The organism is Corallococcus interemptor (genome assembly GCF_003668875.1).
Taxonomy (GTDB): domain Bacteria; phylum Myxococcota; class Myxococcia; order Myxococcales; family Myxococcaceae; genus Corallococcus; species Corallococcus interemptor.
This window is the reverse complement of sequence record NZ_RAWM01000016.1, coordinates 56,894-106,313: the sequence shown is the minus strand read 5'-3', so window position 1 is coordinate 106,313 and position 49,420 is coordinate 56,894. Positions and strand designations below refer to the sequence as shown.

Sequence of the window (49,420 nt, the reverse complement as noted above, 5' to 3'; positions counted from 1 at the left end):
CCGCATCGCCCCGCCCCCGGCCCGGTACGTGGCCTGGATGGCCGGCGCCATCGCCGCCTCCGTGCTGATGGTGGTGCTGGTGCCGCTCGTGAAGGGCCGCTCGCACGGCCAGAGCGAATGGACCGGCGTGAAGGGCCCCGGCCGCATCTCCCTGGAGCTGGCCGTGGTCGCGCGCGGCACCGACGGCGGCCTGCGCCGGCTGGACCCCGGCGCGGACGTCGCCAGCGACGAGGTGCTGCTCTTGCGCTACCACGCCACGGAGTCCGGCACCGCGCTGCTCTACCAGCAGCGGGATCAGCAGGCGCCGGAGCTGCTGGGCCACTTCACCCTGGAGGCCGGGACGCACGACCTGGAGGGCCCGGACGGCCTCACGGGGGTGAGCCTGGAGTCGGATGAAGGCCGGCTGTCGCTGGCGCTCATCGCCTTCGCCCCGGGTGAGCGGGCGTCGGAGCAGGACGCACTCGCCGCCCTCGAGGCGGACGGCAGCCTGGATGCACGCCCGGGCACCGTGGTGAGGTTCGACGTGCGGGTCCAATCCGGTCAGACTCTGGCCCCGTGAGGCGCCTTCTTCCCCTGCTGCTCGTCCTCCTCTGTGCCTGCGCGGGCCCATCCGCCACGGCCGGAGACAAGGGCGGGCTCGTGCCGCTGCGGCTCGACGCGGCGGATCTGTCACGGGCGTACACGCCCCGGCGGCTCGCGCTGCTCGTGGGCGTGTCCTCGTTCGATGATCCGCAGTGGCGCTCCCTGCGCTTCTCCTCCAAGGACGCCACCGACCTGGCGGCGGCGCTGAAGGACCCCGCGAGGGGCCACTTCGACCAGGTGCGCGTCCTCACGCGCCCGGAGGAGACGACCCGCGACGCCATCCTCGCGGCGCTGCGGCAGCTGCGGCGCGAGGCCACCCGGCCCGACGACGTGGTGATGGTGTACCTGTCCGCGCACGGCACGCTCGCGCGCGACGGCCGCGGGGAGCTCACGCGCTACCTCGTCACGCGCGACGCGTCCTACCGCGCCATCCCCCAGACGGCGCTCTCCATGGACGCGCTGAAGGCGGAGTTCGAACAGCTGCCCAGCCGCCGGCGCCTGCTGGTGCTGGCCACCTGCCACAGCGGCAGCGGCAAGTCGCTGTTGCCCCGCGAGCTGGAGGTGGAGCTGGCCGGCATCAAGTCCGGCTTCTACGCGCGGCCCCTGGAGGAGTCCTCCCGGGCCTCCATGGTGTTCGCCGCCAGCGACTGGGGCGAGACGGCGCGCGAGGACGAGAGCCTGCGCAACGACATCTACACGTACTTCCTCATCGAGGGCCTGGGCGGCGCGGCGGACCGCAACGCGGACGGCGCCGTCACCGCCACGGAGGCCCACGACTATTCGCGCCGCCGCACCTTCGCCTTCACGGAGGGCCGCCAGCGGCCGTCCGCCGAAATCGTGGAGGTGGGCGCGGATCCGGTCATCCTCGCCGGCCGCATCGACCGCTCGGGCCAGCCGGAGCTCTTCTCCTACAACCCACGCCTGGACGGCTTCCTGCTCAAGGTGGACGGCGAGCCGCGCCTGGAGCTGCCCGGAGGCGCCGCGGTGGGCCCGGGCAAGCGCACGGTGGAGCTCACCAAGGGTGACGCCGTCCTCGTGCGGCGCGAGGTGGACGTGGCCCGGGGCGAGCGCCTGCCGCTGGAGCGCCTGCTGTCGGACGCCATCCCGCGCCGCGCGCTGTCGCTGGTGGGCGGGATGATGTCCTTCGCGGACGGCCGCAGCCGGCGCGAACTGTTGCCCTCGGCGCCCCAGGTGGGCGTCGTGCTGCGGCTGGAGGACGTGCCGCTGCAGGACCTGGGGCTGATGCTGGACCTGGGGCTGGGGCACGGGCGCCAGAAGCTGGAGGTGGCGCCCGGCAGCCACGTGCCCTTCGGCTACACCACGCTCACCCTGGGAGCGGCGGCGCCGTACCTGTGGCGCTGGGAGCGTTTGACGCTGTTCGCGGGCCCGCGTGTGGCCGCGCTGTACCTGGGAAGGTCTTTCGACGTGGAGGCCTTCACTGGTGGCCAGCGCTACTTCACCGTCAGCCCCGGTGTCGTCGGCGGACTGGCATGGCGCCTGGGAGAGCGGTTGGAGCTCACCGCCCAGGGCCATGGGATGCTGACGTACGTGGTGGTGGACGGACAGGGACAGGCCGTGGGCTTCATCGGCGGAAACGCCGGCGTGGGGTACCGCTTCTGATGCGCCGCCAAAGCCTGCTGCTGTCGCTGTCGTCGCTCGGCCTCCTGGGGCTGGGGGCGTGCGGAAGCCTGGACAATGACCCCTTCCGCGCGGGCACCGTGCGCGGCCGGCTCACGGACTTCGACCCCGCCGTCGCGCTGGTGTCCGTGGTGGGCCTGCCCGGCACGCGCAGCGGCGTGGACGCGCAGGGCCGCTTCCTGCTCACGGACGTGCCCGCGGGCCCGGTGGAGCTCTTCATCCTGGCCACCGCGGACACGGCCGCGCGCGTGCCGCTCACCGTGCAGGGCGGCCAGTCCGTGGACGTCCCGGACGTGAAGCCGCGCACCGCCGGCACCTTCCTGGTGAAGCTCCACACCCGCAGCAGCCGGAAGGTGCTGGACGCGAAGGCCGTCGTGGAGGGCACGCCCGTCGAAGCCTCCCAGCTCGATGACAAGGCCCCCTATCGCGTGGGCCCGCTGCCGGAGGGCTGCTACGGCGTGAGCATCTTGGCGCCGGGCTTCCTCTCCACGTCCGTCCAGGACTGCGTGGGCTCGGGCAAGCAGACGGCGCTGAACGTGGAGCTGGTTCCGGAGAATGACTCCTCCGAGGAGCGCTGCGCGTTCGCGGATTGTGAAGACGGCCGCCATTCCTCGCGGGATGAGCACGTCATGGAAGCCGCTGGCGACAGCCTTTGAAATACGCCTCCGGCGCGCGCCAGCTTCCGCTGTGAATCAAGCTTTCCGTAAAGCCAATCATATCCAGACAGTCCGTCGCCTCACACTTCGCCGCCCGTCTGTCGTTGTGGCCACTGAGTGAAAAGGCGGGTCTTCCTGACAACGAGGCACTCCGCTCCCCGGGCGGCCCCCCAACGCCTCGTTTCACAGGAGGATGACCATGCGTAACCCGACCGCTCGTACTTCCGCGGCATGGATGGTGTTGTGCTCGGCGCTGCTGGCCTTCGGCTGCGGCGGCCCCACGACGACGGAAGAGGATCCGTCGCTCGCCACCGGCGGCGACAACCTGGGCGCCGGAGAAGCACCCGCCACGGATGGCGGCAGCGCTCCGGATGGCTTCGCCACCCTCTGCCACATCCCGCCGGGCAATCACGCCAACGCGCACACCATCCGGGTGGGGCTGCCCGCGATGGCCGCGCACCTGCGCCACGGCGACACGCTGGGTGCCTGCGACGACGGCGGCGAGACGCCCACGGACGGCGGCACCGGCGAGTCCGACGGCGGCACGGCGACCGACGGCGGCTCCTCGGGCGGCGACGTCGACGCCGGTCCCCAGTGCATCCCCCAGGGCAATGAGTGCTCCACCGACGAGAGCGGCGCGGACAGCTGCTGCAACGGCCTGTCCTGCCAGGAAGGCCAGTGCTGGCCGAACATCGGCTGAGCGTGGCCGCTCCGGACGCGGGCGGGTCTCCTCCCGCGTCTTTTCCTGATTCACACCGAGGCTCTTGAATGAACTCCCTGCGACACCTGACTTCCACCCTGCTGCTGGCCACGGGGCTGCTGTGCCTGGCGGCCTGCGGCGACAACAACGCCCGCGTCACCCTCAAGCTCACCGACGCCCCGGGCGACACGTTCGAGAAGGCCGTGGTGACCATCTCGAAGGTGTACCTGAAGGGCAGCGTGGAGGGTGACAAGGACGGCAAGGGCGACGTGGTGCTCCTGAGCGAGCCCGTCACCACCGACCTGCTCACCCTGGCCAACGACACCGCGGACCTGGTGAAGGACGCGGAGGTGCCGCCCGGCACGTACAAGGAGCTGCGCTTCGTCATCACCGGCGGCTACGTCCAGGTGAAGCAGGACGGCGGAAGCCGCATCTTCGCCACCTCCCGCGACTACGCGGGCCTGCCCGAGGGCGCCCAGGTGGACGGCGACCTGCACATGCCCAGCGCCAGCAGCTCCGGCCTGAAGGTCAAGTTCGACAAGGACGCGGACGTCACCATCACCAGCGATGACGGCCAGAAGGTCATCCTGGTGGACTTCGACGTGGCGCAGAGCTTTGGCAAGGAGGCTGGCGGCTCCGGCAAGTGGGTCATGCGCCCCATCATCAAGGGCGCGGACCTGGAGTTCTCCGGCAACGTGGAGGTGACCCTGGCGCCGGGTGACGTGTCGCTGCCCGCGGGCCTGCCGGCGCTGGCCGGCTTCTCCGCGGTGCTCATCAACGCCGAGGGCAGCCGCGAGACGATGTCCTTCGTCGCCGGCGTGGACGGCCGCTACGTGGCGGACTTCAAGTACCTGCTGCCGGGCACCTACCAGGTGGACCTGGCGGCCCCGGCGGGCGTGTCCTTCACCACGGACATCGCGCGCCCGGCGACCGCGACCATCGGCTCGGGCACGGAAGCCGGCGTGCACTTCGTGCTGACGTCCTTCAGCGTCGAGTAGTCCCTTTTCGGGGTTCAGGCCGCCTTCTCGCCCGACTGCGCCTGGGCGGCCTGGACCTCGAGGGCGATTTCAATCTTCTCGCCCACCAGCACGCCGCCCGCCTCCAGCGCCTGGTTCCACGTCAGGCCGAAGTCGCCGCGGTTGATGGACGTCTTCGCCTCGAACGCGGCCTTGGTGTTGCCCCACGGGTCCTTGGCGATGCCCAGCTGCTCCGCCTCCAGGACGACCTCGCGGCTGATGCCACGGATGGTGAGCTGGCCCGTCACCTTCAGGTGCTTGCCGGAGGGCTCCACCTTCGTGCTCTGGAAGGTGAGCGCCGGGAACTGCGCCACGTCGAAGAAGTCCGGCGAGCGCAGGTGGTTGTCGCGCTGCTCCACGCCGGTGCTGATGCTCGCCGCCTCGATGGAGACGGACACGGAGGAGGCCGCCGGGTTCGCGTCATCCAGGGTGATGGTGCCGCCGAACTTCGTGAAGCTGCCGCGCACCTTCGCCACGACCATGTGGCGGACGGAGAAGTGGATGCCGGTGTGCGTGGTGTCGATGTTCCAGAGGGTCGTGGCCATGGTCGTCTTCCTCGTCGTGAGCGCCGCGTTCGCGGCGGTGTGTTTCAACGAGGCGTAAGGTAGCGGCCCCCCGCGTTCCGGATTAGACGGGACCGGCAGGAAGCACTGTTCCATGGCTGGGACAGTCCTCCTCCTGCACGAGGCAAGGGCCATGGACCTCAACGAACTCCTCGTCTTCGCCCGGGTGGTCCAGGCGGGCAGCTTCACGGCGGCGGCGAAGGCGCTGCGCATGCCCAAGTCCACCGTGAGCCGGAAGGTGTCGGAGCTGGAGGAGCGCGTGGGCGCGCAGCTGCTCCAGCGCACCACGCGCACGCTGCACCTGACGGAGGTGGGCCGCGCGTACTACGAACATTGCGCGCGCATCGTCGCGGAGGCGGAGGCCGCGGAGCTGGCGGTGACGCGACTGCAGGCCGGCCCGCACGGGCTCCTGCGCGTGACGACGCCCCTGTCCGTCCACTTCCTCGCGCCGCTGGTGGCGCGCTTCATGGAGAAGTACCCGGAGGTGCAGGTGGAGCTGCTCTGCACGGACCGGGCGGTGGACCTGATGGAGGAGGGCTTCGACCTGGCGGTGCGCGCCGGGCGGCTGCCGGACTCGTCGCTGATGGCGCGGCGGCTGGGAGACATCGAGTGGCTCGTGGTGGCCTCGCCCGGGTACCTCCAGGCGCGAGGGGCGCCGAAGACGCCGGCGGACCTGGCGAAGCACGACTGCCTCTTCTTCGGAAAGTCGCTGAAGGGAAACGTCTGGACGCTGCACGCGGGCGGGCGCTCCGTCGAAGTGAAGGTGTCCGGGCGGCTGACGGTGAACGAGCCAGACATGCTGCGCGCGGTGACGTGCCTGGGCGCTGGCGTGGCGCTCATCCCGGGTCAGCAATGCATCGAGGACCTGGCGTCCGGGCGGCTCCAGCGCGTGCTGCCGGACTGGAGCTCCACGGGCGCGCCGGTGCACGCCGTCTACCCGCCCACGCGCCACCACGTGCCCAAGGTGATGGCCTTCGTGGAGGTGCTGCGCGAGTTCTGGCCCCGGAACGAGGAGGCCTTCAAGCGAGCGAAGCGCTGAGACAGTGCGGGCGTTTCGTTCCGTGGATGGAACGATGTGTCCCGAGGTTCGCGTCTGGCCAGGGGGCGTTCCGGAGCGCATGTTGTGTCTCGAAAGGAAGCACACACCATGATGAACGTTCGCCCCTCCGAAGCACGCGGTCACGCCAACCACGGCTGGCTGGATTCGCACCACACCTTCTCCTTCGCCAGCTACTTCGACCCGGAGAACATGGGCTTCCGCTCCCTGCGCGTCATCAACGAGGACCGCGTGCAGGCCGGCGAGGGCTTCGACACGCACCCGCACCGGGACATGGAGATCATCACCTACCCGCTCAGCGGCGCCATCGCGCACCGGGACAGCACGGGAGGCCAGGGGCTCCTGCGCGCCGGTGAAGTGCAGCGCATGACGGCCGGCACGGGCGTGATGCACAGCGAGATGAACGGCTCCAACGAGGACGTCCACTTCCTGCAGATCTGGATCATCCCGGAGAAGAAGGGCCTGAAGCCGGAGTATGAGCAGAAGTTCTTCCCGGAGAAGGACCGTCAGGGACGCTGGCGCGTGGTGGCCAGCCCCGACGCTCGCGACGGCAGCCTCACCGTGCACCAGGACGTGCTGCTCAACAGCACGCTGCTGAGCCCGGGCGAGAAGGCGGAGTACACCCTGCCCAAGGGCCGTCACGCCTGGGTGCAGATCGCGCGCGGCACCGGCACGCTCAACGGCGTGGCCCTGAAGGCCGGTGACGGCGTGGCCGTCTCCGACGAGTCGAGCCTCGTGCTCACCGCCTCCGAGCCGCTGGAGGCCCTGCTGTTCGACCTGGCCTGATGCGCCGGCCGCGAAGAAGGCCCCCGGATCCATGAAGGGATCCGGGGGCCTTGTCGTTTCAGGGGTCCCACCGGATGCGGTAGGAGCAGGCGTGGCCGTCGAAGTCGAAGGGCTCCACGCGCAGGTTCCGGGCGCCGGCCTTGGCGAGCCCCGCTTCGATGATGCCGCGCAGGTAGCCGGGGCTCCCGTTGCACTCGCTCACCCGCAGGATGTGGTGCGCGCTGCCCTGGGTCTCCAGCTCCGTGCGCACGTAGTTGTTCACGGTGGCGAAGCTCTCCTGGATGCGGATGACGACGCGCTCCGGTCCGAAGATGGGCCACATCGCCACCAGGGCCTTGCCCAGCAGCGTCTGCTCCACGCCCTGGATGAGCCCCTGGCCCAGGCGCCGGTAGCCCTCCTCCGTGTCGACGTCCGGGTAGAGCTGCCGCGCGGTGATGCGCAGCGCCTCCGCGAAGACGAGCCGGGGCGTGTTGCGGGGAAGCGGCGCGTCCAGGTCCAGCCCCGCTTGTTTCAGCTGGTTCTTCAGCCCTGGCGTGAGCCGAGGGCCAATGGAGCGGAACAAGCCTTCAATCGTGTGACGATAGACAACCTGCTCTGCCATGAATCCGTCCGGGGGTCGGATGTGATTGCGCGCAGCCCTAACGGCAGCTCACAGCAATGTCATCACGAACACACGGACGTCCGCCAGACGCCACGCAACCTCAAGCAAATTCGTCTGTCTTTCCCGGACAGCGCATTTGCGTGGATGTTCTTGTTTTGCCCGGCCTTTCGCCTCAGATGCCCCAGCGGATGCGGTAGGAGCACGCGTGGCCGTCGAAGTCGAAGGGCTCCACGCGGAGGTTGCGCGCGCCGGCCTTGGCGAGCCCCGCTTCGATGAGCCCGCGCAGGTAGCCCGGGTTCCCGTTGCACTCGTTGACGCGGATGATGTGGTGCCCGGGGCCCTGGGTGAGCAGCTCCGACCGCATGTAGTTGTTCACGGTGGAGAAGCTCTCCTGGATGCGCACCACGACGCGCTCGGGGCCGAAGATGGGCCACATGGACACGAGCGACTTGCCGAGCACGGTCTGCTCCATCCCCTGGATGATGCCGAGGCCCAGGCGCCTGAAGCCCTCGCTCACGTCCAGCTGCGGATACAGGTGCTCCGCGGTGACGCGCAGGGCCTCCGCGAAGGTCTTCCGGGGGGTGTGGTGAGGGGACTGTGCGTCCAGGTCCAGGCCCACGTCCTTCAGCTTGGTCCGAAGCTCCGGAGTGAGCCGGTCACCAATGGAGCGGAACACCCCCTCCACCGTGTGGCGATAGACGATCTCTTCTTCCACGAAACACCCCGGCCCAGACCCGGCGGTCCCATTCCGCCGTGTCGCACCGAAGCGTAACCCATCCTCACTGTGAAACCGAAGCCCCCGGGGGCTACGACCTGGGTCTGAGACGTCCCACCGATGTCTCATGGACAGCCGCGCGCTTTCACAATCCATGTATTGCACGACTTCTATGATTCAATGCGCGTGTCTCAGTCCCGGGCCAGGCGCGAGCGGTACAGCCGCGAGAGGAAGTCGTACAGGACGAGCTCGTGGGCCCGCGCGTCGTCCGGCAGCACGCGGTTGACGTGCATGTGCATCAGGCTCGTGGCCAGCGCTTCCACGGGAAGGGTGAGCCGGCCTTCGCGCTCGGCGGCCTGGAACTCGCGGCCCACGGGGACGAGCCGCTGGCTGCGTCGCTGGAGCACCGAGAGCCCTTCCTGCCACGGGCCCTCGGTGGCGGGCGTCGCGTCCAGTAGCGCCTCCAGCTTCGGGCGCTCGGCGCGGAAGCGCGCGCTCAGCTGCGTCTCCAGCACCTTGCCGGACTTGAACTCGGACGCGAAGCCAGCCCGTGCCCGCTCGGCCACCCGGGCCTTCGCGGCCAGCGGCAGCCCCAGGTCCGTGAGCAGCAGGTCCAGCCCCTTCAGCACCAGCCGCCAGCGCAGGTCCGCGCCCGCATCGCCCTCGCACGTGCGCAGCAGCTCCAACGTCGCGTCGCTGTCCACGGAGAAGAACGCCTCCGACAGCACGACGCCCACCGGCCCGCCGTAGCGCTCCACCTCGCGCTCGTAGGTGTCCCACTGCAGCTTCCAGCCCGTGCCGTCGTCCAGCAGGTCCGCGCACGCAGAGCGCAGCACCGGCCACACCTGGGACTCTAGTCGCGCGGGATCGCCGTGGAAGCGTAACCGCAGGTGGAAGTCCGGGTCGCCGTAGCGGATGAAGAACCAGCGGTCCACCGCGCCCGAGTCCAGCACCTGCCGCACGGTGTCGCCCAGCCCGCCCCGCAGCAGCCGGTCCGCCGTCGCCGTGCCCGTGTAGAGCTTGAGGTACAGCCACTCGGAGCCCGGAGGAAACCGCCGCGTCACCTGCGCCGGCGGGGCGGAAGGCGGCGCGGGCGGCGGCTCCACCGCGGACGGCTCGCGCACGAAGGGCACCACCACCTCGTGCACGTAGCGCCCATCACCGCCCTCCACGCACAGCCCTTCCGGCCCGGGGTACAGCTCCTCCAACACCGCGAGCGGACGCTCCTTGATGGTGTGGACCAGCGTCTCCACGGACAGGACGTTGTCCAGGTCGACCGGGAGCTGGTTGTCCCCGTCGCGCAGGCACACCCAGCGCGGCAGCCTCGCCTCCTGGCGGTAGCGCTGCACCGCATCGAACCGCGCGGCGCCTCGCAGCTTCCCCCAGGCCTGGAGCTGCGTGGAGTTCAGGTTCCAGCAGGCCAGCGCCAGCACCGTCCGCCCGTACCGCACGCGCGGCAGGAAGGACGCGGCGTCCAGCGGCCCCCAGAGGAAGCGCATGCCCCGCTCGCCGCCCTCGCTCTGCATCATGCAGAGGAAGCGGTAGAGGCTCAGTCCGTAGCCGACGTAGTTGTGCGCGTTCGTCAGCCGGGGAACCACCTCCCGCCCCAGCCGCTCCGAGCGCAGCACCAGCCGGTTGCCCTCCAGCGACAGGCGCAGGTCCGCGACGTCGATGCGGTCCGCCTCGGGCACGCCGGACTGTCCCAGGAAGACGAGGTCATGGCGCCGCAGCGCGGGCCGACTGATGACGTTGCCCATGCGGCCCTGGGGCAGGTGGACGATCTCCGCGAAGACGGCATCCGGGCGCAGGGCCTCCTCGGCCCGCAGGTGCTCGCGCACCCGCGCCTCCAGCTCCGGGTCTCCATGGCAGAAGCGGCCCATGTACACGGCCCCCGCCACGTGGATGTTCTCGAAGAGGATGCGGAAGTCTCCGCGGTCCACCGCCTCGGCGGAGTCGGCGATGAGGGTGCTCGCAATGCCAAAGGCATCCGGCAGCCGCCGGGGCGTCTCCGCCTCCATGGCGCGCAGGTCCTCGTCCGTCAGCACCAGCTCCAGGGCGTGCGCCTCCGTCACCTCCTGGATCCGGCGCAGCAGGTGCCGCGCCCGGGGGTCCAGGCCGGCCGGGTCCGCGCCGCGAGGCGAGCGGAAGCCCAGGCCCTTCACGAGCGGGCCCGTGCCTCCACCGGGCCGGACGTCGGCCACGAAGCCGATGCCCCGCTCCTCGTCCAGGGCCTCCAGCAGCGGCACCGAGCGTCCCTCGTAGCGCGCCGCGAACCGTTCCCGGAAGCGCGCCAGCGGATCCTGCTCGCTCCGCTCCGGGGTGATGCGGCGCAGGACCTCCGCGGCGCGCAGCAGCTCGGAGGCCACTCGCGGCGGGAGCGAGAGGTCCGCGGCCGGACGCACCGAGTCCACCTGGAACAGGCGCGGGAGTTCCACCGGAACCGGCAGCGCCTCCAGGGTGCGCGCCACGTGCCGGTACGACGCCGGGGACGCGCCCGGCGGGGCGGCATCCAGGTCGGCCAGAAGCGACTGGACGGCGGACAGCCGCTCCCGCACCGGCGCGAGCGCGGGGATGCCCTCGGCGCCCGCCAGGAGGAAGGGCACGGGCTCCGGCCCCGTCAGGTTCGGTGCCCACGTGGGCACCAGGAGCTGCGCCTCCACCAGCTCCACGGTGTACTGGCGCGCGTCCTCCAGCGGAATCTCCGAGTCCTGCGCCACCAGCGCCTGGGCCAGCGCCTCCAGCGTCGCGCCCGCCCGGGCCTGCTCCAGCGTGGCGTCCAGGTAGGGCGTGGGCTCCACGGCCACCAGCCCGTAGCTGCGCTCGCGTCCGCGCTGCCGCATCTCCAGGTAACGCAGCTCCGTGGGCGTGCGGTACAGGCTGGTGTTGGGCACGTAGCGCAGCGCGCGCATCACCTCGGGCTCGCGCCGCACGTGCTCCACCAGCGCGCAGACGTAGTCCATGTCCAGGCGCGTGTGCTTGCGGACGGCGGAGCGCTCCGGCACGCGCAGCCGCGCCCTGTCACGCAGGCTGCCCACGGAGTGCGCCGCGAAGAGGCCGAAGGGCGTCGCGCGCCCGGACATCCGCGACAGGTAGCGCACCAGGCCGCGCTCCACCTTCTGGCCCCACTCCGAATCCGGGGACTCCAGCCAGACGGGGATGCTCTCCTCGAGGCCGGGCGAGGCGAGGAAGAGGGCCTCCCGCACCACCGGCTCCTCCACCCACGCGCGCAGGCGCTCACGCAGCCGCGCGCGCTCTCCGGCGAGTGCGTCCGCGCGCTGGCCCTCCGGCAGCCGCCACGCGCCCAGGTCCCGGCCCCAGTCGACCAGCGTGTCGAAGGGAAGCAGCGGGGTGCGCAGGGCGAAGAAGCCGGAGGCGGCGTGGGTGGCGGACTTCGAGGGCGGGCGCGAGTTGTTCGTGGACATGGGCGGCTGGGGAGTGAGCGTCACCCGAGGGGAGGCCCTGGAGCATCAGGAGCAGCGGACGCACAAAAGGCCGGAAGGATGGCGCGTGCCACCCCTCCGGCCCCGGGCACGACCGCGTGCGATGACATCACGGTGTCATCGCGGCCGAGCAGGACTCAGTTGGCCTGTTCGTGCGTGTAGTCGCAGCAGTTGTTCGACAGCCACACGATGGTACCGCCCACGACCTGGTCGAGCGCGTCCACCTGCGAGTCGTTCAGCTCACGCAGCGTCTCCTTCTTCAGCGACAGCTTCAGCTTCAGCGACTTGGAGTCCTGCTTCTTGGGGTTGGTCATGACGCCTCCGGGTGAGGTGAAACCACGGTGGGCCCTGGAGTGCACCGGTGGCCCTTCCTCCGTGGGAGGCCGACGATAAAGGGGCGCCGCACGGTTTGAAAACAAGCCGTGCGCTCAATCTGCTTCAGCCGGGCTCGCGTTGAGCGAAAGGCTCTCGGAGAGAAGTTCGTAGCACTCCCAGCGCGTGGCGGCATCCGGGGCCTGATCCAGGAAGACGAGCTCCTGGGTGCCGTAGCGATGAGCGAGGGCCTCGAGCTGCTCGCGGCACTGCCGCGGGTCTCCGATGACTGGGGCGATGTCGCCGGGCTTGATGCCGGAAGCCCCCGCCCGCCGCCGCGCCTCCGCCTCCGTCGGCGCGCACAGGCCTGTCACCGCGACGATGGCCTCGGGCCGGGGCTGCTCGGGCCGGGGACAGAACTCGGAGCGGTAGATGTCCAGGACGCTGGGGTCATCCCGGCTGGACAGGTGCGCCAGCGAATGGCCGTAGCAGGTGCCGTGCAGGGCCGCCAGGCGCGCCGTCACGGGCCGCGCCGCGCCCAGGAGCCAGACGGGAGGCGCGCCCGGCGGGTGGAAGCCGCCGAGTGGAGAGTCGCCCCGGAGCAACTCCAGCAATTGCACCACGCGCCGCGGGTACTCCTCGCTGACCTCCGCGAGGGAACGCGTGTCGCAGCGCATGGCCTCCATGACGGACGGCTCGGCGCCTCCCGCGCCCACGCCCAGGTCGATGCGCCCCGGGAAGAACGTCTCCATCAATCGGAACGCCTTCGCCACCCGCATGGGGCTGTGCAGCTTCAGCAGGATGCCCGCGACGCCCACGCGAATGCGCTCCGTGCTGCCGGCGATGAGCGGCGCCAGCATGTCCGGCGCGTGGTGGGCGGCGCTGGGCTCATGGTGCTCGGCCAGCCAGTACCGCGAGAAGCCCAGGGCCTCCGCGTGCTGGGCCAGCTCCACCGATTCGTAGAGGGCGTCACGGGGCGTGGAGCCCGCGCGGAGGGAACAGAAGTCGAGGATGCCCAGCCGCATGCCTCAGGCCTCCGTCTTCGCGAGCGGTCGCGGCCGGAGGGACATGAGGAGGCACTCGTCCCAGTCCGGCTCGTGGCCGGTGGCCCCCGCCAGCAGCGCGAGCGCGATGCCCGCGGCGCCGAACTGGAGGTTGTCGTCGGGCCGATCCGGCTTCTGCTCGAAGCAGTAGCCCCCGGGGCCCTGCCCGGGCTGGCGCAGCGACAGGGTGTGCTCGAACCAGCGCACCGCGGCCTCCTCGAAGATGGGGCGCCCCGTCGCGTGGAAGAGGCGCAGGAACAGCAGGGCCGTGCCGGCCGTGCCGCAGCACAGGTTCGCGCTGCGCCTGGGCACGAAGGGCGGCCGCTCCAGCCCCTCTCGCGCCACGGCTTCCGCCCACGCGAGCGCGCGGTCCTGCCAGCCCGCGTGTCCCCACGCCCGCGCCGCCCACCACAGCACGGCGGTGATGCCGGGTGTGCCCACGCACCAGCTGAAGCGCGCGTCCACGACGGGCGTGTCGCCGTGCAGGTAGTGGGGGAAGCCCGGGTGCTCGCCGGAGCCCACGAGGCTCGCCATCCACGCGAAGCCGCCCTCGAGCAGCGCCCCTACCCGCTCCCGCGCGATGCCGTGCGCATGGAGCGCGCCCAGGAGGGCCAGCCCGCCCGGCATGCCGTGCGCCACGCCCAGCGTGTACACGCCCCGGGGGAACGCCTGGGGGTCGCCATAGAGGCGCACGGAGTTGGGAGGCAGGGGCCAGCGGAGGCCCTGCGCGGTGGGCTCGGCGGTCTCCTCCAGGACGGTCACCATGCGCTCCAGCAGTCCGGGCGTGGACGGGTGGTGCAAGCGCGTGAGCGCGTACAGCCCCATTCCCCCCAGCCCGGCGCGCAGGTCGCAGGGGTGGGGCCACGGGCGCAGCTCCAGTTCCCGGGCAATCGCCTCGTCCACCGGTCCGCACACCTCCTCCACGTCCAGGTCGGGGTGGCGCGCCGACAGATGGGCGGCCACCCAGCCCAACCCGGCCAGGCCTCCGTGGAGACCGACCTTGGTCTGCCCGGCGCGAAGGAAGCCTTCCGCGGAGCGCCGCAGGTGCTCTCCCACGCGGTCGAGATGGTCGGTGTCCAGCGCCCGGCCCGCGGCCTCGAAGAAGAGGGCCAGCCCCGCGTGTCCCTTCGCGAGGTCCGGCGGTCTGCGCACGAGCGGCGCGCCAGCCATGTCCTGGACGATGGCCTCGGCCGCCTCCAGGGCGCGGGCCCGCGTGGGGCCGGAGAGCACGGGCTTCCAGGTGTTGCTCAAGGATGTCGCTCCTCGGTGGAGACCCCGGGCCTGCGCTCGCGGCGGGGCCGCGCGAAAGCCGCGCATTCTTCCCGGCCTCCCGGGCCCGTACAACGGGCCCTCCGTGCACCGCGCGCCCCCGGGGAAGGTGTGCCGGGCGGGGCCGCGGGCTACAGTCCGCGAGGACGGCGCACCTTCAGGACCGCAGGGTGGAGAAGCACGTGACGGGGAGTCTCAGGGCATGGGCATGGGTCACCACGGGTGTGATGCTCCTGGGGCCGGGCGGCGCGCTGGCGACGCCTCCCGGAGAGGCGCAGGAGCCGGCGCGGGTGCTGACGGCGCCCCGGCCGCTCCTGGGCGTCGTGGTGGCCAGCCAGGTGCTGGACGTCGTCTCCGAGGTGGAGGGACGGCTGAGTGAGGTGAAGGCGCGCCTGGGAGACCGGGTGGAGGCGGGCCAGGTGCTGGCCACGCTGGATCCGGAGCCGCTGAAGCTGGAGCTGAGCGCGCGCCAGGCCAACGCCCGGGCCGCGGAGGCCGAGCACGAGCGGGCGTCCCTCCTGCTCACCCAGGCGAAGCAGAAGTTGCAGCGTGAGCAGCGCATCCGCGCGTACTCGGCAGCCGAAGCCCTGGAAGCGGCGGAGAGCACCGTGGCGCTGGCGGAGGCCGACCGCACGTTGGCCCAGGCCCGCCTGTCGGAGGCGCGGACGCGGCTGGCCCAGGCCGAGCGCGACGTGGCCCAGGCGCGCATCCGCGCCCCCTTCACCGGCATCATCACGGAGCAGTACCTCACGCCGGGCATGCGCGTGGGCCGCGCCACGCCGCTCCTGCGGGTGGTGAGCGACGACCTGCGGCTGCGCTTCGCCGTCCCGGAGACGCTCGCCCCCTCCGTGCGCCCTGGCTTGCCCGTGCGGGTGCGCCTGGCCGCGGTGGACGCGGAGCTGGTGGGCACGGTGGAGCGCGTCGCCCCGGAGGTGGATCCGGCCTCGCGGCACCAGAAGGCGGAGGCCGTGCTCACCGTCCCGGACGCGCTGCGCGCCCGGCTCTCCAGCGGCCTGCTGGCGGAGGTGTTCCTCCAACCTCCCGCCGAGACGCGGACGCGCGGCACCCAACGCTGAAGCGCCTCGGGCCCGCGCTCCAGCAACTTGCCGCCGAGACGCGGACGCTTGGCACCCAGCGCTGATGCGCCGGGCCTTCAGCGCTCCAGCCCGCGCTCCAGCAACTTGCCGCCGAGACGCGGACGCGCGGCACCCAACGCTGAAGCGCCCCGGGCCCGCGCTCCAGCAACTTGCCGCCGATGTGCGGACGCGCGGCCCCCAGCGCTGATGCGCCGGGCCTTCAGCGCTCGGGCCCGCGCTCCAGAACCAGTCGGCCCCGCTCGAAGCGCGCCACGTCGCCGGGCTTCCAGTCCACCACCTCGGTGGCTGCCCCGCGCCGCGCCAGGTGCTCGCGCACCCGCGCGTTGCAGACCGCCTCGGAGGGCTCGCCATCACCCCACCCCACATCGGTGATGGGGCGGCCCACGCCCGCGAAGCCGTTGGCGTAGGGCAGGAAGTAGCGCGCGCCGGCGAGCGCGCACAGCTCCGCCACGCCCTCGGGGCCGGCCGTGGAGCTGCGCAGTCGCCCGGCCTGGTGGTCCTCGTGGAGCCCGCGCAGCCGCGCCCAGGGCAGCGCGGCCCAGTAGTGGCTCAGGCCCCCGAAGAACGGAGCGAGGAACTCCCGCTGGCACGCCAGAACCACGTCCACCGGCCCGTGCGCCTCGCGCGAGCGCGCCACCACCTCCGCCATGCGGCCCGCCGGATCATCCCCGGAGTCCACCAGCACCAGGCACGAGAAGTCCCCGGTGTCGAAGCGGTAGCAGTTGCCCCAGCTGCGCAGGCCCTCCGGGAGCGGCGGCCCGTCCGGCGCGGGCTGCTCGCCGTGGAAGGGCAACACGTCCACCCGCACGTCGCCCACGCGCAGGGACTCGCCCCAGGCCAGAGCCTGGACGGCCTGCCCGCATGCGCCCAGCACGAGGGAGAAGTCCTGCGGGGTGAGCAGGTTGACGCGGGGCACGCGGGGCACGAGCACGGGGGTGTCCCGCCGCGGCAGATGGTCCAGCAGCGACGGCACATGCCAGTGGTCCGTGTGGCCGTGGGTGATGGCCACCGCGCCCAAAGCCTCCGGGGCCAGGTTGCCCGGCACCGAGCCCATGTGCGGCAGCCGGCGCTGGAGCGGAATGGGGTCCACCAGCACCGACGTCGTCCGCGAGCACACGAGCAGGCTGGCGTGCTCGCGGCGGTAGAGGCCCGGTCCGGACGGCTCCGGCCAGGGCGCCTCGGGAGGGCCAGCGCGAAAGAGCGCGGCCTCGAAGTCCTCCGCGTCGAAGGGCCAGGCCGCGCGCACCTCGTCCAGGGTGTCCGCGCGCGCGACGGCACGCAGGAAGTCCGCGACGACGGGCACGGCCTCCGGCTCCAGCCGCGTGCTCCAGCGAGACCCGCCCTGCTGGAGCACCCACCCCCAGGGGCCGGGCGCCGGGAACAGCACCCCGTCGTCCACCAGTGGTCCGCCGTCCTCCACGGCCCCGGGCCGCAGCAGGGGCCGCCGCAGCCGCGCGTTGGCGTCCTCCAGCAGGCGCCGCGAGGCGCCGGGCTCGAAGCCCCGCCGCAGCAGCCCGTAGAGGATCTCCGAGAAGGGCAGCTCCCCCACGTCGGACAGCGGAGTGAGGTCCACGACGACGTCCGGAGCGAAGCGCATGCGCTCAGCCCACCGCCTTCCGGGGGCCCTCCTGGGCGGAGACCAGCTCGAAGTACTCGCCCCGGCGCTCCATCAACTCCGCGTGCGTGCCACGCTCCACCAGCTGGCCCCCGTTCATCACCAGGATGAGGTCCGCCTCGCGCACAGTGCTCAGCCGGTGGGCAATCACCACGCGGGTGCAGCGCAGCTCCGCGATGGCGTCCTGCACCGCGCGCTCCGTCTTCGCGTCCAGCGCGTTGGTGGCCTCGTCCAGCAGGAGGATGGCGGGGTTGCCCACCAGGGCGCGCGCCAGCGCCATGCGCTGCCGCTGGCCCCCGGACAGCGACGAGCCCATCTCGCTCAACACCGTCTCGTAGCCCATGGGCATGGCGGCGATGTCGTCGTGCACCTGGGCGCGCTTCGCCGCCGCCTGCACGGTCTCCAGCGGCAGCAGCGGATCCGCGTAGGCGATGTTGCGGCGGATGTCCCCGCGGAACAGCGACGGGTTCTGCAGCACCACGCCCATCTGCCGGCGCACCTCCTTCAGGTCCATCTCCGCCAGCGGCACGCCGTCGAAGCGGATGGAGCCGGACGAGGGCAGGTACAGCCCCAGCAGCAGGTGCGCGAGGCTGGACTTGCCGGCCCCGGACGCGCCGACGATGGCCACGAACTGGCCCGGCTCGATGGTGACGGACACGTCCCGCACCACCGGCGGCGAGTTCGTCCCGTAGCGGAACGACACGTTCTCCACCTGGATGCGGCCCTGGAGCGTGTGGGCGCGGTGGCGCGTCCCGGGCGGCTGCTCGGTGGGGGCCTGCAGCACGTCGTCCACGCGGGCCAGGTAGCTGCGCACCAGCTGGAGCTGGAAGGCCGTCGTCACCAGGTTGGAGATGGGCAGCAGGAAGCCCGCCGCCAGGGCGTTCATCGCCAGCATCTCCCCCATCGACAGCTGGCCTTCCATGACGAGCAGGGCCCCGGTGCCCAGCACCACCAGCGGGGACGCCATGCGCAGCGTGCTGGTGATGGACTCGGTGAGCGCCTCCAGCCGTCCGCGCTCCAGCGACACGTTGAGCACGTCCACGTAGACGCTGGACCAGTGCTGCACGGCCTTGTCCTCCAGACCCAGCGCCTTGAGCGTCTGGATGCCGGAGAACATCTCCACCTGGTAGTTCTGCGCGGACGCGGTGATCTCCAGGTTCTTCGCCATCAGCTCCCGCTGGCGGCGGCTGGCGAAGACGAACACCAGCACCTGGAGCAGCGCCAGGCCGCACACCAGCGCGCCCATCCGGGGACTGCCGGCCAGCAGCAGGCCCAGGTAGAGCACCACCATGCTGCCGTCCAACAGCGTGGAGAGTGCGCCCGACGTCAGCATCTCCCGCACGGTGGCATTGCTGTTCAGGCGGTTCATCAGGTCGCCCGCCGAGCGCAGTTGGAAGAAGGAGAACGGCAGGTGGACCAGGTGGTCCAGGAAGCCGAGCGTCAGCCGAGCGTCCAGGTGCGTGCGCAGCTGCAGCAGCAGGTGCGCGCGGACGAACGAGGACAGGAACTGGAAGCCCACCAGCGCCGCCATGCCCGCGGCCAGCGTGGCCAGCAGCGGCGTGTCCCCGCTGGGCACTACCCGGTCCACCACCGCGCCCGTGAGCGAGGGCAAGGCGAGGGCGAAGAGCTGCAGGAGCAGCGACATCACCGCCACCCGCAGCAGCGCGGGACGCTCCTGCAAGAGCAGGTGCAGGTAGCGATGCGACCCCTGGCGGGGCGCGGACGTCTCGAAGGTCTCCGAGGGCTCGAAGAGCAGCGCCACGCCGGTGAAGGCCTTGCGGAACTGCTCCAGCGGCACGCGGCGCCGGCCGAAGTTCGGGTCCACCACGTCCACGCCCTGGCGAGCCAGCCGCTCGAAGACGACGAAGTGGCGGAACTCCCAGTGCAGCACCGCGCCGGGCGTCAGCAGGTGGAGCTGCTCCATGTCCACGTGCACCGCGCGGCCCACGAGCCCGAAGCGGCGGCCCGTCTCCAGCAGCGTGCGCGCGCTGATGCCCCGGGTGGTCAGCCCCGTGGCGGCGTGCACTTCATCCAGCCCCACGTGCCGGCCCCAGTAGCCCAGCACCATGGCCAGGCACGCCGCGCCGCAGTCCGCCGACGCCAGCTGCGCCACGTAGGGAATGCGCCGGCGGCCCAGCCGCTCGCCCAGGCGGCCCAGCGCGGGGAAGCGCTCGAAGAACGAAGGATCAGCCACGGCGTTTCCCGAGCAGCTCCAGCACCGGCAGCAGGGTCACCCAGCCATTGCGAGCGCGGACCTTCACCCAGGCCTGGCCGGGCATGCCGGTGAAGTAGGCGTAGGTGTCGTCGCCCGTCTGGAAGGTCTCGGAGGGCAGCTTCGCCTCCACCAGCACCAGCGGGCCGTCCGTCACGGTGAGGGCGTCCTTGAGGCCGGGGCCCAGCAGGCGCCGCACCTCGGCTGGACCCACCAGGTCATCGCTGACGGAGGCGACCTCCAGCATCTGATAGGAATAGGGGAAGCCGGTGAGCTCCAGCCGCAGCGGCTGGCCCGGGTGCAGGAGCGGGCGGTACTGGCCGGGCAGGAGCGCCACCGCCCACGTCTCCGCGCCGTCGCGCACCAGCGAGGCCACCACCTCGCCCGGCTGGAGGAACTGCTGCTCACGCACGCGCACCTCGCCGACGCGGCCGTCGCAAGGGGCCTTCAGCACGCGCTCGGACATGCGAGCCTCGCTCAACTCCAGTTGGGCGCGAAGGCCCGCCAGCGCCTGCCGAGTCCCCGGGTTGGCCGGCTCCAGGAGCCACGCGGCGAGCTGTGAGCGGAACTCTTGATCCACCCGCTCCCGATCAGCCACCTCGCCGCCCGCGTACAGCTCCACCAGCGGCTGGCCCGCGTGGACGCGCTCACCGCGTCGCACCAGCACCCGGCTGACGCGGCCACCCTCCGTGGAGGTGACCTCCTCCAGTCCCTTGACGCGCACCAGGACCGGGCCGCGTGCGTAGTCGTTGATTTCAACGAGGGACAGGCCCACGGCGCCCACCACCACCAGCCCCACGAGAACCCACCACGTCGCGTGGATCCACCCGGGCATCAGGCGCAGCAGCCCTCCCCGGGCCTCGGGGCGGGCATGGTGCTCCAGGGCTTCCTGCCGGAAGACGGTGCGAGGTGAATCACTCATGGCTGCTTCATCCGCCGCGGACGATACCGGCACGCTCCGCCGCCACAAAGCAGCGGGCAGTGCGCGTCACGAGGAAGCCTGGGCCAGAAACGGCAAAAGCCCCCGAGTCGCTTGGACTCAGAGGCTTCTGTCGGAGTGCCCAGGGCGGGATTCGAAGCCGGCAAGTCGCGTCACATCAGATGCAACCGGGCTCCGTCCCGCTAATAAAATCAGGCGCTTCCGATGGCCCAACGCGCATTGAGTCGAGTCTTGTCGAAGGCCGTTGTAGCTGCCTCAGCTGGTCGCTGCACCGAACCCTAATTCAAAGCTGGCGAGCTTCATGTCGTTTGCGTCCGTCAGGTTCCGGTTGGGCGTGTAGTAACCGGTGGAGGGCGCCACCCACTCGCCACCAATGGGGTTGGAGAACCGCTGACTCGCCAACGCTTCCTTGCAGATGCCTGCTTCCTACACTGGCGTGAAGGCGCGGTTCAAATTGGGGACAGAGCGCGGCGCCGCATCCGTCAGTCCGGGAGCGCAACCTCCTCGTCGTCCTCGAACTTCCGTTGGCGCTTTGTTCCGTCCGCGAACCAGAAGGTCCAGAGCCCCTCCTTCTTGCCGTCCCTGTACGCGCCCTCGAACCGCTTCGCATCAACCGGGAACGACCGTCCAAAGTCCCCGCTCAGGAACGGCAGATCAAAAGTGTTATCGGGGGCGCGCCAGTAGGTCCAAGGCCCGTCCTTCCTGCCGGCACTGTACGTCCCTTCGGACTCCTTCTTCCCGCCGTTGCCCCAGGAGGTCCACAGCCCTTCCCTCCTGCCCTGCCTGTACAGGCCCTCCTCCCGCTTCTTCCCGTTCTCGTGCCAGGAGACCCAGTTCCCCTCCTGAAGGCCGGCCTCGTACATCCCGAACTGCCCGCCTCCGGACTCATCGCCGAGGTTGAAGGGGCCCTCTCTCTTTCCATCCTTGTAGGTCCCCTCCTCCTGCTTGTTGCCGTTGGAGAACCAAGAGATCCACCGCCCCTCGCGCACACCGTCCGCGTACGTCCCCTCCATCTGCTTCTTCCCTTTGCAGTACCAGTGGGTCCACAGGCCCTCCCGAACGCCGCCCACGCACGTCCCCTCCTCGTGCTCTTCGGTCCGATTCCCGAGGAGCCAGGGCCCGTCCCGAACGCCGTCTCTGTACACGCCACCGAAGTCGATGAATTCTTCCCCACCCCCGTAGTCGCTCGCGTCGAACCAGTAGGTCCAGGGCCCTTCCCGAACGCCGTCCTCGAAAATCCCCTCGGACTCCTTGTGGCCGGAATCAATGTCCCAGCCCCAGTGTCCCATTGGGAACTCAAGCTTGTAGCTCCAGCGTCCTTCTCGAACGCCGGCCCAATACGTTCGCTCGAGCGGGTCGCCGGACTCACGCATGTAGGTCGGTAGCTTCGCTCGACCGCGGTTGGGGGCGTCGTACTCCCGGCTTCCGTGCGGCGCCGCGTCGTCGCTCCAAAGCACTAGGCGAACGCCGTCCTTGAAGATCCCCTTGGACATCAGGACGTAATCCTCGCCCGCCTCCTCGTCGGTCCAGAGACCCGTTCGCACGCCCGCCTCATACGTGCCCCTTGAGACGGTCCCGTCGGGAAATCGCAAGGTCCAGAGTCCGTGGCGAAGACCGCCGTTGTAGGTCCCCGTTTTCTCAGTCCTTCCAAGCGCGGACTGGAAGGTCCAGAGCCCGTCCCGAAGGCCGCCCTTGTACGTCCCCTCTGCGCTCGTTTTGTCCGGAAACGAGTGGTGCCAGAACTCCTCTCTGAGGCCGCTCTCGTAGATTCCCTTTTGCTGCAGTTTTCCCTCCTCGCTCCAGAGGGCCCAGAGGCCCTCACGGGCGCCGTCCGAGTACGTTCCCTTCGACTGCACCTTCCCGTTCTCGTACCAGGAGGTCCAGAGCCCCTCCTTCTTGCCGTCCTTGAACGTTCCCTCGGACTCCAGCGCTCCGTGTGAGGACCAGAAGGTCCAGAGCCCCTCCTTCTTGTCGTCCCGAAAGGTCCCGGTGGAGTGCCTCTTTCCGTTCTCGTACCAGTAGGTCCAGAGCCCCTCTTTCTTGCCGTCCTTGTTCTCCCCATCGTAGCGGGCGAGCGGGACCGCGCCGCCCGACGCCGCCACCGCGCGCACCCGGCGTTGGTTCGGAAGTACGGCGGACGAAAAGTCGAAGTTCAGCCAGTCGGCGAGCGTCTCTTCGCAGGTGACGCACCGGTCGAACCCGGTGTGATGATTAGACAGGCAGCTTGGGCAGTGGAGCATGGGAGGGTTCCGCGGCAGGCGTTGCTGCGAGGCCAACCCGCCCCGCCACTGGCCTCATTCTTGGCCACCGGGACTGTGGCGCAAGCACATGTAGCAGGGGGGCTACGGCGCCGCAGTTTCGCCCCTGGTGCTCCGCTCAGTCTGCCCGGCGCCGGGGACGGCTTGGTCTCCCCCCTCCAGGCGAGCCGATTCAACGAGGGTGTCGAGTCGGGTCTCCAGAGCCCTGGCCAGGGTCACAAGCGTCACGACGCTGATGTTCACTCGCCCGTACTCCACACGCTGAAGGTAGGCAGTGGTGATAATCGCAGCCGCTGCCAACCCCTCCAGGGGCATCCCACGCTTCAGCCGCGTCGCCCGCACATTCGCGGCAATCATTCACCTCAACGACGACAAGCTCTCGAAGGCCTCTGCGACATGAGCTGTAGCCATTCGATCGGCGTCACCAGCGGGCCCAGCGCAGCAGCGTCGGGCGCCAGCGGTGTCGATGGCGGCATCGGCTTTGGAAGGGCTTGGTCCTCAGCGCAATCAGTTACCTCCCCCCGCGCCGGGTGCGACACCCGCGTCTTTGAACCGATCGTACAGCGCGAGGAGAATCTCGGCGTCGAGAGCGGCGTAGCTTAACTGGTCGGCTTCGAGCGGGCGGCGGCTCCAGTTGGAAGTCTGTGAGGACTTGTCGAGGACGATGCCAAGCTCGCGCTCGCAGACCATCGCGAGGCTGTGGCCGCCGAGGGCGTCGGTGCCGCGTGCGCGCCGAGAGGCCGCCAGCGTGTCGAAGACGCCGTCGAGGGCGATTCCGAGGGCTGCGAGCACGCGGCGTTCGAAACGGGCGTTATGGATGACCTTCAGGGGGGTGGGGCCGCTCAGCACGTCGACGATGGGCTGGAGGTCGCCGACAGCCAGTGGGTCGATGAGGAAGGTTCTCGTGCGCGTGGCTATTTGCAAAAGGTAGAGCGTGCCGAAGTCGAGCGCAGTCTCGACGTCGAGGCCGACCACCTCGGCGGCGCGAAGTTCCTCGCTGACAGCGCGCAGTGCTGCCAGCGTGTCCACCCACTGGACGTCGTTCTTCGGCGCTGCGGCAACGCCCGGGAGGCCGCGCAAGGTAAGCTCAAGGGGCAGCGGGCCGGTGACCTCGACGTCGGCAAGGCGCATGCCGGTCGGTCGCGCGGCCACGCGGGAGCCGTTGACCCTCACGTTGGCGAGGAATCGCAGGGTACCCGCTTGATCTAGGAGGCGCTCGGACAGAAGCCGGTCTTCAGCCTCTTCAGGAAGGCATGGTTGGAATTTACTGAGCATTCCGCGCGCCATCTCGCGGGCAGCGCCGGCAGCGACGCGCTCCCAGTTCAAGTCGGCGAGCGAGCGGATCGCGTCGTCCGCAGCCGAGAAAGCGATGTCCTTGCAACGCAGCGAGAGGTTCCCCGCCACCCACTTCTTCCCGGACTTCTGCTCGAGGCCCGCCGCGAGGAGCCGGTTCACCGCACCGCCCGCGAAGGTGTGCCACTGGACGCCGTCGGGGTGGTCTTCGAGCGGTGCCGTGCCTTCCTCGAGGAGGCCGTCGTAGCTGTCACGCACGACAGCCAGCTCGGCGGCGGCGGCCTTGCTGAGCCACGCGCCCTCCTGCTTCTCGTGAAGCAGCACGTCGAGCATTCCCTGGCAGAGCGCGTTCGAGAGCACACCCGGCAGTCCGAGCCAGCTCGGCACGCGGCCGTAGTCGGCGGGGCGCACGTGGAGCACGCCCTTGCCGTAGTCGATCTGCCCGACCTCCCACGCGCGCCCGGAGAGACGGAAACAGAGCGGGCCCGCGCTGGCGTCATGCATCGAGACGAAAAGCGCCTGGATGTAGCCGACGTCTTCCTTGCCGTGCTGCACGCGCATGACCGGCGGCGCGGTGAAGACGGCGTAGAGCTCGAAGAAGTTCTTGCGGCCGTAGAGCTTCTCGCCGCGCTGGCCGAGCGACAGGAGCCCGTCGGCCTCGTAGAGAATCTCGCGCTCGAGCATCGTGTCGACCAGTTCTTGGACGCGCTCGGGGCGCACCGATGAGAACGGGTACGCGGCCTCGACCCACGGCATCAGCGTGTGCCTCGAGATGCCTCCCTCCTGGAGGATGAGCGCCATCACCTGGTGCGCGAGCACGTGCATCGCGTGAGCGGCGGGCGTGACGTCCTCCACCCATCCCGCCTCGGCGAGACGCAGCAGCGCCACCGACTGGAGCAGTGACTCAGAGCTCAGGCAGAAGAACGTGCAGTTGGCGCGCGTGTTCGCGCGGCGGCCGGTGCGGCCGAGGCGCTGGAGGAACGAAGCGACCGAGGCCGGCGCGTCGACCTGGATGACCTGATCGAGGTCGCCGACATCGATGCCCAGCTCCATCGTAGAGGTGCAGACGATGGCCGTGTTCTGCCCCTTGGCGAACTGCTCCTCAGCGAGGGTGCGGTCGGCGCGGCTCACCGAGCTGTGGTGGATGAAGACCTCGACTCCTGTGCCAGCGAGAGCGTGCGCGACCTTCTCGGCCCTGCTGCGGCTCTCGACGAAGACGAGGCTCTTCTTGCCGCGCGCGACCTGCCCGATGGCTTTCGCGGCCTCGCTGATGTCAACGCACAGGTCGAGGCGCAGGTCACGCTGCGCCTTCGCCTTCGGCGGGTCGACGAGGCGGAATGGCCGCTTGCTCGATCCCTGGAGCCACTCGCCGATGACATACGGGTTGCCGACGGTGGCCGAGAGGCCGATGCGCTGGATGTCGCGGCCTGTCATCGCGACGAGGCGTTCGAGCAGGCTCGCAAGGTGCGCGCCGCGATCGTCGGCGGCGAACGCATGCACCTCGTCGATGATGACCGCCGAGAGCCCCGAGAAGAGCGCCTTCGCGTCCGTGCGCTCGGAGATCATCATGACCTCGAGCGATTCGGGGGTGGTCATCAGGATGTGCGCGGGAGTCTCGCGGAACTTCTTCTTCTTCGAGTCCGAGACATCGCCGTGCCACTTGAAGACATCCAAGCCCACCATGCGCGCGTACGACGAGAGCCGCTCCTCCTGGTTGTTGAGGAGCGCGCGGATGGGGCACACGTAGAGCGCGCAGACGGGCTTCAGGTTCTCTGTGAGAATCCGCGAGAGCACTGGGAAGATTGACGCCTCGGTCTTTCCTCCGGCCGTCGGAGCGAGCACCACCGCATTGCAGCCGTCGAGGATTGCGTCGATCGTCAGTTCCTGGACAGGGCGAAGCGAGCGCCAGTCCAGGTCGTGGATGATTGCGTGCTGCAGGTGCGGATGAAGGCGCTCGAGTCCGGCCATGGCTACCCGTCCAGCCGTTTCCTCTTTGGAGCCGGGGGCGGTTCCTCGCTGTCGTTGGAAGGCGGCCCTTCGGGCTCCTCGGTTGGCTCTTCGACCGGACGCCCGTGCTTGGCGGCGAGTTCCTCGGCGGTGAGCTTTCCGTCGTCGAGTTCGAGCTTGTAGTGCTCGCGCGGCTCGTAGGCCTCGTGGATGTCGACGCGGTCCATCACGTCAATCAGCTCGCGGAGGAACATGCGCGGCGCCAGCGCCACCTTGCCTCCGAAGCCCGAAGTGACCTGCGTCACGAGCCCCAGGAGGAACGCGTCGCTGACGCGCTCGGCGAGGCGCGTTGGGTTCTTCGCGGGGTACAAGTTGCGGATGCGAGTGCCTACCGTGAGCAGGCGGTCGCCTGTAAACGGCGTGAGCCGCACCTGCGGGGCCTTCAAGTTGTCGAAGCGCGTGTCCTCAGAGAAGTTCACTTGCACGCGCTGGTACAGCGGCGCGAGCGCCTTCAATCCCTTGTAGCCCTCGAAGAAGTCGCGTGTGCCGGTGACCACCAGGTACAGCCCGGGCAGCTCTTCCTTCGCGAGCAGGTCCATGAGCTGCCGGAGCGCGTTGAGTGACTTCTCGCGCGTCTGCGCGTTCATGCGCTGCACGGTCTCGACCTCGTCGAGGACGACGACGAGGCCGGCGTAACCCGACTGCCGGAGCAACTGGAGCAGCCCGGCCAGGAACGTGAGCGACGCCTGGCCATCGACCTTGCCCTTCACGCCCGCCGCCGCAAGCACGGAGCGATCCGTGTGCGGCTGCCCTGCGAGCCATGCGAGCAGGCCCTGTGCGGTGGCGAAGTCGCCCTCGTGCGTCGCTCGGTGGTAAGCGCGGAGCACCTGCGCGAAAGCGGGGTTGCGCTTCGAGAGGTCGGCGAGCTTGTCCTCGAGCCGCTGCTCGGTCGCGTCGGCGAAGCCTGGGTCGTCCTCACGGATGCCACGCAGGCGCGTGACCTCGTCGCCGACCTGATAGAGCCACCCCTCAACGATGGCTTGGAACGCGTTGGGCCCGTCGGCTGCTGTCTCGAGCTTCTCGATGAGGCGCCGGTACACCGTCTCCAGGTGATGGAGCGGCGTGTCGTTGATCGAGATCTGCACCTCGGAAGAGGCGAACTTCCGCACGCGGGCCTTCGCGCACAGGTAGCGCGCGGCGAAGGTCTTGCCAGTGCCGTACTCGCCGCGAATCCATTTCGACAGGCCCTTGCCGCCAGCGACGAAGTCGAGGTCCTCGTTGACCGCCCCGACGAGCGCGTCGAGGCCGGTTGCGAAGTGTTCGAGCCCCACGTTCGGCACGAGACCGCTGCGGAGCGCGTTCACGATGGCTGCTGATTCAGGAAAGACGGCCATCAGCGGCCCTCCTTCGGCTGGTAGCGGTACATGGTCTCCCCACTCGGCAGGACTTCATCGCTGAAGAGAACGTGGCCCCCCTCGTGGAGGGTCCGGCGCAGCGATCGCATGAGTCCGTTGAGGCGGCCCGGGTTCTTCTTGAGACGCTCGGCCAGCTCGCTCGCCCGTGCAGAGCCGGTCTCGCGCAGGAGCACGAGAATGCTCTTCTCGTCGAGGCTGAGCTTCGCGAGCAGTTCCTTCGGGATGGGCAGCGAGTCCGCCTTGTCGGCCGGGTTGAACAGCGAGAGCTGCGCCTTCGGCTTCGCGGGGATTTCGTCCGATGGCAGCGGCGTCACGATCGGCGGCTGTACCGGCTTCACCTCGGTGGTGACCTCGGCGAGCGCACCGCGCCCGTACCACCACGCGGGCTCGTCGGCGTGAAGGCCATCGCGCTCAAGCCATGCAAGCGGGATGACCACCTCTTCAAGCCCGCAGCCACCGTGGAATCCGACCTGCGACCCGCCAAGATACGCGCCCGAGCGCCAGGCGAAGGCGCGCCGCTCGGGCGGACCGCCGAGCCCGGCGATGTCGATCTCGATGAAGCCCTCGGGCACCGGCTCGTGCTTGCCGAGCGCGGTGTACCTTGGCGTCTTGCCATTGCCGGAACGGCGCGACTTGTCAACGAAGGGGCTGTGGCCGTGGTCGGCCGTGAGCAGCACGCGCCGCTTCGCCTTGAGCGCCACGTGCAGGGCGGGCTTGAAGGCGGTGATGTCCTCCGGCGAGATCTTCACCGTCGCGCCCGTATTCGACGAACCGATCTGGTCGTCGACCGCGTTGAACACGACGCTGACCACCGAGAGCGACTCGTCGTCGAGCGCGGAAAGCAGCTCCTGGCCCCCGTCGGTCAGGTCCCCCTTGAGGAAGAGACGCCGCTTGCGGCTGTCGAGCGCGGCGTTCTGGTTGAAGCGCGCCTTGTCGGTCTTTGCCTCGTCCTGGTCCCGGAACACGGTCTCGGCGACGAGCGGGTCGTTCGGCAGTTCGCCGAGGAAGATGGCGCCGCGCGCGTGGCTCGTGATGGTCGGGAGCGGCGAGAGCGCTGGCAGGCCCGCGACCAGCCCGCTTGCGTCGGGCTTGATACCGATTGGGAATGAGCTGTCCTGCGCGAGCGCGTAGAGCAGTTCGAGGAAAACCGGGTAGCTGCAGCCGTCGAGCACGACGAGGAAGATGCGCGCGTCGGGCTCCTGCTGCCACACGGGCGCGACGGTGCGCCTCCAGAGCCGGTGCAGCGGCGTGAGCCCCTCGCGGTGGAGCGCGGCCTCGTAGCCGCCGGAGAGCGTCTCGGCGAAGTGGCGGTTCTCGCGGTCGCGCCGCTCACGGCACGCGGCGAGCAGCTTGTTGGCCTCGGCGTGGTAGTGGACGCTGCTCGCGAGCGCGCGGCGAAGCTGCATCATCGCCAGGTCGACGAACGCCCCCCCCCGCTGGTAGTCGCGCACCTGCACGAGCAGGTCGAGCTTGGGGCTGAAGGGCTGGTCGAGGTAGCGCGAGATACGCGCCATCGACTCAAGCACCGCGAGGTCGCCGCGATGCATACGCGCCGCGCGGTGGTTTGACAGCCACGTGATGTCGGCGGCGCTGATCGCCTTCCCGTTGGCCGCCTGCTGCGCGAGTTCGTGGCAGCGGTCAGAGAATGCAAGCGGAAGCACACGACTGGTCTGGAGCTGCGTGGGCGTGAGGCTCTCGCGCCCGACGCGGTCAGCGCCGCCGAGGAGGTCACCCGCCGCGTCACCCAGGAGTGCCAGCGTCTCCTCCGCGAGTCGCGCGACGGTGCGCCGGAGGATGCGCCGGTCCATCTCGAGCGGTGGCTCGGTGGCGGCCTTCCACAGTGGGCCCCACGCGGGCTTTGGCAGCTCGGCGGCTTCGACCGTGAGGACCGCGCCGTGGACAACGAGCTCACGCAGGCGATTCTCCGGCTCGGCGAGCGCCCATGAGAGAAAGCGCCCCTCGTCGCCGTGAAGCGAGGGCATCGCGTCTCGCACGAGCTGGCTGATGTTCGACGACCAGCGTGGCGGCTCCTGCACCCAGGCGGCCAGAAGCTGTGCGGGGCTGCGCGTCCGCACCTGCTCGCCCACGCTCACGTCGACGAGCAGCTCCGTAAGCAGCCGGCGGTCGACCACCGTTGGCAGCGTGCGGTGGCTCATCGCGAAGCCCAGTCGGTCGACGTTCTCGAGCGCGAGCTGTTGCATGTAGGGCGCGTCGGCGCCGACAACGCGCACGCCGAGGACGACCTCCAGCACGTCGTTCACCGAGAGAGCGTGGACGCGCTGGTTACGCGCGCGCCGCAGCAAGTCCGGGGCGTTCTGGATGCGCCTCGCCACGTCCTCGGGCATCACGGCGATGAGAGGTGCTCCTTTCGCCTTCCACAGCAGGTGCCGGAGACCGAGCTCGGTCGAGATCCGATGCACGCCGTAGGAGCCCTTCGGCGTCGCCATCTGGTCCGGCAGGTTCTCGAGGCCCTCGCCGTCGATCACGAGCAGGTAGCCCGTCTCGCTGGCACCGCCAGATTGCTCGAGGAGACGACGGAGAAGGAGCTGGGCAGCGCTCACTCAAGTTCCTCCGTGCGGACAAGGGCTACGCTTATCGGCTTCACCCCCTGCTCAGTCAGCGCCTTGCGCACCTCGATCAGGAAGTCTTCGATGGCGTCGGCGTCAGCCGGGTTCACGCGCTTCTTGAGCAGCACCGTGCGCGGCGTGACTTCAGGGCCACCGCCGGTGAACGAGGGCCTGGCACCACCACCGATGTTGGACGGCTGCGCGCCATCACCGATGGCCGGAGGCTGCGGTGCCCGAGGCTGCTCGATGAGCCGCTTGATCAGCTCCTGAGCCTTCTTGTTCCAGGTCGCGACCCAGTCTTTCGTGAGCGGCTGCTCGGCCTGCGCGGCCGCGAGGCGGCTGTCGAGCGCGCCCAGGTGTCCGCGCACCTCGCTGCCGATGATGGGATGGCTCACGCCCGCCTTGAGGTTCCCTCGCGCGTGCTCGTTCAACTCGGCGAGGGCGTCACGAAGCGTCTCGGCTTCATGCACGATGGTGCGAAGCGCGTCCGACGCATCATCGGGCCACGAGGCGAGCAACTCGCTCAGCACCTTGTGGCTGTCAGTCGTGGTCTGCGCGAGCGGACCCAGGCGCGAGTTCGCGGTTGACAGTTCTCTGAGCCGGTCACCGCCCTCCACGCCGAGATGCACGAGGCGCGTGTGTAGTGCCTGCAAGACGGTGCGCCTGGCCTGCCCCCTGGTGCGCAGCTCGGTCGTGAAGCGGTCCTGGCCCTGCAGCGAGCGATGCGCGGCGGGACGCGGGACCTCAAGGAGCTGACTGCCGAGATCACGCAGCCGGTGCCAGTCTGCGGCGCTCACGAGCTTGCCACGCTGGAGCCGGATGCGCGTTGTTTGCGACATGCCGATGCGGACGTCGGCGGGCTCGCCGCTGATGTCCTCGAGCGCGCGGTGGTCGCGTTGGCAGAGGAAGCAGAGGAAGAGATCGACGAGCAGCGGCTGGAACCCGTACGTCTCGCGCAGGTGATCGGCGATTGGCGCCCACGACACCGAGTCCTGGTCGGCGCGCTGGAGGACGTCCTTGATGTAACGGGAGTCGAGCCGTAGCGACGCCTTGGTCTGCCCGAGGTTCACCAGCTCGAGCGGCTGGCCGAGGTTCTTGAGGACCTTTCCGACGTTCTCGTCGTACGCGACCGAGACGCTGCCTTCGCCGGCATCAACCATCCAGCCGAGCAACGACTCAAGGTCCTGCTTCTTCGGCTCGGCGAGGAACGTCGGGTGCTGTGGGTAGCGGCGGTCCATGAGCAGCGCTGCGATGTGCTCGAGGTTTTCGGCAAGCGTCTCGCGCGGGCGGCTGGAGTCCACGTCCGAGATCAGGGCGAAGAACTCACCATGCCGGACGTACACCTCTTTGAGCAGGTCCTCGAGCTGGCCCTCGAGCGTCTTCTGCCGGATGCCCGCCTGGTCGAGCACCTTGCTCTTGTCCTGCGGCCCGAGCGTCTCGAGCAGGTCTTCCTGCCCGGCATCCGAGAGCAGGTAACGCACCGCCGCGAGTTCGGTCAGCACGCCGAGTTCGGTCGGGCTCATGTGACGCGGCAGCCAGCAGACCGTGTGCAGGAGGCCCTGCTTCTTGCGGACGTTGGTCGCGCGCAGACGGTCTTCATCGACCGTGTGCCCGGGCTCGTCCCACGGATAGTCGATGAGGATCTTGAACGCCCCGTCCGGCGGCGCGAAGTCGTCGTACGACATCTCGCGCACGTTCCCTAGCTTGATGCGGCCACGCCGCCGGGTGCGTCGCCACGGGAGATCCCAGTCGCCCTCGTTGGGTCCGCCGTCCTCGAAGCCCTTGGTCCCGGCGACGCCGAGCGCCTCGCGCAACGCGAGCCAGAACACCTTGAAACGCTGGGCGGGGTTGTCGACCTTGGAGCGCGCGCGCCCGAGGATCTCCCCGAGGCTGACGCGCCCGAGCACGTAGCGGACGAGCGCGGTCTTGCCTTGCCCGGCCACCTGGAGGTCGGGCACACGCTGCGAGAGCGCGAGCAGGTCCGTCTCGGCCACGCGCACCTGCCCCCGGAAGGTCTCGCCCTCGACGTCGACAGCGTTGAGCTGCACGAGCCGCTCGATGGTGAGCCCACCCTGCTTCAGGCGCGGCGACACCTCGGCGAGCAGTACCGTTTTCACAAGCTGGTCGAGCGCGCGGCGGCGCTCGTCGTTGAACTCGGCGCCGCCCTCTTCGGCCATCTTCGCCATCGCCGGCGCGAGCCGCGAGTAGTACTGGTGGTGGATGTCCTGCATCAGCTCCACCTTCTTGCTCGCCTCGACGCCCGACTCCGGGAAGATGGCGGAGAAGGCCGAGCCCACCGGCAGGAACTCCCCGAGCGGCAGTTTCGGATAGTGAACGACGAGCAACTCGTAGAGAAGGCGCAGCGCCGAGCGCTCGCGCTGCATGAGCGACGTGACGTCCACCAGCATCTCGATGAGCGCCGGGTGGAAGGGATAGACGTCACGCAGGTAGTCGAGGTCGCTGCCCGCCAGAAGCGCCGGCAGCACCTTGCTGTGCTTCTCCGACAGCGAGCTCACCGCGGCCTTCACCTCGTCAGGCTTCTTCGGCCGGAGCACGCGGCCGCGCACGATGTGGCGCAGCTCAACGTCCTGCAGCTTCGTGAGCTCGAAGCGCTTGGCGTGGTGGTCCAGGTGCTCGTGGATCTTCGACTCGTCGACGAGGTCCGGGAAGAACTCCTGCAGGTTTCGCTGGCGGGCGACGAAGACGAAGACGGGCGCCGGCCGCTGCCCCGTGTTGTGGTCGACGATGACGTTGAGGTTGTTTATCTCGGCGACGAACTCCTGACCGCTCTTCTCGGCGAGCCAGAGGAGGAACTCGTCGATCATCAGCACGATGCCCCCGAATCCCTGGGCCTTGGCGTGCTCGGCCATGCGCTTCAGGCCCTCGCTCCAGCGCGGGTCGATGCCGGCGTCGGAGGCGTCGCGGCCCTTGTACTTGAGCCACGCGCGCGCGAAGCGCTCCTTGGCCTGGATCGAGCCTGCGGCAAGCGCCTCGAAGTCGTCACGACCGCCGACGATGCCCTCGGTCTCGAGGCGCTTCCAGACGACCTCGCCGTACTCCTTCGCCTCGCGGCGGACCTCTTCGAAGATGGCGTCGACGTTGAGGAACTCGAAGGGCGCCTTGCCGCGCCGCTTGAGTGCCGCGTTGAGGCCCTCGTAGACGGCGCGGTCGAAGCCGGTGCTCTTGCCGCGCACCGAGAGCATGTGGATGCGCACGACGAGCAGGCCCGCCTTCGTGAGCCACGCCTCGTGGTCGCTAGCCTCACCGCCCTTGCTGGCCTTCGCGTCGCGATGGGCGTTGAGCAGCGGGCGGAATTTCTTCCACGCGGGCGGCGCTCCCTCGACGAGCAGCGAGAGCATCGTCATGAAGTGCGACTTGCCGCTGCCGAAGCTGCCGTGGATGAAGCGGCCGTACTCCTCGCCGCGGTCGAACACCTGCTTCATGTCGTCGAGAATGCGGGGCAGCTCCTTCTCGACGGCGGGCGTGACGACGTAGTCGCGCGCGAGTTGCTCGACCTCCTCGGAGTTGGGGTCCAGCTCGCGCAGTTTGACGACGAACCCCATCGCCCGGATGTCCTCTGGACGCGGAAGCTCGAAGGCATCGGTGATGGTGGTCATGACTTCGCTCCCGTGAGCCAGCCCTCGTCACCGAGCCGCTTCACCGCGAGGAGGATCTGCTCGTCCGTGAACATCCGCTTGCGCGGGTTCCACGCGTGGATGGCGTCGACGACGCCCCTGTCGTGCACCCCTTCATGCGCCATCACCCAGTGGACCGTGGCGAGCAGCTCCATTCCGAACGACGTCTCGAAGCCTTCGACGAGCTTCGAGACGCGATCGAAGCGCGCGAGCGTCGCGGGGTGGTCCTTGAGGAACGATCGCGCATCGTCGTCGGCGCCCGGCACGAGTTCGAGCGGCTTCTCTGGCGTGTCACCGCCGTCGCCGTATCCCGAGATCATGTAGCCCTCGATGGCCGAGAGGACGTGCCTCAGGTTCTCGGCATACGGACCGTACAGCGCCTTCACGTACTTGAGGCGCAGCGGCTCACCCGCTTCCTGCGCGAAGTACATCAGCTTGTGGACCTCGAGCAGCGAGATGGCCGGGTCCATCAGGGCCGCGAGGTACTTCTCGAACAGGCCGACGAGCACTGCGCGCCCGGGCGTCATCTTCGGAACTTCGCGCGTCGTGGCCATCTTGTCGGAGGGGCCTTCGTCGTTCGGCTCGAACACGAGCGCGCGAACGTCCGGCAGCGCCGCGAAGGCCCGCTCGATGAGCGGACGCACGTCCTTCCAATCCAGGCCTCCGAGCCCGCAGCCGAGCGGCGGAATGGCGATCGACTGGATGCCGCGCCGCTTCACTTCCCCGACGAGGTCGACGAGGCCGGACTCGATGTCCTCGATCCGGCTCTTGCCGCGCCAATGACGCTTCGTCGGGAAGTTTACGATGAAGCGCGGATGGGTGAGCTGGCCGGTCTCGAAGATGAACATCTTGCCGGGCACCACCTCCTTGCGCCTGCAGGCCGACTCGTAGGCCTTGAAGTTCTCGGGGTACGCCCGCTTGAACTGCGCGGCGATGCCGCGCCCCATGTAGCCGACGCAGTTCACGGTGTTGACGATGGCGTCGGTGTCCGCCCGTAGAATGTTGCCCTTGGTGAAATCCATCGTCGTCCCTCAGAAGTACCAGCTCGGCTGGATCGAGATCTGCGGCGTGTGAGCCGCATTCGCGATGGCTGCTTGCGCCTTGATGGAGATGGCCTGCGAGGCCACGCCGATGCGCTGCACCAGGCCCCACGGGAAGTCGTTGTGCAAGAGGAACTCGGCCTGCTTGCCTTCTTTCACCGGCAGACCGCTGGGTGTGTACGATCCGTTGGAGAAGTTCGGGGAGGCGACTGCATGCCAGTCGATGTCGCCGAGCTTCGTGAGGCTATCGCGGAACTGCGCGTAGCCCGCGCCGGCATTCGAGAGGCTGAATGCCCAGCGACGCTGCTGTTGGTTGGCCCAGGCGACGACACCGCCGAGGTCTGCTTCGAGATGCACAATCGGCCCCTGGCCGCCGCGATAGACCAACTCCGGGTTGTTCGCGCAGTGGATCACGAACAACATGATCGACCGCGGGCAGAAGTAGAACGGCACGCAGTCACCGACATTGAGCCCGGGGTGGCAGCTCACCGGCAGCGAGAGTCGCCGCTGCTTGATGGTGCCCATACCGATGGCTGTCTTGGGGCCACCCCGGGCAATCATCGCCGCGTCGCTGATAAGGCCGCCGTTGACGACGATGGCCGGGAGGTTGTCGACGTGCGTGATGTGATAGATTCGCGGCGCCGCAGGAGGCGGGCTCATTCGTCCTCCTCGCTCTCGTCTACCTTACGCGCTACAGCAGCCTTCCTCCCCTTGGCGGCGCGAGCCGTGGGCGGCGGGAAGCGCTTCTTCCACTCCTCAAGGAGCTCGCGGCTCGGCCCCTCGGGGCCCACGAGCGCTTGCAGTTCGGCCTTGAGCCTCGTGGCGGTAGCGGCGTCCTCGCGCGCCACGTCGGGCAAGAGGCGCCACGCGCTGTCGAGCAGGCCGATGCGGTCGGCCAGCGGCGCCGAGGCGTCCTCGAGCTCTTCGTCGATGGCGAGGATGGCTTTCACGCGCTGCTGTGCGGTCCAACCCGCCCAGCCGTAGAGCGTCTCGACGCCGGAGCGGCCGGGGACCTCGGTGAAGGAAATGAAGCGCTCCTTCGGGACGTCGAGCTTGCCGCGCAGGCGCCAGTAGTCGGACCTGAGGAAGTCGCCAGAGCCGTAGGAGGGCGGGACTTCGGGTGTGACCTTCTCGCCCGCGTCCTCGAGGCGCTGGTCGGCCCAGGTGCGCTCCCAGACCTCGCGCTTCACAAGGCCTGCGGGCTTGTAGACGTGGAAGCGATGGCTCGGGACAGCGTCGCCCTGGAGCGCGCTGGCGATGAGTTGCGAGAGGCTGAAGTCCTTGCGGCCGGTCATCACCTCGCACACCGCGAGCACGCGCGCGTCGTCTTGGAGATTCGCGACAAGTTGCTCGAGCGAGAACGCCGACGCGCGCGCCTTGGCGGATTGCTCGACGCGATCCGCGAGCCACTCGCTCAGTGCGACGCGCTCCTGCTCGGCGTAGTCGGGCTTGTACCAGCGGCGCTTGAAGTTGGCGGTCTCGATGAGGGCGAGCGCGGGCGTCGTGGCGGTGCGCGCGCGGCGGGCTTCGACGCGGTTCTTGAGGGCGGGCGAGGCTTCGTCAGGCAGCGCGATCAGCGCTTCCCAGCGATGCCGCTCCCACCACACCGACGGTTGCTCGTCGGGCTCTTGGCCATTCGCGAGTGCCTCGCGGTTCGCGGCGTCCTTCTCCGCGAAGGTGAGGTTCCAGGGGAGCCACGTTGGCGGGCACGGCTCGACGTTTTCCGGCGAAATGACGTCGCTCGCCTCGTCGAGGCTGTAGAGCGAGTAGCACAGCCAATCGAGTTCCTCTTGAAGCGCGATCATGCGTGAGAGGTCTGCGAAGTCTGCGGCGTGGCGTTCGTCGATGGCACGGCGGAGCTGGGCGGGGGATTGCCAAACAGCGCCGTCAATCACGCTGCGAACGTTTCGCTCGGACCTTTGGCGCGCAAGGGCGTCGAGCTTCGCGGCGTACGGGATGGTCTTATTCCGCGCCTCGACAACCGGGAACAGCTTCATCTTCGTCGAGTCGTGCTGGAAGAACTGCTCCCAGAGCGTGACGGTCAAGCCGCCGCCCTCGCCGCGAATGCCTTTGTTCTGAAATACCTGCTTCATCCAGAAGCTGGCGGTCGACGAGTTCAACAGGCCGATTAGTGCAATGAGCTCGTCCTCGCTCGTGCCGACCGGGAGCTTGATGACCGGTGCGGTCTGGTTGAAGACCTTGCCGCCTCGATCGAGTGCGAAGTGGTTGTGAGTGCTGACCTCGGCGAACGGGATCGACAATGGCGTGCGGAGCTTATCAGGGTAGTAGTCGCGGAACTCGAACCACTTCCGGCCTCGATCCTCTTGCTTCACACCGAACGCGGCTCGTGCTCGAAGTCGGCTCTTGTGTCGCGTGAGCCAGTCGTTTGCGGGATCAGGCAGCGATTGAAGGACCGGGCCACCAACGCTTTCGTAGGGAAAGATGACCGAGGGCAGCGGTCCCAAGTTCCAGTCTCGAACCGAATCGCCCATGCCGAGGGGAATCACGTAGGGACGAATGGGAGGAGGCACACGGCCGTCGAACACGTACACATCGTCTTCGCCGCAAATCGCCGTCGGTCCAACGTGCGCAGCAATTGCTCCTAGACGTTCCTTCGCAGTGCCTTCTAGTTTCGTCTTCAACTCGGCGGCGCCACCACCGCCGAGGCTCCAAGGATGCTTAGCCAACGTCTCTCGCAGCAACTCAGAGACACTCACGTACTCGTTCTCGAAGCCAGCTTGGCTCCAGCCTTCAGCGATGCTCGTCCAGACCCTGCCTTTCGATGGGTCCTGCGGCCTCCCGCTTTCTCCGCGTTTCCCCATGACGGCGCGCACACCGGTGGCCTCAGGCTTTCGCATGCGCCCGAAAAGCAAAATGGTCGGCGTGCCGTGGAAAGGGATGTATGCCTGCGAGGTGTCGGCGACGAGCGTCAGGTCAAGGCCAGCGAGCACCTTCTCGATGAGCGCCTTGCCAAACTCGCGCTTCATGAAATTGTTGCTTGTGATCAGACCAACGAAGCCGTCCTTCTCGGCGAGTTGGAAGCAGCGTTCGGTGAAGGGCGCACCGAGCGAGTACTTGCCGGTCGCCGACACGTAGCGTCGGTTCTTGCCGACAAGTTCGCGGTGGTATTCCTTCCGCGCCTCGTCGCGCTCGAGGATGTATGGCGGGTTCGCCACTACCGCGTGGAACTTCCTCTCGAACACCTTCTTCAGCGCAGCGCGCACGTCCGACCGCGTGAGCGTGGCGCGCGGGCGCTCCTCGACCTTTTCGAAGAGCGAGAACTGAAGCGAGGGCTTCTGCTCCTCCTTCTCGACCTGCTCAAGCCCATCGGCCCAGTAGACATGTGGATGGAAGCGCGCAGCGTCAGCGAGCTTCGTCACGCCCGCCAGTTCGGCGGCGGTCATGATGAGGCGCGTGCGGGCAAGCGCGCAGGCGTAGTCGTTCAGGTCGATGCCGACAACGCGGTCAAGGGCGTGCGCGACGACCTTCTCCTTCGACCAGTGCTTGTGTTTCTCAGCGGTCGCAGCGACGAGGCGCTTCAAGCCGTCGATCAGGAAGTGGCCTGAGCCGCATGCGGGATCAAGCAGCCGCACTTCGTCGGCGCCAAAGGTCTCAATGGCCGGCGTCAGCGTGCGGTCGAGGATGAAGGCGCGCACGAAGTCGGGTGTCTGGCAGAGCGCAAAGCGGTCCTTCACGACCGGATCGAGCTCCTGGTACAGGTCGCCCATCAGCTCGCCCTCGAAGCGCTCCTCGGCGAAGCTCCACACCGCGCCCGTGTCGGCGTCTCGGTGGCGCCAGAATCCGATCAGCGATCGCGAAAGCTCGTCCGACGGTAGCGCCACCTCGGCGGGCTGGGGGCTGAACAGCTCGGGCACGCCCCCGCGCGAGTTGGCGAGGTCCTTGTAGACCCAGCGCAGGAAGGCTGTCTCGCCGAGGTTCGGCGCGAGCTTCTCAAAGAGCTGCTGTGCCTCAGGATCTAGCAGTCGTCCTGGCTCGAGGAGCCCCCGGTCTTCGAGCACGCGCACGTAGACGCTCTTGAGCACCCAAAGCACTGCCGCGCGGCGCGAGAGGAGGTCCGTCCAGACATCGAAGTCCTCGGCGACGCGCTCGTCTTTGTGGAGCTGCTCGGCGGCCGCACGCGCAGCGCCGGTCGCGCGCATCTTCGCGCGCAGGTCGGCGGCGATCTTCGCGACGTGGTCGCGGAGAGCGGTGGTCAATCGGGCTCGGTCGTTCGCTTTCATCGATGATGGCTCAGCCCGGAAGGGGGTGCAGAAGAGGCAGCGTCGCGCCTTCAAGGTGCCACATGGTGGGGCCCTCGTTGAAGCGCGGCTGGCGGTTGTGGATGACGCCCGGGACCACGAGGATCCAGAAGCCCCGGCTGCCGGAGAGCGTCTCGTCGTAGAGGCGGCGCGGAAGGTCGAGCGCCTCGCACAGGCCGAAGAGCGGGGTGTCGCCGAGGACGATCACCCTGCCCGGCTGTCCGTGCTCTTCGAGCAGGTTGAACAGCGTCTGCTCGGCCGCCTCGGTGAGCGCCTCACGCTGGGCGACGAAGCGCTCGGCACGCTCGAGTGACTTGATGTCGGCGGCATGCTCATCGAAGAAGGCGTCATCGAATGAGACCCACTTGCCCCCGAGTGCGGCGGCGACGGAGCGCCCGATCTCGGCGTGGCCCTCGGGCGGTGTCACCAGCATGCGGAAGCCGCGCGACCCGGCAGCCTCCTTCAGCATGTCGCGCACCACCAGTTCGGGGCTGCGCTCGGCGCCAAAGCTGTTCGGCAGCTCGTCGGCAGCAAGCGGCTGCGCGGCCACGATGGAGCCCGCTCGGCCCGGCAGTACCAGGGCGCCCTGAACGCGGCAGTCGAGGTCGCGCAGGATGGCGAGCAGGTGGTCGGGATCGGGGTACGGCGTATGCGGGCCGAAGATGCGCCGCACGCGCACGGCGAGATCTTCGAGCTGAAGCGGCTCGCGGGTTTGGTCGAGCACGAAGCCGATGCTGTGCTTCGGGTCGACCGGGCCGATGAAGAGGTGTCCCGTCTCGGCGATCTCGACGTCCTCGCAGATGCGCACGCCGAGGGCGAGCGGATCGCCGTCGAAGTGAGGTAGCAGCCCCGCGAGCGTGCGCCGCGCGGTGTCGGGCTCGACGGGCGGCCACTGACTGGCGAGGCGCACCACCTCGGCGGCGAACGCCTTGACCGTCTCGCGGTCGAAGATGGGGCGAGCGACCAGCGGCTGCTCGGCGCCGTCGACCTCGAAGATGTGCGCGCGACCGGGCGTGACGCGCACGATCACGCGCACGATGCCTTCGCCCGTCACGACGCCGGCGGGCCACTCGCTCTCGAAGCGCTGGCCGATTTCGTCAAGCCGCACGAGGCCACCAAAGCCATCAACCACCGCGTCGAAGGCGCTCGTGAGGTCAGCGAGCGCCGAGAGGTCCATGCGCTCGAGCCCCTTCGAGACGTCGTGGCTGACCTTCGACTGATTGGTCCCGAGGTCTTCAGCGATCTGCTCCTGTGTCTCGGGCTCGCCGGTGATTCCGATGACGCGCTCGACGGCGATGCGCTGCTCGGGGGTGAGCGGCCTTGTCGTGAGATCCCAGACGCGATCGAGCGTGTGGGCACCGTCGTCGCCCCCCGTCGCCCTGCCTTCAGTGTACGCACGGAACTGGTACAGGGCCTCGACGACTTCGGCGAGCCTCTTGCGGCCAATGCCCGGGAGCGTAAGCAGCGCGCTGCGCGTGACCGTTGCCACGGCGCCGACAGTGGGGAGCCCGCCCGCGGCAAGCGCCGAGCGCAGCGTCTCTCCGAGCGGGAGCTTCTGCACGGGCTCGGGGGAGGAGCAGAGGTCGGGCAAGAGCGGAGGCTCGAGCGTGCCCACCGCCTCGGTGCCTTCGAGCCCGCGACCACGCAGCGTCTCCTGGAAGGCGATGATGTCGTTCGCGGTCTTGGTGCCGATGGCATGAATGGCGCGCACCTGTGCGGCAGGCAGCGCGAGGAGCTGGCCCACCGTGTGGACCTGGCAGCGGGCAAGCGCGTTGATAGCGCGCGTCGAGAGCCCGGAGGTGCGCAGCGGCGTGGTCGCGTCGATCTGCCTGGGCGGCGGGACGGAGGACGATGTGCTCGTGTCCTCGCCGAGCGCGACAAGCAGCGCCTCTCGCATGGCGCGCGCCGACGGGAAGCGCTTCTCGGGCGTCGGATCGAGTGCCTTGCGGAAGAACGCGGCGAGGCCCGTGGGCTGGATGTCGTCGTCAGCGACGATCGGAACCTGCCCCGGCTCGGGCACGCGGCCCTCGAAGGCGTGTCGGCCGGCATAGAGTTCGAACAGGCACAGCGCGGCGGCGAACCGGTCGGTGGCATGCGTCCAGCGTGCGCTCGCCGGGTCGCGGTAGAGGGCGGTGCCGCCGTAGGGCGCGTCCTCGGGCATGGCCGCGAGGCTGAAGTCGATGAGGGTGAGCCGCCCGTCGGAGACGAGCAGGTTGTCGGGCTTGAGGTCCTTGTGCGTGACCGACTTCTGCTCGAGGTAGTCGAGGCCCGCGATGAGGTCCTCGGCGAGGCGGCGCTGCGTGGTGGGCTCGGGGGCTGGGTGCTGCCCGAGCCACTGGCGCAGGTTCATGCCGCTCACCCGCTCCATGACGAGCGTCAGGCGGCCCTCGACCATCTTGGAAAGGTCGATGACCCGCACGATGTTCGGGTGATCGAGCCCGGTGAGCACGGTGTACTCGCCGCGCAGGGCCTCTTCCGCGGCGTCCTCCGAGCGCGCGATCTTCAGGGCGCGGGTGCGCCCGCTGACCAGGTGGCGCGCGGCGTAGACGACGGCCATGCCTCCCTGGCCGAGGCGCGTGACGATCTCGTAGTCGGAGCCGATCCGCTGGCTCGCCTGGAGGTTGTCGGCATCGAGCGGCGCGCGCCCGATGTTCGGGACGAGCGCCTGAACGCGGGGCGACGGGGCGCGCCCGACGCGCACGGCCGCGATGGCCTCGGCGAGCGTGGCGTAGCGGTCGGTGGCGCGCAGCTCGACCATCTTGGCGACGGCCTCGTCGAGGCTGAGGGGCAGGCGCTGCGAGATGTCGCGCACGCGGCGCATGAGCCGGCGCTGCGCCATGAGCTGGCGGGTGTTCTCGAAGAGCGGCTTGCCGGTGAGGACGAGCGCCAGCATCGCACCAAGGCTGAACTGGTCGGACGCGGGCTCTGCACTGGAGAACGCGGTCACCACCTCGGGCGCCGCGTACACGAGCCGGTCGTCGTGGATGGTGGTAAGGGAGATGGTGGCGTCGCTCGTCATCTGCTTCGCGAGATCGAAACCTGTGACGCGCACCTCTGTCGGCTCCTGCTTGTCCTCGACGAGGACGACGTCGGGCCGAAGCAGGCGATGGACCACGCCCTGACGGTGCACCTCGTCAAGGGTCTGGGCGATGCGGATCCAGAGGTCCGTGCGGACGCGGAGCTCAGCCTTCTCTTTGCCGCGCGCGTCGGGCCCGTAGCGCTCGACCCAGGTGGTGAGCGTGATGCCCTTGAAGTGCTCGAGCGGCAGTACGATGCCCGCCTCGTCGGAGAAGGGCGGATCGGCGGTGAGTACACCCTCGCTGCGACCGAGGCGACCGAGGACCTGCGCTTCCCACCGCGCGCGCTCGGCGATGCGGTCGCGCTGCGTCTGCGTGGCGAGGGGTGGGACGCTGTAGATGCGCAGCACGCGCTCTGCCCCCGACAGCGTGTTCTTCCCGAGCAGCTCCGTGAAGGTGTCGTGATGATCGAAGGTCTCGACGACCTCGTACTCGCGAACGCGGCGCACCGGGCGTGGCCCGCTCTGCGCGCCCGTGAACAGTTCGAGCAGTTCGCGCTCGGCGTTTGACGAGGGCATGAGTGCGCGCCCGCCACTCATGCGCTTGACGAGCTCGGGATCCTGGAGCGCGGCGAGGATGGTCTTGCGCGTGTGGACGCGGTCGTTGCTCGCCGGGCCGCGCACGGCGACGTCAGTCGTGGCCGACAGGAACACGAGGCCTTCGGTCCACACCTGGCCAGCCTGGTAGTTCGTGTTCTTCAGGTGCGACTTGAGGACCTGGGACGTAATGCGATTCAGCTTGAGGGGGCTTCTGATCTTCTCGGGCAGCCACCAGTCGTTGTCGGTGCCCTCGATACGGCCTCGGTACGACTTGATCTCGACGACGAAGACTGCGTGCGGCGCGACGACGACGGCGTCGAGCTCATAGACGACGCCGCTGCGCTCCACGAGCCACGCGTTGCCGTAGACGGTGAAGCTCTCTGTCAACCCATCGACGAGGAAGCGGAGCGCCTGCCGTTCGGCATCGTGCGCGGGCTCACCGATCTGGATGAACTTGGCCGCCATCTTTCACACCCACAGGACCTTCGCGGTCGGGAACCAGATGGCGAGCTGGTCCTCGACGCGGAAGAGTCCGCCCTTGTCGGGGTGGAGTCCGACGACGAAGTCGAAGGAGCGTTGACGGAGCGGGTGCTCCGGGTTCTTGAGGTCGGCCGCGTCGGCGCGCGTAGCGAAGTCGGAGTGCGGTGCGCCGAGTTCGAGCGCGACGACGCCCGCGAGCGTCAGCTCCTGCCAGGACCCGCATGCGACGGAGAAGTTGTCCTGCAGAGTGATGTCCTTCTGGCTGCTCACGAGGTGGTGCGCAAGCTGGCCGCCGGTGCCCGGCAGCTCGAGGACCTTCTGATGAGGCTTCATGACGTGCAGGTCCGAGCGCGCCATGCGCGTCGGCAGGCCGAGCAGGCGCGCCTGCTCGAGGATGTAGTCAGCACCGGCCGTGTTCAGTGGCAGGGACGCGATGGCCTTGAGCCAGTCGTCGGTGACCGTTTCCGGCAGGCGCTCGGGGCGCAGCGCGCCACCGACGGCCTCGGGATCGAAGGGCACGCGATGGAGGACGGCGGCGTCCTCGAAGAGCAGCGAGACGAGGTCGACGCTCGACAGGCGCCCTCGGAAGCGGGACCAGGTGGCGAGCTTCGGCTCGGTGAGCCGTGGCCGACGGCGGCCCTCGGCTTCGTCGCGCGCGAGGGCGTGGAGCAGCGATGCAGCCCAGACACCGGTGGGCCGCTGAGCGTCGCTCAGCGAGGACACATCAAGGGACGGCATTAGCGATCTCCCCGCGTCGGGTCCCCGTGAACAGGGTTACGACCTCATGAACCGTTGGTCTCTCGTCGCTCACGCGTCACTCATTTGTTCAGAGTTCAGGGCAGCCGTAAGCGCAGGGAGCAAGCCCCTTCAAGGGTACGGTGGCTACTGGAGCGCCAGCAAGACATGCGAAGCATCGGAGCTTGCACACTCCGAAGCGCGGACCGTCAGCAGCAGCCGGGCATGCCAGCATCGACATAGCGATGGCTGCGACCGCCTGACGCTGAATGTGAAGAACGATGCGGTGCCCGCCCCCGACATGCGCTTGAAGGCCACAGCCCGGAAACGACAAAAGCCCCCGAGTCTTTCGACTCGGAGGCTCTTGTTCGGAGTGCCCAGGGCGGGATTCGAACCCGCACACCTTTCGGCGCCACCCCCTCAAGATGGTGTGTCTACCAGTTCCACCACCTGGGCGTTTCGGCGGGGTCCATGTACCGGACCCCGTGGATTCACGCAACAACCATTTCAACGGTCGCGTGAATCCGATGCTTCCTGACGGCTACTGCGCGGGCGCCGGAGCCGGCGTCGTCGGCGCGGGAGCCTGCTGGCCCTCCGCCGGCGGCGTCGCGGAGCGCTCCTGCTCCACCGCGCCCGGGGTCGCCGGAGGCGGCGTCGTGGCGCCCGGGGTCGCCGGGGCCGTCTTCGCCGGCGGCGTGGCCACGGAACCGCCCGCGGCCACCGAACCGCGCAGGCCCACGAAGGACAGGCCCAGCGAGGTCAGGAAGAACAAGCCGGCGCAGACGCCCGTCAGCTTGCTCAAGAAGGTCACCGCGCCGCGCCCACCGAAGGCGCTCGTCGCGGCGCCGCCACCGAGGGCGGAACCCATGCCGGCGTCCTTCCCCGGCTGCAGCAAGATGACGAAGATCATGAACACGCAGAGCAGGACGTGCACGATCGTGAAGAAGGTCAGCATGGGTGTTCCAAACGCTCCGTGAAAAGAGGGCGCAACCTACACAAAGTGCTCAAGGGGTGACAACTTCTAACGGGAGCAGCCGCTTCAGCCGGCCGCCTTGACGATGGCCACGAAGTCCGCCGCCTTGAGGCTCGCTCCCCCCACGAGCGCCCCGTCCACGTCCGGCTGCCCCAGCAATTCCGCCGCGTTGTCCGGCTTCACGCTGCCGCCGTACTGGATGCGGACCCGGTCGGCCGTCCCCACGTCGTACATCCGGGTAAGCAGGCCCCGGATGGCCGCGTGGACCTCCTGCGCCTGCGCCGTGGTCGCCGTCCGGCCCGTCCCAATGGCCCACACCGGCTCGTACGCCAGCACGAACGTGGCCACGTCCGCCCCGGAGAAGCCCTCCAGCGCACCGCGCACCTGGCGCTCCACCACCGTGAGCGTCTGGTTGGACTCGCGCTCGGCCAGCGTCTCACCCACGCAGACGATGGGCGTCATCCCGGCGGCCTTCACCGCCTTGGCGCGCTTGTTCACCGTGGCGTCTGTCTCGCCGAAGAACTGCCGGCGCTCCGAGTGCCCCACGATGACGTAGGCGCACCCCAGCTCCGCCAGCATCGGCGCGCTGACTTCGCCCGTGAAGGCGCCCGAGGACTCCCAGTGGCAGTTCTGCGCCGCCAGCTGGAGGGGGGCGCCCTCCAGCGCGATGTGCAGCGGCTGCAGGGCCACGAACGGGGGCGCGATGGCCACCTCGACCTTGTCGCCCAAGGCCGCCACCGCGCCGCGAAGCTCCCGCACCAGCGCGAGCGCTTCCGGCACCGTCTTGTTCATCTTCCAGTTGCCAGCGACGATCTTCCGACGAGCCATCGTGGTGTCTCCCCCGGTGCGTACCGCGTGGGTGCCCTACTTCGTCTCCAGCGCCTTGATGCCGGGCAGCTCCCGGCCCTCCAGGAACTCCAGCGACGCGCCACCGCCCGTGGACACGTGGCTCATCTTGTCCGCGTAGCCCATCTGCTCCACCGCCGCCGCGCTGTCGCCGCCGCCAATCACCGTGGTGGCGTCCTTGTTGATGGACATCGCCGCGGCCACCGAGCGCGTGCCTTCCGCGAACTTCGCCACCTCGAACAGGCCCATGGGCCCGTTCCACACCACCGTCTTCGCGTCGCGGATGCGCTGCGTGAACATCGCGCGCGTCTTCGGGCCGATGTCCAGGCCCATCATGTCCGCGGGGACGACCTGATCCGGCGTCTCCTTCACCGGCCCCTTGCCCTCCAGGTCCGCGCACACGATGTGGTCGATGGGGAGCACCAGCGGCGTCTTCAGGCGCTTGGCCGTGTCCAGCAGCTTCGCCGCCAGCGCCAGCTTGTCGCCCTCCTCCACCCGGCTCTTGCCCACTTCGATGCCCTGGGCCTTGAGGAACGTGTACGCCATGGCGCCGCCCACGAGCAGCGCGTCCACCTTGGGCAGCAGGCTCTCGATGACCTTGATCTTGTCGCTCACCTTGGAGCCGCCCAGGATGGCCACGAAGGGCTTCTGCGGGTTGCGCAGGACCTTGTCGCCCAGGTACTCGATCTCCTTGCGCATCAGGAAGCCGGCGGCCTTCTCCTTCACGAAGGGCACCATGCCGGCCGTGGACGCGTGCGCGCGGTGCGCCGTGCCGAACGCGTCGTTGACGTAGACGTCCGCCAGCGCCGCCAGCTCGCGCGAGAAGGCCTCGTCGTTCGCCTCCTCCTCCTTGTGGAAGCGCAGGTTCTCCAAGAGGAGGACCTGGCCCGCCTTCAAGTCATTCACCTGCTTCTTCACGTTGTCACCCACGCAGTCGTCCGCGTGGATGACCTCGTGCTTGCCGCCGAGGAGCTCCGCGAGCTTCTCCGCGACGAGCACCGTGGACAGCTTGGGGTCCGGCCCCTTGGGCCGACCGAGGTGGGACGCCAGGATGACCTTGCCGCCCATCTCCAGCGCGCGCCGGATGGTGGGCAGCGCCTCACGGATGCGGGTGTCGTCGGTGACGCGGCGCCCCTCCAGCGGGACGTTGAAGTCCACGCGGATGAAGACGCGCTTGCCGGTCAACTGCAGGTCATCGATGTAGCGGATCATCTTGGGTGTCCCTTGTGCCTGTCTCGGTCAGCCTGGGGTGCCAGTGAAGCGCGGCTTTACGCCACGCCCTTGGACACGAGGAACTTCGCCGTGTCGACCATGCGGTTGGAGAAGCCCCACTCGTTGTCGTACCAGGCCATGACCTTGAGCAGGTTGTCGCCCATCACGTAGCAGTTGGTGGCGTCGAAGATGGCCGAGTGCGGGTTGCCGTTGTAGTCCACGGACACCGTCTGCGCGTCGCTGAACTCGAGCACGCCCTTGAGCGCGCCGTTGGCGGCGGCCTTCATCGCGGCGATGACCTCTTCGGCGGTGACCTTCTTGGAGGTGTTCACCGTCAGGTCCACCAGGGACACGTTCGGGGTGGGGACGCGGACGGACAGGCCGTGCATCTTGCCCTTGAGCGCCGGGAGCACCTCACCGATGGCCTTCGCGGCGCCGGTGCTGGTGGGGATCATGGACAGCGCGGCGGCGCGGGCGCGGCGCATGTCGTCGTGCGTGAGGTCCAGGATGCGCTGGTCGTTGGTGTAGCTGTGCACCGTCGTCATCAGGCCCTTCTCGATGCCGAAGTTGTCCACCAGCACCTTGGCGATGGGCGCCAGGCAGTTGGTGGTGCACGAGGCGTTGGACACGATGTGGTGCTTGGCCGGGTCGTACTCGTGGTGGTTGATGCCGTACGCGATGGTCATGTCCGGGCCCTTGGCCGGCGCGGAGATGATGACCTTCTTGGCGCCGGCGGCCAGGTGCTTGGCGGCGGCGTCACGGGCCGTGAAGCGGCCGGTGCACTCCATCACCACGTCCACGTTCATGTTCTTCCAGGGCAGCGCGGAGGGGTCCTTCTCCGCGGTGACGGCGATCTCCTTGCCGTTGACGACGATGCCCTTGTCCGTGTGGCTCACCTCGCCCGGCCACGTGCGGTGAACGGAGTCGTACTTGAACAGGTGGGCCAGCGCCGCCGGCTTGTCGAGGTCGTTGATGGCGACGATCTCGAGGTCTTCCTTGCGGCTGAGCGCGGCGCGCAGGATGCAGCGACCGATACGACCGAAGCCGTTGATGGCGAGCTTGATGGCCATGGTGTGTCTCGTCTCCTTGAAGGAGTGGGCCTTCGCGGCCCACCGTCATGAATCTCGTAAAGAAGGCGGGCGACCGTAGGCAGGCGCCCCCGCCGAGTCAACGCTTCGCGTGGGCCGCTTTCGCGCGCGCACGTCGGAGCTGAACAATCACCCCGGCCAACAGCCAGAGCCCGGAGGCCGTTCCCGCGCCGGCCCCGCATCCGCAGCCGCTGTCCCCCTTGGGGGAATAGTCATTCGGGAGCGCCGGGACGACCGTCGGTTCCGGTGGCGGAGGAGGCGGCGGAGGCGGAGGCGGGGCCGGATGCGGATCCACCTCGCGCACCGCCACGCAGGACGACAGCGGCCGGGGGCTGACCGCGGGCGTCACGTCCGCTGCGGGCAGCGCTGGCGCCTGGGCGACAATTCCCGAGCGCACCAGGAACGCGCCCACCAGCCGCGAACGCTCACGATTGGACGCAAGGCCCTCGAACGGGAAGCCCAGCACCAGCACCTGGCCTGCGGGCGCCGTGCCCGAGGAGAGCACGCCCGCGCCCAGCGACGTGCCGGTGTAGCGCAGCACGTCCGCGCCGCCGCCCGTGGGTGCCAGCACGTCCGTCACCCCCACCGGGTAGGCGCCGGGCGTCGTCCCATCCGCCAGCGCCGTGGCCGGCAGGTCCGAAAGGAGCCCACCCGCCGAGCCCTCCACCCTGGCCGCCGGCGCCCCCGCCGCGATGGACGCGCGGAGGATGTCCGCGAGGAACAGCTTGTCGTCCGCCGTCCCTGCCGCGAGCGTGGACACCGTGCGTCCACCCGACAGCATCAGGTGCCCGCCCCCGGTGACGAACGCGCGCAGGGCGTCCTGCTCCGTGCGCGTCAGGCCCGCGCCCCTCACGCCTCCGCGCCCGGTGGACCAGTCCACCAGCCGGTAGCCCGTGGGCGACACCAGACCGGCCGCCACCGCGTTGCCCGTCGCGCTGTCGAACGCCACCGCGGACTGCGCGAATGCCGCGCCGTGCTGGCGCAGGTAGCTGCCGTCGTTCGTCGCCTCCAGGTAGACGCGCAGCGGGGCCTCCAGGTCGTATGGCGTCTCCAACTCCTCGCCGCACGCGACCGAGGCGTCCAGCCGCTCGTACGCGTTGACCAGCAGCACCGGCGCCGCGTCCCCTACCCGCACGCCCACCGTGGCGGACGGGAAGGACTCGCCGCCCGCGTTCACCGCCGCCACGCGGAAGTAGCGCAGCGTGCCGGGTGACAGCGTGACGGTGGCCGTCGTGCCCTGGACGTCCGAGCCCTCGTCCCAGCCGAAGCCGTCCGCGCTCTGGTAGAGCCGGTAGCCCGTGGGCGCGTCGCGGCCCTCCTCCGACGCGACCTGCGGCGGCGCCGTCCACTTCACCTCCACCGCGCCCGGCGTCGCGTTGCGCGCCACCACCGCACCCGGCGTCTCCGGCGGCAGGTTCACCGCCTGACCGTCACGGGTCGCGAAGTACTTGATCAACCCCTGCACGATGGCGCGCGCGGCCACGTGGCGGAAGCGGGCCTCCTTGAGGGCCCCCGCGTCCGTCGTGTTGTCGTGGTACGCCATCTCCAGGAGCACGCTGGGCATCTCCGGGTTGTGCGTGGGGCTCACCTCGCCCAGGTTCGCCGAGCGCAGGCTGCGCACCCGCCAGTTCGGATCCACCTCGCGCTTGAGGTCCACGTCAATCTGCGACAACAGCGCGCGCCCCAGCACGTCGCTGTCCTTCACGCCGGTGAAGTTGAGCGTGCCGTCCACCGGGTTCGGTCCGTAGACGTAGGCCTCTGTCCCCCGGATGGTGCCGGACGTGCCCGCGTTGGTGTGCCACGCGACGTAGACG

General features: G+C 69.3%; 34 protein-coding genes and 1 tRNA gene (1 of these 35 only partly in view). 8 read left to right on the top strand and 27 right to left on the bottom strand.

Going from position 1 to position 49,420, the window contains the following annotated elements; genetic code table 11:
- The 5 genes from D7X96_RS39935 to D7X96_RS08860 form a co-directional block, all read left to right on the top strand.
- Positions 1-559, top strand: a 559-nt coding sequence (locus tag D7X96_RS39935; RefSeq protein WP_158626565.1) for a hypothetical protein, incomplete at its 5' end; no start/stop codon positions are given.
- Positions 556-2,202: a caspase family protein gene (locus D7X96_RS08875; RefSeq protein WP_121769481.1), complete on the top strand. Its 1,647-nt coding sequence runs from the start codon at positions 556-558 to the stop codon at positions 2,200-2,202. The genes D7X96_RS39935 and D7X96_RS08875, both read left to right, overlap by 4 nt.
- Complete coding sequence (locus D7X96_RS08870; protein WP_120551922.1) at positions 2,202-2,876, top strand: carboxypeptidase-like regulatory domain-containing protein; 675 nt, start codon at positions 2,202-2,204, stop codon at positions 2,874-2,876. The genes D7X96_RS08875 and D7X96_RS08870 overlap by 1 nt, the downstream gene beginning before the upstream one ends.
- Positions 2,877-3,075: 199 nt before the next feature.
- Positions 3,076-3,576 (top strand): hypothetical protein, encoded by a 501-nt coding sequence (locus tag D7X96_RS08865; RefSeq protein WP_121723907.1) that lies wholly within the window; start codon positions 3,076-3,078, stop codon positions 3,574-3,576.
- A gap of 68 nt (positions 3,577-3,644) precedes the next feature.
- Positions 3,645-4,574: a DUF4382 domain-containing protein gene (locus D7X96_RS08860; RefSeq protein WP_121769480.1), complete on the top strand. Its 930-nt coding sequence runs from the start codon at positions 3,645-3,647 to the stop codon at positions 4,572-4,574.
- A 14-nt stretch (positions 4,575-4,588) separates the two neighbouring features.
- On the opposite strand, the gene D7X96_RS08855 is transcribed toward D7X96_RS08860, so the two are convergent.
- Positions 4,589-5,137 carry a YceI family protein gene (locus tag D7X96_RS08855; protein WP_120551920.1) on the bottom strand — a complete coding sequence of 183 codons (549 nt, stop codon included), beginning with the start codon at positions 5,135-5,137 and terminating at the stop codon, positions 4,589-4,591.
- Between the two features lie 151 nt (positions 5,138-5,288).
- Here D7X96_RS08855 and D7X96_RS08850 point away from each other — a divergent pair, with 151 nt between their 5' ends.
- Together D7X96_RS08850 and D7X96_RS08845 are read left to right on the top strand one after the other, a co-directional pair.
- Positions 5,289-6,194, top strand: coding sequence for a LysR family transcriptional regulator (locus D7X96_RS08850; RefSeq protein WP_120551919.1), 906 nt, complete (start codon positions 5,289-5,291; stop codon positions 6,192-6,194).
- A gap of 108 nt (positions 6,195-6,302) precedes the next feature.
- On the top strand, positions 6,303-6,998 hold the full coding sequence (locus tag D7X96_RS08845; RefSeq protein WP_120551918.1) for a pirin family protein: 696 nt from the start codon (positions 6,303-6,305) through the stop codon (positions 6,996-6,998).
- A gap of 58 nt (positions 6,999-7,056) precedes the next feature.
- Here the strand turns inward: D7X96_RS08845 and D7X96_RS08840 are convergent, their stop codons facing one another.
- The 6 genes from D7X96_RS08840 to D7X96_RS08820 all read right to left on the bottom strand — a co-directional run bounded on the left by D7X96_RS08840 (position 7,057) and on the right by D7X96_RS08820 (position 14,360).
- The gene (locus D7X96_RS08840) at positions 7,057-7,599 is read right to left on the bottom strand and encodes a DUF2378 family protein (protein ID WP_120551917.1); all 543 of its coding nucleotides are present in this window, start codon (positions 7,597-7,599) and stop codon (positions 7,057-7,059) included.
- A gap of 172 nt (positions 7,600-7,771) precedes the next feature.
- Positions 7,772-8,314, bottom strand: a complete 543-nt coding sequence (locus D7X96_RS08835; protein ID WP_120551916.1) for a DUF2378 family protein — start codon at positions 8,312-8,314, stop codon at positions 7,772-7,774.
- A 191-nt stretch (positions 8,315-8,505) separates the two neighbouring features.
- Positions 8,506-11,760 (bottom strand): lantibiotic dehydratase, encoded by a 3,255-nt coding sequence (locus tag D7X96_RS08830; protein WP_244219502.1) that lies wholly within the window; start codon positions 11,758-11,760, stop codon positions 8,506-8,508.
- Positions 11,761-11,891: 131 nt separating this feature from the next.
- Entirely contained in the window at positions 11,892-12,068 is a 177-nt protein-coding gene (locus D7X96_RS39930) for a hypothetical protein (RefSeq protein WP_158616304.1), read from the bottom strand.
- Positions 12,069-12,182: 114 nt separating this feature from the next.
- A complete protein-coding gene (locus D7X96_RS08825; RefSeq protein ID WP_121769479.1) occupies positions 12,183-13,091 on the bottom strand; it encodes an MsnO8 family LLM class oxidoreductase in 909 nt (302 codons plus the stop codon).
- A gap of 3 nt (positions 13,092-13,094) precedes the next feature.
- Positions 13,095-14,360, bottom strand: coding sequence for a lanthionine synthetase C family protein (locus D7X96_RS08820; protein WP_158626564.1), 1,266 nt, complete (start codon positions 14,358-14,360; stop codon positions 13,095-13,097).
- 200 nt (positions 14,361-14,560) lie between these two features.
- Between D7X96_RS08820 and D7X96_RS08815 the strand changes: the two genes are divergently transcribed.
- Positions 14,561-15,454: an efflux RND transporter periplasmic adaptor subunit gene (locus tag D7X96_RS08815; RefSeq protein WP_121769483.1), complete on the top strand. Its 894-nt coding sequence runs from the start codon at positions 14,561-14,563 to the stop codon at positions 15,452-15,454.
- A gap of 220 nt (positions 15,455-15,674) precedes the next feature.
- On the opposite strand, the gene D7X96_RS08810 is transcribed toward D7X96_RS08815, so the two are convergent.
- The 20 genes from D7X96_RS08810 to D7X96_RS08715 form a co-directional block, all read right to left on the bottom strand.
- On the bottom strand, positions 15,675-17,072 hold the full coding sequence (locus D7X96_RS08810) for an MBL fold metallo-hydrolase (protein WP_121769477.1): 1,398 nt from the start codon (positions 17,070-17,072) through the stop codon (positions 15,675-15,677).
- Between the two features lie 4 nt (positions 17,073-17,076).
- On the bottom strand, positions 17,077-19,284 hold the full coding sequence (locus D7X96_RS08805; protein WP_121769476.1) for a peptidase domain-containing ABC transporter: 2,208 nt from the start codon (positions 19,282-19,284) through the stop codon (positions 17,077-17,079).
- A complete protein-coding gene (locus tag D7X96_RS08800) occupies positions 19,277-20,224 on the bottom strand; it encodes an efflux RND transporter periplasmic adaptor subunit (protein ID WP_121769475.1) in 948 nt (315 codons plus the stop codon). The genes D7X96_RS08805 and D7X96_RS08800 overlap by 8 nt, the downstream gene beginning before the upstream one ends.
- A gap of 500 nt (positions 20,225-20,724) precedes the next feature.
- The gene (locus D7X96_RS08795) at positions 20,725-22,482 is read right to left on the bottom strand and encodes a toxin-antitoxin system YwqK family antitoxin (RefSeq protein WP_121769474.1); all 1,758 of its coding nucleotides are present in this window, start codon (positions 22,480-22,482) and stop codon (positions 20,725-20,727) included.
- Between the two features lie 102 nt (positions 22,483-22,584).
- On the bottom strand, positions 22,585-22,857 hold the full coding sequence (locus D7X96_RS41745) for a helix-turn-helix domain-containing protein (protein ID WP_121769473.1): 273 nt from the start codon (positions 22,855-22,857) through the stop codon (positions 22,585-22,587).
- A gap of 150 nt (positions 22,858-23,007) precedes the next feature.
- Positions 23,008-25,761 (bottom strand): DEAD/DEAH box helicase, encoded by a 2,754-nt coding sequence (locus tag D7X96_RS08785; protein ID WP_121769472.1) that lies wholly within the window; start codon positions 25,759-25,761, stop codon positions 23,008-23,010.
- Positions 25,762-25,763: 2 nt separating this feature from the next.
- Positions 25,764-27,134 carry a BREX system ATP-binding protein BrxD gene (gene brxD / locus D7X96_RS08780; protein ID WP_121769471.1) on the bottom strand — a complete coding sequence of 457 codons (1,371 nt, stop codon included), beginning with the start codon at positions 27,132-27,134 and terminating at the stop codon, positions 25,764-25,766.
- Positions 27,134-29,716, bottom strand: a complete 2,583-nt coding sequence (pglZ, locus tag D7X96_RS08775) for a BREX-2 system phosphatase PglZ (RefSeq protein ID WP_147468263.1) — start codon at positions 29,714-29,716, stop codon at positions 27,134-27,136. Before pglZ ends, brxD begins: the two co-directional genes overlap by 1 nt.
- Positions 29,713-33,339 carry a DUF6079 family protein gene (locus tag D7X96_RS08770; protein ID WP_121769469.1) on the bottom strand — a complete coding sequence of 1,209 codons (3,627 nt, stop codon included), beginning with the start codon at positions 33,337-33,339 and terminating at the stop codon, positions 29,713-29,715. The genes pglZ and D7X96_RS08770 overlap by 4 nt, the downstream gene beginning before the upstream one ends.
- On the bottom strand, positions 33,336-34,379 hold the full coding sequence (gene darG / locus D7X96_RS08765) for a type II toxin-antitoxin system antitoxin DNA ADP-ribosyl glycohydrolase DarG (RefSeq protein ID WP_121769468.1): 1,044 nt from the start codon (positions 34,377-34,379) through the stop codon (positions 33,336-33,338). The genes D7X96_RS08770 and darG overlap by 4 nt, the downstream gene beginning before the upstream one ends.
- 9 nt (positions 34,380-34,388) lie before the next feature.
- On the bottom strand, positions 34,389-35,057 hold the full coding sequence (gene darT / locus D7X96_RS08760) for a type II toxin-antitoxin system toxin DNA ADP-ribosyl transferase DarT (RefSeq protein WP_121769467.1): 669 nt from the start codon (positions 35,055-35,057) through the stop codon (positions 34,389-34,391).
- Positions 35,054-38,638 carry a BREX-2 system adenine-specific DNA-methyltransferase PglX gene (gene pglX, locus D7X96_RS08755; protein WP_121769466.1) on the bottom strand — a complete coding sequence of 1,195 codons (3,585 nt, stop codon included), beginning with the start codon at positions 38,636-38,638 and terminating at the stop codon, positions 35,054-35,056. The genes darT and pglX overlap by 4 nt, the downstream gene beginning before the upstream one ends.
- Before the next feature lie 10 nt (positions 38,639-38,648).
- Positions 38,649-42,737, bottom strand: a complete 4,089-nt coding sequence (locus D7X96_RS08750; RefSeq protein ID WP_121769465.1) for a protein kinase domain-containing protein — start codon at positions 42,735-42,737, stop codon at positions 38,649-38,651.
- A 3-nt stretch (positions 42,738-42,740) separates the two neighbouring features.
- Positions 42,741-43,490, bottom strand: a complete 750-nt coding sequence (locus D7X96_RS08745; protein ID WP_121769464.1) for a hypothetical protein — start codon at positions 43,488-43,490, stop codon at positions 42,741-42,743.
- 371 nt (positions 43,491-43,861) lie between these two features.
- A tRNA-Leu gene (locus D7X96_RS08740) sits at positions 43,862-43,943 on the bottom strand.
- 85 nt (positions 43,944-44,028) lie between these two features.
- Positions 44,029-44,442: a preprotein translocase subunit SecG gene (gene secG / locus D7X96_RS08735; RefSeq protein ID WP_014398035.1), complete on the bottom strand. Its 414-nt coding sequence runs from the start codon at positions 44,440-44,442 to the stop codon at positions 44,029-44,031.
- 84 nt (positions 44,443-44,526) lie between these two features.
- The gene (gene tpiA, locus D7X96_RS08730; RefSeq protein ID WP_121769463.1) at positions 44,527-45,288 is read right to left on the bottom strand and encodes a triose-phosphate isomerase; all 762 of its coding nucleotides are present in this window, start codon (positions 45,286-45,288) and stop codon (positions 44,527-44,529) included.
- 36 nt (positions 45,289-45,324) lie between these two features.
- A complete protein-coding gene (locus tag D7X96_RS08725; protein WP_121723998.1) occupies positions 45,325-46,518 on the bottom strand; it encodes a phosphoglycerate kinase in 1,194 nt (397 codons plus the stop codon).
- Between the two features lie 56 nt (positions 46,519-46,574).
- Positions 46,575-47,588 carry a type I glyceraldehyde-3-phosphate dehydrogenase gene (gene gap, locus D7X96_RS08720; protein ID WP_121723997.1) on the bottom strand — a complete coding sequence of 338 codons (1,014 nt, stop codon included), beginning with the start codon at positions 47,586-47,588 and terminating at the stop codon, positions 46,575-46,577.
- A 97-nt stretch (positions 47,589-47,685) separates the two neighbouring features.
- Positions 47,686-49,420 carry the 3' portion of a golvesin C-terminal-like domain-containing protein gene (locus D7X96_RS08715; protein WP_121769462.1) on the bottom strand. Its footprint extends 1,154 nt past the window's final position, so 1,735 of the gene's 2,889 nt are visible here — the last part of the coding sequence; its start codon lies beyond the right edge, outside the window; it ends in the stop codon at positions 47,686-47,688.

What these genes read in the sequence shown, in the direction of transcription:
- D7X96_RS08870 (WP_120551922.1), top strand. Translation starts at nt 2,202, where the DNA reads ATGCGCCGCCAAAGCCTGCTGCTGTCGCTGTCGTCGCTCGGCCTCCTG.
- D7X96_RS08865 (WP_121723907.1), top strand. Translation starts at nt 3,076, where the DNA reads ATGCGTAACCCGACCGCTCGTACTTCCGCGGCATGGATGGTGTTGTGC.
- D7X96_RS08860 (WP_121769480.1), top strand. Translation starts at nt 3,645, where the DNA reads ATGAACTCCCTGCGACACCTGACTTCCACCCTGCTGCTGGCCACGGGG.
- D7X96_RS08855 (WP_120551920.1), bottom strand. Translation starts at nt 5,137, where the DNA reads ATGGCCACGACCCTCTGGAACATCGACACCACGCACACCGGCATCCAC.
- D7X96_RS08850 (WP_120551919.1), top strand. Translation starts at nt 5,289, where the DNA reads ATGGACCTCAACGAACTCCTCGTCTTCGCCCGGGTGGTCCAGGCGGGC.
- D7X96_RS08845 (WP_120551918.1), top strand. Translation starts at nt 6,303, where the DNA reads ATGATGAACGTTCGCCCCTCCGAAGCACGCGGTCACGCCAACCACGGC.
- D7X96_RS08840 (WP_120551917.1), bottom strand. Translation starts at nt 7,599, where the DNA reads ATGGCAGAGCAGGTTGTCTATCGTCACACGATTGAAGGCTTGTTCCGC.
- D7X96_RS39930 (WP_158616304.1), bottom strand. Translation starts at nt 12,068, where the DNA reads ATGACCAACCCCAAGAAGCAGGACTCCAAGTCGCTGAAGCTGAAGCTG.
- D7X96_RS08825 (WP_121769479.1), bottom strand. Translation starts at nt 13,091, where the DNA reads ATGCGGCTGGGCATCCTCGACTTCTGTTCCCTCCGCGCGGGCTCCACG.
- D7X96_RS08810 (WP_121769477.1), bottom strand. Translation starts at nt 17,072, where the DNA reads ATGCGCTTCGCTCCGGACGTCGTCGTGGACCTCACTCCGCTGTCCGAC.
- D7X96_RS08800 (WP_121769475.1), bottom strand. Translation starts at nt 20,224, where the DNA reads ATGAGTGATTCACCTCGCACCGTCTTCCGGCAGGAAGCCCTGGAGCAC.
- D7X96_RS08795 (WP_121769474.1), bottom strand. Translation starts at nt 22,482, where the DNA reads ATGCTCCACTGCCCAAGCTGCCTGTCTAATCATCACACCGGGTTCGAC.
- D7X96_RS41745 (WP_121769473.1), bottom strand. Translation starts at nt 22,857, where the DNA reads ATGATTGCCGCGAATGTGCGGGCGACGCGGCTGAAGCGTGGGATGCCC.
- D7X96_RS08785 (WP_121769472.1), bottom strand. Translation starts at nt 25,761, where the DNA reads ATGGCCGGACTCGAGCGCCTTCATCCGCACCTGCAGCACGCAATCATC.
- brxD (WP_121769471.1), bottom strand. Translation starts at nt 27,134, where the DNA reads ATGGCCGTCTTTCCTGAATCAGCAGCCATCGTGAACGCGCTCCGCAGC.
- D7X96_RS08770 (WP_121769469.1), bottom strand. Translation starts at nt 33,339, where the DNA reads ATGACCACCATCACCGATGCCTTCGAGCTTCCGCGTCCAGAGGACATC.
- darG (WP_121769468.1), bottom strand. Translation starts at nt 34,379, where the DNA reads ATGGATTTCACCAAGGGCAACATTCTACGGGCGGACACCGACGCCATC.
- darT (WP_121769467.1), bottom strand. Translation starts at nt 35,057, where the DNA reads ATGAGCCCGCCTCCTGCGGCGCCGCGAATCTATCACATCACGCACGTC.
- pglX (WP_121769466.1), bottom strand. Translation starts at nt 38,638, where the DNA reads ATGAAAGCGAACGACCGAGCCCGATTGACCACCGCTCTCCGCGACCAC.
- D7X96_RS08750 (WP_121769465.1), bottom strand. Translation starts at nt 42,737, where the DNA reads ATGGCGGCCAAGTTCATCCAGATCGGTGAGCCCGCGCACGATGCCGAA.
- D7X96_RS08745 (WP_121769464.1), bottom strand. Translation starts at nt 43,490, where the DNA reads ATGCCGTCCCTTGATGTGTCCTCGCTGAGCGACGCTCAGCGGCCCACC.
- secG (WP_014398035.1), bottom strand. Translation starts at nt 44,442, where the DNA reads ATGCTGACCTTCTTCACGATCGTGCACGTCCTGCTCTGCGTGTTCATG.
- tpiA (WP_121769463.1), bottom strand. Translation starts at nt 45,288, where the DNA reads ATGGCTCGTCGGAAGATCGTCGCTGGCAACTGGAAGATGAACAAGACG.
- D7X96_RS08725 (WP_121723998.1), bottom strand. Translation starts at nt 46,518, where the DNA reads ATGATCCGCTACATCGATGACCTGCAGTTGACCGGCAAGCGCGTCTTC.
- gap (WP_121723997.1), bottom strand. Translation starts at nt 47,588, where the DNA reads ATGGCCATCAAGCTCGCCATCAACGGCTTCGGTCGTATCGGTCGCTGC.